This is a genomic window from Sinorhizobium fredii USDA 205 (genome assembly GCF_001461695.1).
GTDB lineage: Bacteria > Pseudomonadota > Alphaproteobacteria > Rhizobiales > Rhizobiaceae > Sinorhizobium > Sinorhizobium fredii.
The window spans coordinates 56,796-102,976 of record NZ_AUTC01000128.1; the positions used below are offsets into that span (position 1 = coordinate 56,796).

The window sequence follows — 46,181 nt, forward strand, 5'->3', positions numbered from 1 at the left end:
CGATCATCTCCGCACGCAATTCGCTTGCCAGCTGCGGCAGGTCCCTGTCGTCGATCCTCTTGAGATCGTCGGGGACGTCGACCTTGTCGAGCAACGGCGTCGCCGGCATCGGATTGGTTGGCAGTTGTGTCACGCTGCGTGCCTCGTGCGCGCCGAAGGGGCGGCGCGCGGATTGTTGATGATTTCCGTCAGATGGCTGTTTAGACGCAATCCCGGTTGAATGCAAAATTAGGCTTTCCTGCGTCGTCAACCAAGGGCTCAACGAAAAATTAGCTTGCCGGCAGGGGGATGAACTCTTCCGCGTCCCCCGGCACGATATCGAAGCGGCCGGTCCGCCATTCTTCCTTCGCCTTGTCGATACGCTCCTTGGACGAGGACACGAAGTTCCACCAGATATGCCGCGGCGATCCGAGTGCCGCGCCGCCGAAGAGCATGACGTGACAGCCGGACGGCCCCGCCGTGATGGTGATCTCGTCCCCGGGCCGGAAGACGAGAAGCTGGTTGTCGGCGAAATGGTCGCCCGCAATGATCGCTTCGCCCGAGAGAATATAGATGGCGCGTTCTTCCCAATGGGCCGCAAAGGGAGCGCTGCGGCCGGCCTCGATCGACAGGTCCACGTAGATCGTGTCGGTGAAGGCAGAGACCGGCGAGGTGGTGCCCTCGAAACGGCCGATGACCACGCGTGCCCGAACCCCGCCATCGGCAAGATGCGGCAGCATGCGCTCTTCGGTATGAGAGAAGACCGGATCGACCTCTTCCTTGTCGTCGGGCAAGGCCAGCCAGGTCTGCAATCCGGACAATGAGCGCTCATGGCCGCGCTGGTTTTCCGGCGAGCGTTCGGAGTGCACGATGCCGCGCCCCGCCGTCATCAGGTTCACGTCGCCGGGGCGGATCACCATTTCGGTGCCGAGACTGTCGCGGTGCTTGATCTCGCCGTCGAAGAGATAGGTGACCGTCGACAGGCCGATATGCGGATGCGGGCGCACGTCGATCGCCTGGCCGGCACGCAGGAGCGCCGGTCCCATGCGGTCGAAGAAGATGAACGGGCCGACGAGCCGCCGTCGCGCCGTCGGAAGCGCCCGGCGCACCTCAAGGCCGCCTATGTCGCTGGTGCGCGGGATGATCAGATGCTCGATGGCGTCGCAGGCCGGCTTGTCGCCGGCGAGCGGATCGGGACCGGGAAAAAACGACATGGCACTCCCTCCGTTTGTGGGCGTTTCTGCCTGAGGCTATCCCCGATCCTGTCAGTCCGGTAGAGGTGACTTGAAGACGCTGCGTTTCCCGGATGCGTTACTGGTCCGCGTCGAGCGGTTCGACGCCCTGGGGCTTGCCGTTGCGGTCGAGGCGGATTTTCTCGATCCGGTCCTCGGCCGCCTTCAGCAGCGTCTCGCAATGCTTCTTCAGGGCCTCGCCGCGCTCATAGATTTCGATCGATTTGTCGAGCGCGACATCGCCGCGCTCGAGCGCAGAGACGATCCGCTCCAGCTCCTCGACCGCCTGCTCGAAGGAGAGGGCGGAGACGTCCGGCTGATTATTGTTGTTGTTCATCATTACCCTCTCATCAGTCTCGATATGTGCAAGGCGGCCGATTCGGCGAGGCCCTGCAGGTCATAGCCGCCCTCGAGCATGCTGACCACTCGGTTGCCGGCGCTTTTGCCTGCCGCCTCCATGAGACGACCGGTTGCCCAGTCGAAGTCCTCCGCCACGAGGTTGATCTGGGCCAGGGGATCGCGGTAATGCGCGTCGAAACCGGCGGAGATCAGCACGAGGTCCGGGCGGAAATTGTCGAGAGCGACGAGAACGCGGCTGCGGAACGCGTCGCGGAAATGTTCGCTGCCGCTGTTGGGGGAGAGCGGCGCATTGACGATATTGTTCCTGGCGCCCGTTTCTTCCTTGGCACCGGTCCCCGGATAGAGCGGCATCTGGTGGGTCGAGCAGAAGAGAACCGACGGGTCGTTCCAGAAGATGTCCTGGGTGCCGTTGCCGTGGTGCACGTCCCAGTCGACGATGGCGACCCGTTCTACGCCGTGGGCCTTCTGCGCATGGCGCGCGGCGATCGCGATCGTGTTGAAGAAGCAGAAGCCCATCGCCTTGTTCTTCTCGGCGTGGTGGCCGGGCGGCCGGGCTGCGACGAAGGCGTTGTCGGCCTCGCCGGTAAACACTGCGTCGACGGCCGCAACCGCACCGCCGATGCCGGTCAGTGCCGCCTCGAAGCTCGATGGGCTCGCATAGGTATCGGCCTCGATCTGGCTGATGTCGTCCTCCGGTATTGCCCGGGCGATCGACCTGAGGTGCTCCTCCGTATGGGCGAGCAGCACCAGTTCCGCGCTGCCTCTCGATGCCTCGATACGCTTGAGCGGCGCAAAATTCGGATGCTCGAGCGCAAGGTTCAGCGCCCTCAGCCGATCCGGCCGTTCCGGGTGCCCCTCCGGAACCTTGTGTTCCAGGAAAAGAGCGTTTTCATAGAGATGCGTGGTCATCCGCCGAAAGCTAGTGCGCGGGCCTGTCAAAATCCATGGCCGCGACCGCAAAAGTACCGATTTTCAACAGTGCGGATCGAGCAGGATCTTGCCGTTGCGCAGCGGATCGGCCTGGTGCGCCAGGGCTTCGCCCAGCCGGCTCAACGGGTAGGTGGCGGCGACCGGACTGGCGAACAGCCCGTTGCGAAGGCCCGCGAAGCTCCTGGCGAAGGCGGCCTCGAGCGCTTCGCGGCCGGCGGAGTGGACCCAGGTCCTCAGCCACAGGAAGGCGAAGCGGACGTCCGCACGAGCGGCGATCGCCGCCTGCGGTACCGGGATTCCGCTCAGCGCGCCGTACTGAATGAAGGTCCCACCGTGATGGATGGAGCGGCTGATCAGTTCGGCCGCCAGCGTTCCGCCGACGGCATCGAGCACCGCGTCGAACCGCGTCCCTGGCGGAAGGTTGCTGCCGTCGGTGACGACGATCGGGAAACCCTCAGCGAGGCGGTGGCGGCTCTTCTCGCTGCGGAGGATGGCCGTGGGTGCAACACCTTCCATCGCCAGCAGCTTGATCAGCATCCCGCCGATTGCCGAGCCTGCCGCCGTCACGCCAATGCTGCGATGTTCGAGCGAACCGAAATGCCCACGCAGCGCCTCGACGAGCCGCAGTGCCGTCAAAGGATTGACGTAGCTCATTGCCGCTTGCCCATCGCTCACATCGTCCGGCACGGCAAAGCACCATTCGGCGGGACGGACAAGGAATTGCTGCCACAGCCCGCTGGCGCCGATCGGAACGACCCGATCTCCGGATTTCAGGTGATGCACGCCCGTTCCAACGCGGCGGACGACGCCAACGCCCTCGAAGCCGGGCACGAAGGGCAGTTCGGTGCGGGCGCGATAGGCGCCGGTGACGGGGATCAGGTCCGAGGGATTGATCGCGGCAAGCGAGATTTCGACCTCGACTTCGCCGGCCCCCGGTTCGACGCGGGCGGCGTCTACAAGCTCGATGACTTGTTCGGGATCGCCAAACTGTCTAACGAGGGTGGAGCGCATGTAAGGGGCCTCGCATGGACGGCACAGAGCGGGAAAATGTCACGGAAATCCGGATTCCGTTTCGCGATATAGACATGCATGGCCACATGCACAATGCGGCCTACTACGCGCATGCCGAGGCGGCGCTCGCCAGCCTCTGGCGGCATCGGCCGCCGGTCAAGAACGAACCAGCCTATCTGGTGCGCCGCTCGGCCTGCCTCTTCCATCGCGGCCTGCGCTTCGACGAACCGGCCCGCTTCACCGTATCCGTCTCCAAGATCGGCGGCAGTTCGGTGAGCTTTGCCGTGCGCGTCGAGGCCGGTGCCCATCTGGCGGCGGAGGTCGAGATCGTCTGGGTCGCCGTCGATCCCGTTCGCCATCAGCCGGTGCCGTTGCCGGCTGCGACCCGCGACTGGCTCGCTGCCTATGCGGCGTGATCGAGCCTCAGCGAGCGGAAATGGGCGACGACGCCCATGCCGCCGCCGACGCCCATCATTGCCAGCCCCTCGCTGCCTGTCGCTGCGGCGTGCATCTGCGAAAACAGCCTGACGACGAGAATCGCGCCGGAAGCCCCATAGGGATGGCCGAGCGCGATGGCACCGCCGTCGCGATTGACGCGCTCTGGCGAAATGCCGAGTGGATCGAGACTGCCGAGAACCTGTGAGGCGAAGGCCTCGTTGAACTCGATGAAGTCGACCTTGTCGACGTCGAGCGCCGGGTTGCGGGCACGAAGCCTCGCCATCGCCGGCACCGGGCCGAGGCCGAGCAGGTTGGGATCGACGCCCGCCGTCGCCGCGTCGACGAATTCGAGTGCAAAGGGCACGCCAAGCCGGCGCGCCTCGGCAAGCGACGTGACCAGCACGATTGCCGCTCCATCATTGATCGGGCAGGCATTGCCGGCGGTGACGGTACCGTCCTTGACGAAGACTGGCTTCAGCCGGGCGAGCGTCTCGGCCGAGGCGTTGGGGCGGGGACACTCGTCAATGGCGACGCGGCCGGCCGGCGTCTCCACCGGCACGATCTCGCGGGCAAAGCGGCCGGCCGTCTCGGCCGCCACGGCACGGCGATGACTTCCGAGGGCAAACTGGTCCTGGCGTTCTCGCGATATCCCGCAGGCCGCGGCGACGTTCTCCGCCGCAACACCCATATCCGGATCGCCGATGAGATCGGGAGCCATCCGGGCGCGCTTCACCGGCTGCAGTTCCTCGCCTCGCGCCAGCGGCGGGCGAAGGCGGATATGGGCGCGGCTGGCACTTTCGGTACCGCCGGCGAGAAAATATCGCCCGGCGCCGGCCTGGATCTGCCGCGCCGCAAGAACGATCGCCTCGAGGCCAGAGCCGCATTGGCGGTCGACAGTCACGCCGGGAATGGAAACGGGCAGGCCCGCTTCGAGAGCGGCGAGACGCGCGAGGTTGCCGGCGCTGTTTGCGGCGTTGCCGAGAAGCACGTCGTCGATGTCGTTCCTGTCGATTCCGGTATCGGTGACGATCCTGTCGATCAGCAAGGCGGCGAGGCTTTCGGGCTCGATCTTTGCGAGGCTGCCATTGACGCGGCCGATCGGGGTTCGCAGCGCCGCGATGACGACCGGTGTGCGAGCCGGATCAGAAAAGGCGTTCAAGGGCACCGTTCTCCTCCGCGATCCATTGCCGCAGTCGCCCGGCCGCGACCTTGCCGGAGGCGGTCATCGGCATCTCCTGGCAGAGCCAGACCTTTCGCGGATGTTTGTAGCGCGGCAGGGCGGCAGTAAGATGACGGTCCAGCGCTTGACGATTGAACCGGTCGCGGTTCGTCTGAAGGATAGCCACGAGCTCGCTGCCGAGATCCGGATCGTCGAGACCGAAAGCGACCGCTGCCTGGATGCCGGGCGCCGCCAGGAGCGCCGCTTCGATTTCGGAAGGATAGATATTGTTGCCGCCGGAAAGCACCATGCCGCCGGCCCGGCCGATGAGATGCAGCGTGCCGTCCCCGTCGAGAAATCCGAGGTCGCCGACGGTGGCGAGCCGCCCCTCGCGGCGAAAACCGTCGCCGTCACCGCTCGCGATGTAGCCCTCCGATATCAGCGCGCTTTCGACGAAGATCGTCCCGGTTTCTCCCGGCGGCAGGTTGTTGCCGCGATCGTCCAGGATGGTCAGCCGGACGCCCGGGAATGGCTTGCCGACGGCGGTCGGGGAATGATTGTCGTCCGCGCCGGCGACGGTGATGAAGCCGAGTTCCGATGCGCCGTAATATTCGATCGCGTCTGCCGCCGGGAAGGCGCGGGCGGCAGCGCTTCGATCCGCCGGTGTGAGCTTGGCGCCGGCAACGGTGATCTTTTCGACCGAGGTCAAGGCCGCGCCCTTCGCCTGTTCGCAAAGTCGCCGCAGCATCGTCGGCACCAGCACGAGGCGTTTCGTCCCGGCGCCGCCGATCACATCGAGCGCCTGGCGCGGCTCGAAATGACGGGCGCCGACGAATTCGGCTCCGGCCGCAAGGCACTCGACTAAAGCGTACAGCGCCAGCCCGTGCGCCAGCGGTCCGGGTGCGTAGGTCGCCGTTTCCGGCCCTATGCCGAAAAATTCCTGACCGGTTTCGAGGCTGAGGCGCCAGGATCTGCGGTCGCGGATGATCGCCTTCGGGTCGCCGGTCGTGCCGGAGGTAAAGACGACGAGGAAGGGTTCGGCATCATCGCCGATGCGGATCGCGGAGGAGCCGTCGAAAGTCTCGAGCGCAAGCGTCTGTCCTACCGAGGGCACGTCCAGGCACAGGTGGTCGCCGTCCGCGCGGATGACGATCTCCGGCCGCAGCTTTTCCTTCATCCGTTGGCGGCTCGAATCCGGCAGGTGCGGATCGATGAGTGCCGCACAATTGCCGCCCGACGTCGCGGCGATGAAGGCCGCGGCAAAGAGCGGGTGATTGCCGGTTTCGAGCGCGATCAGCCTTACACGGCCGGCAAGGACACTTTGCTCCCTTGTCTGCAGGGCCGCTTGTTCGATCGCGTGCAGAATGCGGCCTGCCGCCGCGGCAAGCTCACCGAATGTGAGAACCCGGCCCTCCGTGCGGAAGGCCGGGGAGTGCGGGCGCTCGCCCGCATGCCGCAGGATGGCACGTACGAGCGGCATCGCCTCAGGCGCGGGCCGGCAGCAGCGGATAGCCGGCGTAGACGGCGCGCGCGGCAAGTGTGGCGATCGCTGCCTTGAGGAGATCGCCCGGAATGAACACGAGAGAGCCGGTCGCGGCGGCCGTGAGCGGCGTGCCCGTGACGGCGGAGAGCCACGGAACGCCGATCGCGTAGAGGACGACAATCCCGCCGATCACCGAGGCGAGGAAGAAGCCGACGAACTGACGTCCTTCCGAATTGCCCTGGTGTACGAAGCGCTCGGCGATCAGCCCGGTGACGAAGGCGGCGACCGCCCAGCCGAGGATGAAGCCGCCCGATGGCCCGGCGAAGACGGCAAGCCCGCCGCGACCGCCCGACAGCACCGGCAGGCCGATCGCGACCAAAAGGATGAACAGCAGGAACGCGAGCGCGCCGCGCTTGGCGCCGATGATGCAGCCGGCCAGCATGACGCCCATCGATTGCGCGGTGATCGGAACGGGAATGAAGCCGAGCGTGATCGGCGGAATGAGGCCGAGCACGACGACGATTGCGGCGAATAGCGCAATGAGGACGAGGTCTCTGGTGTTCATGTAGTCCTACCCTTTTATTAGAAAGCGCGAATTTATTGGCGGCGAAATCCGCGCGCGTCAATGGCCGCCGCGATCGTGTCCGCATCTTTCAGCGTCAGGATGATCAGCGGCCCGATGATCGTCAACGGACGGATCGGCAGTCCTCGGGCGCGGTGCGCTTCACTGATCGCCTGATAGCGGGCGAAGATATCCGGGACGAAGCGCAGGACGAGGCCGAGCGCCAGGCTGACATCGGCGGCCCGCAGCAGGCCGAGACGCTCCAGCGGCTTCAGGAGGATGGTGATCTCGTCCATGAAGGCGCCGATCGTCGTCGTCGTCGTGACGGCGGCGGCAAACAGCACGAGAGCCGCCAGCCGCAGCACGAGAGCGACCACATCGGGGAAGGGGACAAGGAAGAGATTGACCGCCGCCAGCACGAGGATCGTGAACAAAACGAAGCCGACCCGCGAAAATGCCTGGCGCGCCGTCATGCCGAGCGAAAGATAGAGGGCGCCGCAGAGGAGAAAGGCCGGCAGCAACAGAAACGGCGCGTTCGTCGTAAAAAGCGCCACGCTCAGGATGAGAAGCGCGATGAGCTTCAGACGCACCGGCACCCGGTGAAACCAGCTCTGCCCTTCCACATAGAGGCTCGTCAGCATCCGGCCACCTCATGATAGCGGTGGATCGTTTCGCCGGGGCTGCCGTCGGCAACGAGGCGGCCCTCGTGAAACAGCAGGAGGCGTTCAACTCCTTCGACGAGCCCCAGATCATGAGTGATGACGATTGTATCCTCGTCAAGTGCGTCGATCGTTGCCGCGACCATGCGGCGGTTGCGCAGGTCGAGCTGGTTGGTCGGCTCGTCGAGCATCAGGATCTTCGGTCCGGTGACGACGACGCTGGCCATGGCGACGAGCTGCGTCTCCCCGCCGGAAAGCTCGTGCACCCGACGTCTGGCGAGATGGCTGACGCCAAAACGCGCCAGCACCGCCTCCGTTCGCGAGGAGATCTCGTGCGCCGGCAGGCCGCGATTTTTCAGCCCGAAGGCGATGTCGTCGGAAACGATCGGCATGATCAACTGGTGTTGCGGATTCTGGAAGATGAAGCCTGCTTCGGCCAGCACCGCCCGGTCGTCCTTCACCGTATCAAGCCCATTGACCAAGACTTGCCCCGTGCTCGGCTTGACCAGCCCGTTGATCAGCCGCGCAAAGGTCGTCTTGCCGGAGCCGTTGAGGCCGATGATGCCGAGGCGCCGTTCGTCGAGGGCAAGCGTCAGGGGATGAAGCGCGACCCGCTCGCCGAACCGGACCGAGCAATCGGTGAAGCGGATGTCCAATCTTGGTCCTCGTCAGTTGTCGTGGTGGCTCTATAGGGCAACTCGATCGGCGAGGGCAATGCAGCCTCTGCCCGATTGCTTTATGGTTGGATTGCATTTGAAAGTTGGGAATAAAAGCCTATTCTCCTGCCCATGACGATTCGCCTCTCCAACCGCGATGCCCGACGCATCTTTCTTGCCAAGCAGGGCCTCTCTGCCGCGCCGCAGCGCGCCCTCGGCAAGGATGGCCTGCTGCGGCTGATCCACGACATCGGTTCGTACAGGTCGACAGCATCTCGACCGTCGAGCGCGCCCATCACCAGATCCTGTTTTCGCGCAACCAGACCTATCGCCGCGAGCATTTGAACGAATTGCTGGAAGAGGACGGCGAGCTCTTCGAGCATTGGACCCACGACGCTTCGATCATTCCGAGCGTCTTCTTCGTCTATTGGAAGCATCGCTTCAAATGGGAGAGCGAAACGCTCAGAGAGCGCTGGCGCAGATGGCGCGGCGAGGGGTTCGATGCGAGTTGCGACGAAACCTACGAGCGGGTCGCCAGCGGCGGAGCGGTCATGGCGCGAGAGCTGAAGGAGGATCATCACGAATCCGGCGGCTGGTGGAACTGGCACCCGTCGAAAACAGCCCTCGAGGTGCTCTGGCGTCAGGGCAGGCTGGCGATCGCCCGCCGGGTCAACTTCCAGAAGGTCTATGACCTGACGGAACGGGTCATCCCGGCGCATCACTACGAAGGCGACGTCAGCCATCCGGAGTTCATCGATTGGGCCTGCCGCAGCGCCCTCGAACGCCTCGGCTTTGCAACGCACGGGGAGATCGCCGCTTTTTGGGATCTCGTCTCGCCCGACGAGGCCAAGGCCTGGGTCGCCGAGCACCGCGACGAGCTTTGCGAGATTCTCGTCGAGGCCGCCAATGGCGGCAAGCCGCGGCCGTCCTATGCCTTTACGGGCTTTTCGGACAACCTCCGCGATGTTCCGGATCCGCCGTCCCGCATTCGCGTCTTGAGCCCTTTCGATCCGTTGCTGCGCGACCGGAACCGGACCGACCGCCTCTTCGGCTTCTTCTACCGCATCGAAGTCTTCGTTCCCGAGGCGAAGCGCGAATATGGCTACTACGTCTTTCCGCTTCTCGAAGGCGATCGGCTGATCGGTCGGATCGACATGAAGGCCGATCGCAAGCGCGGCCGCCTCGAGGTTCGGCGGCTCTGGCTCGAACAGGGCGTCAAGCCGTCGTCGGGCCGCATCGACAGGGTGATGGCCGAACTCGACCGGATCGCCCGCTTCGCCGGCGTCGGCGACGTCAATCTGCTCGAAGGCTGGAACGCCAGCCTCACTTGATCGATTTTTTCTTGGCTTGCGCACCCGGGCTCCCTAAATGGAGCGAAGAATTCTCACGGCGCGGAGCAGAACGATGGACACCAACCTCATAAGCCTCTTCGATGCGGACGAGGCAACGGTCCGCAAGGTTCTCTCCGAGACGCTTGCCGGCGCCGACGATGGCGAGCTTTTTCTCGAACACGCCCAGGCGGAGGTGCTTTCCTTCGACAATGGCCGCCTTAAGGGCGGCAGCTTCAACACCGACCAGGGCTTCGGCCTGCGCGCCGTCGCCGGCGAAGCGGTGGGCTATGCCCATGCCGGGGAATTGTCGCTTGCCGCCCTGAAGAGGGCGGCGGACGCGGTCGGGCAGGTGACCCGCGGTTATTCCGGCTCCTATGCCGCTGCCCCGCAGCGCACCAACAAGAAGCTCTATGGCGATGAAAACCCGATCGGCGAGCCGAGCTTCGAGTCGAAGGTGACTTTGCTCCAGGAGATCGACGCCTATCTGCGCGCCAAAGAGCCCAAGGTCAGGCAGGTGACGGCGACGGTCGCGGCAAGCTGGCAGGTCGTGGACATCATGAGGGCGGACGGACATCGGGTTCATGATGTGCGGCCGATGACGCGCATCAATATCTCGGTCGTGGTCGGCGAGGGTGACCGGCAGGAAACCGGTACCTTCGGCATCGGCGGACGGCGCGGCTTCGGCGATTTCATCACCGAGGAAAACTGGAAGCGCGGTGCCGACGAGGCGTTGCGGCAGGCGCTCGTCAATCTCGAGGCGATCGATGCGCCGGCGGGAACCATGGACGTGGTGCTCGCTTCCGGCTGGCCGGGGGTGATGCTGCATGAGGCGGTCGGGCACGGCCTGGAAGGCGACTTCAACCGGAAGAAAACTTCGGCCTTTGCCGGGCTCCTCGGCGAGCAGGTGGCAACCAAGGGCGTCACGGTCGTCGACGACGGCACGATCGAGGCGCGGCGCGGCTCGATCTCGATCGACGACGAGGGTACGCCCTCCGGCTACAACGTGCTGATCGAGGACGGCAAGCTTGTCGGCTATATGCAGGATCGGCAGAACGCGCGGCTGATGGGCATGAAGGCGACCGGCAATGGCCGGCGCCAGGGCTATGCTCATGTGCCCATGCCGCGCATGACCAACACCTACATGCTTGCCGGCGACCGGACACCCGAGGAAATCATCGCCTCGGTGAAGAAAGGCATCTATGCCGTTTCCTTCGGCGGCGGCCAGGTGGATATCACCTCAGGCAAGTTCGTGTTCGGCTGCACCGAAGCCTATCTCATCGAAGAAGGCAAGCTGGGAGCGCCGGTCAAGGGCGCCATGCTGATCGGCAACGGACCGGACGCGATGAAGCGGGTGACGATGGTCGGCAACGACATGAAACTCGACACCGGCATCGGCAATTGCGGCAAGGGAGGCCAATGGGTGCCTGTCGGTGTCGGCCAACCGCATCTTCGGATGGACCAGATCACCGTCGGCGGCACGCAGGCATAGCGGCGGCGATTTAACGGGGCGCGGGAAAAATAATGAAGATCAGGCGCTTTTCAGCGTCGGACGAGCAGGGCGTCATCGACGTCATCCTGCCCATCCAGCGCGAGGAATTCGGCATTGCCATCACCGCCGAAGATCAGCCGGATCTTCGGGCGATCCCCGAATTCTACCAGACGGGCGACGGCGACTTCTGGGTTGCCGCCGCTGGCGAACGGATCGTCGGCACGATCGCCCTGAAAGATATCGGAGGAGCCGAGGCGGCCTTGCGCAAGATGTTCGTCGCGCCCGAATTTCGTGGCCGCGAACACGGCGTCGCCGCCGGCCTGCTCGATGCACTCCTCGCCCATTCCGAGCGGCGGAAGATAGAGGCGATCTATTTGGGGACGACCGAGAAGTTTCTCGCCGCCCATCGGTTCTACGAAAAGAACGGCTTTGTCGAAATCGCCAGAGAAGACCTGCCGGCGAGCTTTCCGGTCATGGGCGTCGATACGAAATTCTATGTTCGTCGGCCCTAACTAGCCGCGGCCGGGAAGCAACCGGCACTCGTAGGACCGTTTCTTGAGAATGTTGCAAGCCGAGGTCGCCGCCTCCCGGCTGGCGAAGCCGATGAAGCGGGCGCGGTAGCGCTTGGCGGAGCCGCTGCCGTCCACGTCCGTATGCGGCGAGGCGCCGAGCAGGGCCGCACCGCCAGCCGACTGCGCCTCGACGAGGATCTTGCGCGCGGCTTCCGCCGAGGTCGCCGTCGAAATCTGGATCTGCCAGTAGGCGTCTGCTTTCGGCTCGGTGCTCGCAACCTCCTCGATGGCGGTCGGCCGATCCGCGGGAACCACGGTGGTCGTCGAGGCCGCCATCAGAGCTGCTTTCGCGTTTTTTCCCGCACGATTGGGTTCGGCATAGAGCGAAACGCCGGGCAAGGTCGCGACCTCGACCGTGTCCAGCTGTTTGGCTGCGGCGATCGCCGGGCCACCATCCGGCGCGGGCGCGCGTCCCAAATGTTGGTCGAGCAAGGCGGCCATTTTGTTGTCGCGGCTCTTTGCCGTCCGCCCGCCGAGGACGACGCCGATGATGCGGCGGTTGCCGTCCCGGACGGCGCTGACGAGATTGAAGCCGGAGGCGTTGGTATAACCGGTCTTGATGCCGTCCATGCCGTCGTAGCGATACATCAGCCTGTTGTGGCCGCGCATCACGCGTCCGCGGAAATTGAAGCTCTGCGCCGAGAAGAGCCGATACTCCCGAGGGAAGTCCCGGAGCAGTGCCATGCCGAGCCTCGCCATGTCGCGCGCCGTCGTCACCTGCTGGCTTGCAGGCAGGCCGGATGAGTTGACGAAGACGGTGCGTGTCATCCCGAGCCGACGCGCCTTTGCCGTCATCATTTGCGCAAATGCGGCTTCCGAGCCGCCGAGCTTTTCCGCCATCGCCGCAGCGGCATCATTGGCGGAATGGACGATCATGCCGTAGACGGCTTCTTCCACCGTGATGGCACCGCCCGGCTTGAGGCCAAGCTTGGTGGGGGGCTTGCGCGCCGCCTCCTTCGACATCGGTACCGGGGTCTGCCAGTTGATCTCGCCCCGATGCAACGCTTCGAAGGTCAGGTACAGCGTCATCATCTTCGTCAATGACGCGGGATAGTTCAGTTCGTCGGCGTTCTCGGCGGAAAGGACCCTGCCGCTGCGGGCGTCGATAACGAAAGAAGCGCTGCCAGCGAAAGCGGATGCGGTGGCGGCGACGAATGCCACGATCGCAGCCAAGGCAATTTGCAAGTTCCTCATGATTCCCCCTTGGACCGCATAGCACCTGGCGCGCGAAGTGTATCAGAACGTGACGGCCGTGGATTTGTCGTAACATTAAGGCCGAAAATCGATAAAGGCAGCCCTTTTTTAAGACATTGCCCGACTTTCGAGGAGCGAGCCCGATTCAGCAAGGCTTAACAGTGCTGGCGTAAAGCTGCGGCATTGCTAGCGGGGCGGGCGTCTTGGCGTCTCGCGAGCCAGTGCGGGACAGCGGAGAAGGATGCAACATTCGCTCGCGACGATGGTCCGGAACCATTTGAGGCGGGCCGCCATTGCCGGCGGGCTCGAGGCCGCACATGCTCTTGCGCGTGCAGGGCTGATGGCAGAGGCACGCGGTCGTGGCGCCATCTTTACCCTGCATCATGTCCGCCCCAAGGATCATCGGGCCTTCGATCCCAACGCGCATCTGGAAATCACCCCGACGTTCCTCGAGAAGACGATCCTGACGTTGAAGCGCCGTGGCCACCGTTTTGTTGCGCTCGAAGAGTTGCCAGCCTGTCTTGCCTCGGCCGACAAGGGGCCTGTCGCTTGCTTCACCCTCGACGACGGCTACCGCAACAATCTCGAATGGGCGCTGCCCGTATTCGAGCGGCACGGCGTGCCCTTCACGGTCTTCGTCACGGCGGGCTATGTCGATCGCACCCATACGCTGTGGTGGGAAACGCTTGCCGATTTGCTGTCCGCCCGCCACGAGTTCCGCTTCGACTTCGGCGACGGCGCGGAATTGGTTTCGAGCGGCACTTCCGCGCAGAAGCAGACTGCCTTCGATCGCATCGCCAGCTATGTCCATGGCGCAGATGAGGCGCGCGCCGTGGCGGCTCTGAACCGTGCTGCGTTGGAGCATGGCATCGACCCCTTCGCCATCACCGAGCAACTGACGCTTGACGAAAGCGGTCTCCGCGCCTTGATCGCAAGCCCGCTCGCGAGCCTCGGTGCGCACACGATCAGCCATCGGGCGCTGGCGCGGCTCAATGACGACGAGGCCCGCCGGGAAATCGCCTCATCCGCCGCACGCGTCGAGGCCATCACCGGCAGGCCGCCGCTGACCGTCGCCTATCCCTATGGCTTCCGGCCGACGGTCTCGGCCCGTGATCATCGGCTTGCCGCGGATCTCGGCTTTGCCGTTGCAGTCACGACAGAACCGGGGACGCTCTCCCCTGGCGTCAATCGTCACGCCGTTCCCCGGATTTCGCTGAACGGTCATTTCCAAAGCGCGCGCTATGTGTCCGCTCTGGCCTCCGGCATTCCATTTCGGCTCCTGCATGATTCCTTCAATCGGAATCGATTTAAGGACAAAATCATGCAGCACTTCAAAGTGCTACAGCGACCTTAGCGCGTCCGATTGGACGCGCGGCGCTGTAGTGCGCGATAGGTCGCTACCCTGGCGTCACGGATACATCCGCACCTTCTCCCAGCCCCCTTCCGGGACGGGGCGGCGGAACTCGACGCGATCATGCAGCCGGAACGGACGGTCGTGCCAGAACTCGATGGAGGTGGGCCGAATGCGGAAGCCGGACCAGTATTCCGGACGCGGAATCTCGCCAATGGCGTGACGGGCGGTGAATTCGGCGACGGCCTTCTCGAGCGCGAAGCGGCTCTCGAGCGGCCGGGACTGCTTCGAGGCCCATGCGCCGATGCGGCTGCCGCGCGGCCGGCTCCTGAAATATTCGTCCGCCTCTTCATCGGTGACGATTTCCACCGGGCCGCGCAGGCGCACCTGGCGGCGCAGCGACTTCCAGTGGAAACACATGGCGGCCTTCAGGGTCGACAGCAGTTCGCGGCCTTTCTGACTCTCGAAATTTGTGTAAAAGACAAAGCCGCTTTCGTCGAACCCCTTGAGCAGCACCATGCGCACATTGGGCAGTCCATCGGGATCGACGGTCGCAAGGGCGACCGCGTTGGGGTCATTCACCTCGTTCTTCTCGGCGTCCTTCAGCCATGTGCCAAAGAGGGAAAAGGGCTCGTCTGCGTCCGTGAAGTCACCGGTTGTTAACTCGTTCGCGGTCATATTGCCTTCCTATGCCGTGTATCTGGCGCGGGGACACGTTCGGGATGAGCCCGATCGGTGTCTCCGCATCGAAAATTGTCTGAGCCTGCCAGCGCTTCCTCGCGCTGCGCCAGAGCTCTGGCGAGACTGACAGGACTGCCGTGCAAGACATAGCAAAGTGGATCGATGGCAAGAAGCGTTTTTCCTTTGCGTTGCTGCGCAGTACGGTTCTATGCCTGACTGTCGTCGCGCTTCCAGGCTGCATGGGCGGGGGCCTCGATCTGTTCGGTAGCTCGAGCGTCGATCGCTCGGTCGCAACCGGGACCGTGCCGGTCGCCAGGACTTCCGACGGTCTCTCCGATGCAGTCACCGTGCGCAATGCCGTTTCCTCTGCCGATATCGCTGCGAGCGGCAGCGCCATTCCGTGGGCCAATGCCTCGTCCGGCAGCGCCGGCGTCATCAGCAGCATCGAGGAAGACCGCGCTTCCGGCGTGATTTGCCGCCGCTTCACCACCACGCGCCACTCTTTCGAAGGCATCGCCAAGTTTGACGGCAGGACCTGCCGGCTCGACAATGGCGAATGGTATCTGACGAGCTTCGGCCCGCAGGGCTGAAATCCCCGGTTAACCACATTCCCGAAAAGGCACGGACCGCCGGCTTTGGACGGCCGGGTTCCGCTGCGGCGCGACTGGCCGACTAACCGTTATTTAGCAACTTCCCCAGATCATCGGTTTCGAGAAAGGCGGCCCATCACGGCTGCTGTGGTGATGCCTAGACGAGCCGCGGCAAAGTGCGACCGTTTCAAGAATGTGGTGACAAGCCATGCGCGATCCCTATGCAATCCTCGGTGTGCGTCGCAATGCCGGGCAGGAGGAAATCAAGACCGCCTGGCGGTCCGTCGCCAAGGCGATCCATCCGGATCACAATCAGGACGATCCTCTGGCAACCGAACGCTTTGCCGAAGCCGGCAGGGCTTACGAACTGCTGCGGGATCCTGCGCGCAGGAACCGCTACGACCAGGCGCGGCGCGAGGCGGAACTGCGGCGCATGGAAGCGATAAAGGAAAAGATGCGCGGGCCGGAGCCGGCCGAGGAGCCAGTCGGCACGGAGAGCGCCGAGGAAGCGATCTCGCGCATCTTCGGCGTCGATCCCCAGCCGGCGCCATCCGCCAGCAGGCCTAAGGCTTCGGCATCGCGCCCCGCCGAGAAGACCGGTCCCGCCGCCGCGGCAAAGCCGGAATCGCCGGCCGAGACGAAACAGGAGCCGGCAAAAACGGACGCAACCGTCCGACGCCTCGCCGCGCCGGGGACCGAATTGGTCGCGGCAATCGTCCGGCGCATCCGCGATCGCATGACGAAAACGGCGGAGAAGGTGCCGGATCTGGTTGTTGATCTTTCCGTCAGTATCGACGAGGTCATCGACCGGGCGCGTGTGTCCCTGGAACTCCCGGACGGCGAAACCGTGAAGGTGGGAATTCCGCCTGGCGCAACAGACGGACAGGTCGTTCGGCTCAGGGAGCAGGGATACCGCGTTGCCGGAATGACCCGGGGCGATGTCGTCGCGACCTTGCGTATTCGACAGGACGGTCCGTTTCGCACCCAGGGCCTCGATCTCGTGACCACCCTGCCGCTTGACCTCCAGGATGCGGTGCTCGGCTGCGAGACAACGATTGAAACGCCGAACGGAACCGCAACGGTCCAGGTGCCGGCGTGGTCGGGATCCGACAGGATTATCCGAATTCCTGGCAAGGGATTGAACGGCGCCTATGGCGAATACGGCGACCTCCTTGTCGAGTTGCGCCTGGTGCTGCATGAAAAGCCCGACGACAAGGTCACCGACCTGATGCGGTCGCAGCGCGACGGCCTCTATTTGTAACGGTTCAATGACAAGCTGAACCAATATTACGGGGACTAACAGTTCCTGATCCGCGCCGCGCTTGAACCGCTCTGGCGGCTATGCCATAGGCAATTCTCGACATTTTGCCGCACCCATCTTTGGTGGCGTGGTGCGGCGCCATCGACATTCGGAAATCTGGCATCGGCCCCGGCCGGTCCAGGCAGACAGTATTGGGGACATTCCATGGCTCAGGCATCGGGTCTGATGAATGGCAAGCGCGGCGTCATCATGGGCGTCGCAAACAATCGCTCGATTGCGTGGGGCATCGCCAAGGCTTTGTCTGAAGCGGGCGCTGACATTGCGCTAACATGGCAGGGCGATGCGCTGAAGAAGCGCGTCGAGCCGCTGGCGCAGGAACTCGGCGCCTTCATGGCCGGACATTGCGATGTGACCGACCTTGCTACGATCGACGCCGTTTTCGCGGCGCTCGAGGAGAAATGGGGCAAGATCGATTTCGTCGTCCACGCGATCGCCTTCTCCGACAAGGATGAACTGACGGGCCGCTACCTCGACACGAGCCGCGACAACTTCACCCGGACGATGGATATTTCCGTCTACTCCTTCACGGCCGTTGCGGCGCGTGCCGAGCGCATCATGAATGACGGCGGCTCGATGCTGACGCTCACCTATTACGGCGCCGAAAAGGTGATGCCGCATTACAACGTCATGGGCGTCGCCAAGGCGGCGCTCGAAGCAAGCGTGCGCTATCTCGCCGTCGATCTCGGCAACCGCGGCATCCGCGTCAATGCGATCTCGGCCGGCCCGATCAAGACGCTTGCCGCCTCCGGCATCGGCGATTTCCGCTATATCCTCAAGTGGAACGAGTACAATGCGCCGCTGAAGCGAACCGTTTCGATCGAGGAGGTCGGCAATTCGGCGCTCTATCTCCTGTCCGACCTGTCGACCGGTGTCACCGGCGAGGTGCATCATGTCGATTCCGGCTATCATACGGTCGGCATGAAAGCGGTCGACGCTCCGGACATTTCCGTCCTGAAGGATTGATCGCTACTTGACTGCAACTGCCTGATTCCCTGTATCGAATTCGATCCGGATCAGGCGGCGGGCCAGGGGCGACGGCGACCTTCGCGTGCCTGATAAGACGCGCCGCACGGTGGGCGGCGGCCTCATCCGGAGTGAACACTGTGCTGATCTACATGGTTCGCCACGGCCAGACGGACTGGAATGCCGAGAGCCGTCTTCAGGGACAGAAGGACATTCCCCTCAACGAAACCGGTCGCCAGCAGGCGACCGGCAACGGCGCTGCCCTGGGCGAGATCCTCGGGCGCGATGCGGCCGGCTTTGATTTCGTCAGCAGTCCGCTCGGTCGAACGCGTGAAACTATGGAGCGCCTCAGGCGGGCCATGGGGCTCGACCCGTTCACCTATCGCACCGACGAGCGGCTGAAGGAGGTGTCCTTCGGCGCCTGGGAGGGCTTTACACTTGCGGATCTGAAGCGCCGGGTACCGGAGCGCATCGCCGCGAGACGGGTGGCGAAATGGGATTTCATACCGCCCGGGGCGGATGCGGAAAGCTATGAAATCCTCTCCTGGCGCGTCGGTGCCTGGCTGAAGGGTGTGAGAGAGCCCACCGTCTGCGTCAGCCACGGCGGGGTTATTCGTACGCTGTTCAAGCTGCTCGGAGAAATGGAGCCGGATGAGGCGGCGGCAGCAGCCATCCCGCAAGACCGGCTGCTGAAGATCGTCGACGGCTCGATCAACTGGCTTTGAAAAAATCGAAAGGCCCGACCACCTGTCCGGCCGATCGGCGGAACATCCTACTGGACGATCTCCAGGTCGTTGATGACGCGCTTGCCATCGACTTCCGTGTAGAAGACGAGGACCTTGACGCCGGCTTCCAGCCCCTCGAAGTTGAATTCCTCGGGCGCCTGGTAGCTCTTGCCGTCGTCGAGCGAGAGGCTCAGTCGCTCGGTGTCGATATTGGTGATCACGGCCTCGACGTCGGCGCTTTCGGCGTGGACCGAGAGGGGCGAAAGCAAGCTTGCGGTAGCCATGAGCGTCGCAATGACAAATCGCATCTTCCTTGCCCTTATCCATGATTTTGCGAATTTTCTTGTCATCACCCTTTGATCCCCGATTGTGGCAAAAGTTCTTTTCGCCATGGTTTTTTAGGATTTAAGCTGCTGATTCCGAGAGTGCTTTCGGCGAAAGGGAGAGTGAACGCGAGCCGCGCGGATTTCAAGCGGCCGGAACGGGAATGCGCTTGCTGTACGTCTTGCCGAGGGCGGTGCCGCAGGGTTTTCCAAAGAAAGATCACGAAGGCCGTCGTGGCGGTTCGGCGGCGAGGCAGAGGCGCTACGATCCGGGATCGGTGCTCTACAGCGCCGCGCGCCTTATCAGGCACGCAAAGGTCGCTGTAGTGCTTTGAATTGCTGCATGTCTTTGTCCTTAAATCGAGGTCGATTTAATGAGACATGCAGTAGGCGAATCGCGGGCAAGTCTCGCCGCGACTGCGGAAGCCCTTTTCCCGATGAGCGCTTTACACTAAGAGAAGTCGCGCGCCTTGCGTGGCGTCGGAGGCAGAATGACGAATGCGAAGTGGTTCGCGTTCTGCTCTCACTGGATTAGAATCGATCCGAAGGGATTGGATCAGCCTGTCCGATCTCTCGGGTCCTGAGCACGGTAGCCGTCATGTCGCACAATACCTTCGGTCATCTCTTCCGCGTCACCACCTGGGGCGAGAGCCACGGGCCGGCGCTCGGCTGCGTCGTCGACGGGTGCCCGCCCGGCATACGCTTCACGCTCGCCGAAATTCAGGCCTGGCTCGACAGACGCAAGCCCGGCCAGTCGCGCTTCGTGACCCAGCGTCGCGAAGACGACCTCGTGAAGGTTCTATCCGGCGTCATGCTCGACGAAGACGGCGAGACGATGATCTCCACCGGCGCGCCGATCTCGATGATGATCGAGAACACTGACCAGCGCTCGAAGGACTATTCGGAAATCGCCAAGCGCTACCGCCCGGGTCATGCCGACTATACCTACGACGTCAAATACGGCATTCGCGACTATCGCGGCGGCGGCCGTTCCTCGGCACGCGAGACGGCCGCGCGCGTGGCGGCAGGCGGCATCGCCCGCAAGGTGGTGCCGGGCCTCGTCGTGCGTGCCGCGCTCGTGCAGATCGGCAAGCACCGGATCAATCGTGCCAATTGGGACTGGGCCGAGGTCAACAACAACCCGTTCTTTGCGCCGGACCCGGCAATCGTCCCCGTATGGGAGGAATATCTCGACGGCATTCGCAAGGCCGGCTCTTCGATGGGGGCGGTCGTCGAAGTGATTGCCGAGGGCGTACCGGCCGGCATCGGTGCACCGATCTACAGCAAGCTCGACCAGGACATCGCTTCGAACCTGATGTCGATCAACGCCGTCAAGGGCGTCGAGATCGGCGATGGTTTTGCCACGGCCGAATTGAGCGGCGAGGAGAACGCCGACGAGATGCGCGTCGGCTCGGACGGCGAGCCGGTGTTTCTTTCCAACCATGCCGGCGGCATCCTCGGGGGTATCGCGACCGGCCAGCCGGTCGTTGCGCGTCTGGCGATCAAGCCGACCTCGTCCATTCTGACCGAGCGCCGCTCCATCGACAGCGACGGCAACGAGGTCGACGTGCGCACCAAGGGTCGCCACGATCCCTGCGTCGGGATCAGGGCCGTGCCGATCGGCGAAGCCATGCTTGCCTGCACGATCGCCGATCACTATCTGCGCGACCGGGGCCAAACCGGCCGGCTGAAGTAACTTTCTGGAGAAGAGTGAAGATGTCGTATGACCAGAAGCGCGTCGTCGAGGCTATTCGCGCCTTTGAGGCCGGCGAGATCGTCGTCGTCACCGATGACGGCGGGCGCGAGAACGAAGGCGACCTGATCGTTGCGGCGGTGCACTGCACGCCGGAGAAGATGGCCTTCATCGTCAGGCATACCTCGGGCATCGTCTGTGCGCCGATGCCGCGCGATGAGGCGAAACGCCTCAACCTGAATGCGATGGTCGCCGAGAACGATTCCGCTCACACCACGGCCTTTACGGTTTCCGTCGACTTCAAGCACGGGACGACCACCGGCATTTCTGCCGACGATCGCACCTTGACAGTGAGAAACCTTGCCAATCCGAATGTCGGAGCGACGGATTTCGTCCGGCCAGGCCATATCTTTCCGCTGGTGGCGCGCGAGGGCGGCGTGTTGATGCGCTCCGGCCACACCGAGGCGGCCGTCGACCTGTGCAAGCTCGCGAGCCTGCCGCCGATCGGCGTCATCTGCGAACTCGTCAATGACGACGGCACCGTGACGCGCGGTCCGCAGGTGGAGGCATTCGCCGAAACGCACGGTCTGAAGCAAGTCTCCGTTGCCGATCTCATTGCTTACCGCCAGCGCAAGGAGACCCTGATCGAGAAGGCCAACAGCTTCGCGATCGAGACGGCCTACGGCAAGGCGAAGGCCCATACCTATTCACTGCCCTGGGATCCGATGCAGCATCTCGCCGTCGTTTTCGGCGACGTTCGCGACGGCGTCGATATTCCTGTCCGTCTTCACCTCGAGAATGTCGGCGCGGACGTCTTCGGCAATGACCGCCAGATCGACGAGATCATGAAGCGCATCGCCGGCGAGGGTAGGGGCGTTATCGTCTATCTGCGCGAGGGCTCGGTCGGCGTCGGCGTCTCGCAGACGGCGCGAAAGGGCAAGCATGAACGCGAGGCCCATTCGGAAGCGCAGGCTCGCGAAAGCGAATGGCTGGAAATCGGTCTCGGCGCCCAGATCCTCAAGGACCTCGGCATCACCTCCATCCGCCTCCTCTCGTCTCGTGCGCGTCACTATGTCGGCCTCGAAGGCTTCGGCATCAAGATTGCCGCGACCGAGATCCTGTAGCGCGTACTGCGAGTCACAGAAGCCGCGCATCCAAAGGAGCGCGGCTTCGTCATTTCGGCAGTTGACCGGGAATTACGGAAGCGCGTCGTAGCCCTCGCCGAAGCCTTTGAGGTCGACCGGAATGCCGACCCCTTCCTCCGGCGACTGGAAGACGATGAAGGTTGCCGTCCCACCGGCGCGCAGCGTCTTCAATAGCTCATCCTCAAGCACGACCTCGGCATAACAGCCGTCGGAGAAGCAGCGGACGAAGTAGGCGCGGCCGATATCCTTGCCATCGACGTTGAGGCCGAGGCCGTTGGGCAGAAGCACGCCGAGCGGCGCCAGAACGCGAAGGATCTTCGCCTTGCGGTCGGCGGTCTTGAGAACGACGACCGAGAGCCCGACCTCGGGCCGGTCCTCGGCGATGACGTTTTGCATCAGCGCGCATTGTTCCGCCGAGGCGCCGGCCGGCTGATCGCAGACGATCGACCAGGCGCCGTGGTTCGACTTGACGGTCCCCGGTGTCGCGGCGGATTGCTGGGCCATGCTTGCGGTGGGTAAGACGAAGGCGGCAATTCCGAGCGCGACCAAAGCGGGCAGCCGGGAGAAGAGGGACAGGCCCATGTAAACCTCAAAACGTCGAATCATTCGGGCTATTCTTGAAGCGCATAGAGATAAATGAAAAGCCCTGCCTCTTACATTCCAGCGGCATATGGCCGAAATTGGGCCTCTCTCGCTCGTATCGGGCGCAGCGGAGGGTTCTCCTTGGCCGCCCTGCGGAAGGGCGCCCGTGTGGCAGGGCGTCAGACCAGCTGCGGACCACAGCCCCAAGCCAATCTCGATGCGGCGCGAAGGGGGCGGCGGGAAAACTTGGCTTTGTGCAAAAATGCCGCACGAGGTTCATTGCACAGATGTTGCGGCGCTGGTCAAACTGTGGTTTGAAGCGCTTCCAGTATCGCAGGGATTCTGCGTTCCGGGTTTGATCCTGATCAAGCGCATTGGGGAGACGTAATTGTGAAAAACAAGGCCTATGCAGTTCTGGCAGCGCTTGCCTGTCTGCTTTTTGCTTCGAGCGCCTTTGCTGACAAGCCTGTCGACTGGCAGACAGGCTTTCAGGCGGCTGCGACGGGCATCATGGAAGAAATCACGTGGTTTGAGCAATATACCCTGTGGTTCATCATTCCGATCACGCTCCTGGTCCTCCTGCTGCTGATCGTCGTCGTCGTGAAGTTCCGCGAGGGCGCCAATCCCGTTCCTTCCCGCACCAGCCACAATACGGCGATCGAGGTCATCTGGACCGTCGGTCCGGTCATCATCCTGCTGTTCCTCGCCATTCCCTCCTTCAAGCTTCTGAACGCGCAGCTCACGCCGCCGCAGAATCCGGACCTGACGGTCAAGGCGACCGGCAACCAGTGGTACTGGTCGTACGAATATGAAGTCGGCGAAAATCCGCTGTCCTTCGACAGCCTGCTCCTGAAGGACGAGGATCGCGCCAGTGCCGGCAAGGAAGACAAGGCCGCTTATCCGCGCCTGCTCGCCGTCGACAACGAAGTCGTCGTGCCGGTCGGCAAGACCGTCCGTCTCCTGGTCACGGCCGCAGACGTCATCCATGCCTTCGCCATGCCGGCCTTCGGCGTGAAGATCGACGCCGTTCCGGGCCGTCTCAATGAAACCTGGTTCAAGGCGGACCGCGAAGGCCTCTACTACGGCCAGTGTTCCGAGCTCTGCGGCAAGGATCATGCCTATATGCCGATCGCCGTCCGCGTGGTTTCGCAGGAGAAATACGACGCCTGGCTCGCCGCCGCCGCAACCAATCTCGGCGAAGCGAACAAGGCGCTCATGGCGTCCATCGACGGCGCGGCCAAGACCGTTGACGTCGCCGCAAACGCCGCACAGTAATCGGAAGGGGAGCTCGACCCATGGCTGGAACAGCCGTTCATCACGATCACCGTCATGATCATTCCGATCATGCCCATGATGCCGACCACGCCCACAAGCCGCTGACCTTCTTTCAGCGCTGGTTCCTGTCGACCAATCACAAGGACATCGGCACCCTCTACCTGATCTTCGCGATCATCGCCGGCCTCATCGGCGGTACGCTGTCGGTCTTCATGCGCGCCGAACTGCAGGAGCCGGGCATCCAGATCTTCCACGGTCTGGCGCAGATGGTCTACGGCTTCGAGGGCGATGCTGCCATCGACGGCGGCAAGCACATGTTCAACGTGTTCACCACCGCCCACGCACTGATCATGATCTTTTTCATGGTCATGCCGGCGTTGATCGGTGGCTTCGCCAACTGGATGGTGCCGATCATGATCGGTGCCCCGGACATGGCCTTCCCGCGCATGAACAACATCTCGTTCTGGCTGATCGTGCCGGCCTTCCTGCTCGTGCTGCTTTCGATGTTCGTCGAAGGTCCGGCGGGTGCCTATGGGGCCGGTGGCGGCTGGACGATCTATCCGCCGTTCTCGACGTCCGGCATGCCGGGGCCGGCCATGGATCTGGCGATCCTCGGCCTGCACATCGCCGGCGCCTCGTCGATCCTCGGCGCGATCAACTTCATCACCACGATCCTGAACATGCGCGCTCCGGGCATGACGCTGCACAAGATGCCGCTCTTTGCCTGGTCGGTTCTGATCACCGCCTTCCTGCTCCTGCTGTCGCTGCCGGTTCTGGCTGGCGCCATCACCATGCTTCTGACCGACCGCAACTTCGGCACGGCCTTCTTCGCGCCCGAAGGCGGCGGCGATCCGATCCTGTTCCAGCACCTGTTCTGGTTCTTCGGTCACCCGGAAGTGTACATCCTGATCCTGCCGGGCTTCGGCATCGTCAGTCACATCATCTCGACCTTCTCGCGCAAGCCGATCTTCGGCTATCTCGGCATGGCCTATGCCATGGTCGCGATCGGCGCCGTCGGCTTCATCGTGTGGGCGCACCACATGTATACCGTCGGCATGTCGCTCGAGACGCAGCGTTACTTCGTCTTCGCGACGATGGTCATCGCGGTTCCGACCGGCGTGAAGATCTTCTCCTGGATCGCGACGATGTGGGGCGGCTCGATCCGCTTCACGACCCCGATGGTCTGGGCGATCGGATTCATCTTCCTCTTCACCGTTGGCGGCGTCACGGGCGTTCAGCTCGCCAATGCCGGCCTCGACCGTGCGCTTCACGACACCTACTACGTGGTTGCCCACTTCCACTACGTTCTGTCGCTCGGCGCCGTCTTTGCGATCTTCGCGGCCTGGTACTACTGGTTCCCGAAGATGAGCGGCTACATGTATTCCGAATTCCTCGGCAAGCTGCATTTCTGGGTGATGTTCGCCGGTGTGAACCTGATCTTCTTCCCGCAGCACTTCCTGGGGCTTGCCGGCATGCCGCGCCGCTACATCGACTATCCGGATGCCTTTGCCGGATGGAACATGGTATCGTCCTACGGCTCCTACATCGCCGCCGTCGGCGTGCTGATCTTCCTCTACGGCGTCGCCGAGGCCTTCGCGAAGAAGCGCGTCGCGGGCGACAATCCGTGGGGTGAGGGCGCCAACACGCTGGAATGGCAGCTGTCTTCGCCGCCGCCGTTCCACCAGTGGGAACAACTCCCGCGGATCAAGTGACGGACAACGAACAGAAGCCGCCGGTCACGGCGGCTTCTCCCCGCCGGCCTTCCGGCATGATGCGGCCCATCCGGCCGCAGCAGGTTCAGGAAAGAGACATGACGCTCATCGACAATCACGAGGCAGTCGGCATGGAAGGCGCAGCGCGCCTGTCCGAAGCCTCTGCGCGCGATTACTTCGAGCTCCTGAAGCCGCGCGTCATGTCTCTTGTCGTATTTACCGCCTTTGCGGGACTCGTCCTTGCGCCAGGACAAATAAATCCGTTCATCGGCTTCATCGCCATCCTCTGCATTGCCGTGGGCGCCGGTGCCTCCGGGGCGCTGAACATGTGGTATGACGCCGATATCGATGCCGTGATGAGCCGTACCGCCAAGCGTCCCATCCCGGCCGGCAAGATCCTGCCGCAGGAAGCGCTCGCATTCGGGCTGACCTTGTCGGCATTCTCCGTGATGATCCTTGGGCTCGCCGTCAATTGGCTTGCAGCCGGGTTGCTCGCCTTCACGATCTTCTTCTACGTGGTCATCTACACGATGTGGCTGAAGCGTTCGACGCCACAGAACATTGTCATCGGCGGCGCAGCCGGGGCCTTCCCGCCGATGATCGGCTGGGCCTGCGTGACCGGCGGCGTGTCGGTCGAGAGCATCGTGCTCTTCCTGATCATCTTCCTTTGGACGCCGGCTCATTTCTGGGCACTGGCGCTCTTCAAGATGGGCGACTACGGTGCCGTCGGCGTGCCGATGATGCCGAACGTCTGCGGTGAGGCGACGACCAAGCGGCAGATCGTCGTCTATGCACTTCTGACCGCGCTGAGCGGCATCTGTCCTACCCTGCTCGGTTTTGCGAGCCTTGGATACGGAGCCTTCGCGACCGCCCTTGGCCTCGGCCTAATCTGGTATTCGCTCGCCGTGCTGCGCATGCCCGAAGCCGACAAGCGAATGCTGCCGGCCAAGAAGCTCTTCGCCTTCTCGATCGCCTATCTCTTCGCCATTTTCTCGGCCCTGCTCGTGGACTACGTGATCGCCCATGCCTGGCTCAATGCCGGAGGTCTCATCTGATGGAAACCCTCAAACTCAGCGAAGCCCAGAAGAAGTCGCGCCGCGGCCGCAACATCGCGCTCGGCCTGGTGCTCGCCGGTCTCGTTGGGCTGTTCTATGTCGTCACGCTGATCAAGTTCGGCGGCGGCATGGCTCATTGAAGGTACGGCCCGTGACGAACACCCGGCAAACACCCCCGAAGGAGCGCGCCAACGGCGTCATCGTCGGCGCCTGCCTCGCCTTCGCAGCCGGCATGGTCGGGATGGCCTATGCGGCCGTGCCGCTTTACGACATGTTCTGCCGGGTGACGGGCTACAACGGTACGACGCAGCGCGTCGAGCAGGCTTCGGACGTCATTCTCGACGAAAAGATCAAGGTGACCTTCGACGCCAATGTCGGGCCGGGACTGGCATGGGATTTCAAGCCGGTTCAGCGCGACATCGACGTCAGGATCGGCGAGACCGTGCAGGTCATGTACCGAGCGAAGAACCTTTCGTCGAAGCCGGCGACCGGCCAGGCGACGTTCAATGTGACGCCGATGGCGGCAGGCGCCTATTTCAACAAGGTGCAATGCTTCTGCTTCACCGAGACGACGCTCAAGCCCGGCGAGGAGATGGAGATGCCCGTCGTCTTCTTCGTCGATCCGGAGATCGTCAAGCCGGTCGAGACCAAGGATATCAAGACGTTGACGCTATCCTACACCTTCTATCCGCGCGAGCCGTCCAAGCCGCTCGCCGCCGTGAAGGACGAGGAAACTGAGAACAGACTTTGACAGGACGCCCGTTTCGGCTATGCCGGGTGGGCGACAAGAGAGGACTATCGGGGATTACTGACATGGCCGGAGCGCATCAGAAGAATCACGACTACCACATCATCGATCCGAGCCCGTGGCCGTTGCTCGCCTCCATCGGCGCCTTCGTCATGGCTTTCGGCGGCGTCGGTCTCATGCGTTACGCTGCCGGCGGTTCGTTCAAGCTGTTTGGCCTCGAACTTGCCAATCCGTGGCTCTTCCTGATCGGTCTGGCGATCGTCCTCTACACGATGTTCGGCTGGTGGTCGGACACGATCAAGGAAGGCCGCGAAGGTCATCACACACGCGTCGTGTCGCTGCACCTGCGCTATGGCATGATCATGTTCATCGCCTCCGAGGTGATGTTCTTCGCCGCCTGGTTCTGGGCCTTCTTCGATGCGAGCCTTTTTGCCGGCGAACCCATTCAGGCCGCTCGCGCCGCCTATACCGGCGGCGTCTGGCCGCCGAAAGGCATCGAAGTCCTCGATCCCTGGCATCTGCCGCTCTACAACACGGTCATCCTGCTGCTTTCCGGCACGACCGTCACCTGGGCACACCATGCGCTGCTGCACAACGACCGCAAGGGCCTGATCTCCGGGCTGACGCTGACGGTGCTGCTCGGCGTTCTGTTCTCCTTCGTCCAGGGTTATGAATACGCGCACGCCCCGTTCGCCTTCCGCGATTCGATCTATGGCGCCACCTTCTTCATGGCGACCGGCTTCCACGGCTTCCACGTTCTCGTCGGCACCATCTTCCTGCTGGTCTGCCTGTTCCGGGCACTGGGTGGCGGCTTCAGCCAGCAGCATCACTTCGGCTTCGAAGCGGCTGCCTGGTACTGGCACTTCGTTGACGTGGTCTGGCTGTTCCTGTTCTTCTCCATCTACATCTGGGGTGGATGGGGCGCGCCGATCGCTCACGGCTAAGACCGGCGCGGTGTGAAGATAAGGGGCGGCTGCGGCGACGTGGTCGCCCTATTTCGTTAGCGAGTTATGGTCGGACGATGAAGAACGCGTATGTGTGGCCTCTTGCGGCGGCGCTGCTTTTGGCGGGGCTGTTTCCGGCGCTGGGTGCTGAAACCGCCGATAAGGTCGTCGTCTACAAGGAGCGCCGCGTGCTGCAACTGTTCCAGGGCGAGCGGCTTCTGCGCGAATTTCCGATCGCGCTTGGCGGCAATCCCGTTGGACACAAGATGCGGGAAGGCGATCGGCGGACGCCGGAGGGGAGCTACGTTCTGGACTGGCGCAACGACGCGAGCAGCTTCTACCGCTCCATGCACGTTTCCTATCCCGCGCCCGAGGACGTTGAGGCCGCCGCTGCCAAGGGCGTGGATCCGGGCGGCATGATCATGGTCCATGGCCAGCCCAACTATCTCGGCTGGCTGGCCTTTTTGACGCAGATGTTCGATTGGACGGACGGCTGCATTGCCGTTACCAATGCCGAGATGGACGAAATCTGGGACATGGTCCCGAACAATACGGCGATCGAGATCAATCCATGAATGACGACAAGGCGCTGTACCCGCCGGTTGAGCCGATTGTGGCGGGAATCAAGGGACTTTGCCCGCGTTGTGGTCAGGGCCGTGTTTTCGACGGCTTCCTGAAGGTTCGGCGGGCTTGCGAGAATTGCGAACTCGACTATCGCTTTGCCGATTCCGGCGACGGACCCGTCGTTTTCGTCATCCTCATCGTCGGCTTCATCGTCGTTGGGGCGGCGCTGTGGACGGAGGTCAACGTCAATCCGCCGCTATGGCTGCACTTCCTGCTCTGGATACCCTTGGCGACGGTATTCAGCCTTGCGCTGACGAGGATGTTGAAGGGCGTGCTGATCAATCTGCAGTATCGCAACAATGCGCGCTCGGGCGAAATCGACCGTGACTGAGGCGTATCAGTCGACTTCACGCGGCCGCTTCGGACGGATTGCCGGTCTCGTCCTTGTCGTGATCGCCTTCGTCGTGCTCGTCTCCCTCGGCACATGGCAGGTAGAGCGGCTGCAGTGGAAGGAGGCGCTGATCGCGGCGATCGCGGAACGCCGCTCGGCGCCGCCGGTCTCTGTTGAGGATATCGAGGCCATGACTTCGGCCGGTGAGGACGTCGACTATCGCGCCACGCGCGTGTCCGGCGTCTACGATCACGACAAGGAGCGGCACTTCTTTGCCACGCATGAGGGGCGCACAGGATACTACGTCTTCACGCCGCTGATGCTGGCGGACGGCCGCGCCCTGTTCGTCAACCGCGGCTTCGTGCCGTTCGAGAAGAAGGACGCCGCGACGCGGCCCGAGGGCGAGGTTACCGGAACCGTGACCATCGATGGCCTGGCGCGCTCGCGGCTTTCGGAGAAACCGTCGTCACTGGTGCCCGATAACGACATCGCAAAAAACATCTTTTATTGGAAGGATCTCGACGCGATGGCCAGCACGGCCGGCATTGCCGCCGACCGCGTCCTGCCCTTCTTCGTCGATGCGGATGCTTCGAAAAATCCGGGCGGCCTGCCGATTGGCGGGGTGACGCAGTTCGATCTGCCGAACAACCACCTCCAATATGCGCTCACCTGGTACGGCCTCGCGGCGGCGCTCCTCGTCGTTTGCGGAGCATATCTTTATCGCCAGCGACGCAGAGATATTTCCGAAAAGTGACATGGGGAACGAATGGGTATTCTCGTCGTAATCCTGATTGCGCTTACCGCTTTGCTGCACGTCGGCTTTCTCGTGCTCGAAATGTTTCTTTGGACGAAGCCCCAAGGTAAGGCGGTCTTCCGCATGACGGCGGAGCGGGCCGAGACGACGCGGGTGCTTGCGGCCAATCAGGGGCTCTATAACGGGTTCCTGGCCGCGGGTCTTCTCTGGTCGCTGCTCCAACCGGAACCGGCCTTTGCCCTGCAGTTGAAGGTCTTCTTTCTTGTGTGCGTGATCGTTGCCGCTATATATGGCGCATGGTCGGTCAAGCCCCGTATTCTTCTCGTGCAGGGCGGTCCGGCAATGCTCGCCCTCCTGTTCGTTCTACTGGCGTCCTGATTCATGGCCTCATCCACGGCAGAAAGATCCCCGATCACCATACGTCTCTGCGGGCCGCGCGGCTTCTGCGCCGGCGTCGACAGGGCGATCCAGATCGTCGTGCTGGCGCTCAAGGAATTCGGCGCTCCCGTCTATGTCCGCCACGAGATCGTGCATAACCGCTATGTCGTGGAAGGGCTGGAGGCCAAGGGGGCGATCTTCGTCGAGGAGCTCGACGAGATTCCGCCTGAACATCGCAGACAGCCGGTCGTGTTCTCCGCCCACGGGGTGCCGAAATCGGTGCCGGCCGATGCCGACCAACGCAACCTCTTCTATCTCGACGCCACCTGTCCGCTGGTCTCGAAAGTGCACAAGCAGGCGATGCGCCACCATAGGCTGGGGCGGCATGTGGTGCTGATCGGCCATGCCGGGCATCCGGAGGTCATCGGCACGATGGGGCAATTGCCTGAAGGCACAGTCTCTCTCATCGAGACGGTGGAGGACGCCGACGCCTATGTGCCGCCGGATCCGGACAATCTCGGCTTCGTGACGCAGACGACGCTGTCGGTGGACGACACCGCGGGAGTCATCAAGCGCTTGCATGAGCGTTTCCCGAACCTGACGGCGCCGGCGGCAGATTCGATCTGCTACGCCACGACCAACCGCCAGGAGGCGGTCAAGCAGGCCGCCCCCGGCTGCGATCTGTTCCTGGTCGTCGGCGCCCCCAACTCGTCCAATTCCAAGCGGCTGGTCGAAGTGGCGTTGCGGGCAGGGGCGAAGCATGCCGTCCTCGTGCAGCGCGCCTCGGAGATCGACTGGGACGGCCTTGGCGACATCGCCACCGTCGGGCTTTCGGCCGGCGCCTCGGCCCCGGAAGTGATCGTCAACGAGATCATCGAGGCGTTCCGCGAGCGCTATCGGGCGACGGTCGAGCTTGCCGATACGGTCGAGGAAAACGAGAACTTCCTCGTCAATCGCGAGCTTCGCCATGTCGAACTGACCGCCGCCGACATGGCCTTCGTCAACGGCGAATAGAGGGACGATAAATCGTTCCGCTCCAATCCTTGGAATTCCTTTTCCGAAAGTAGCGACCTTGGCAGTTTACACCGATATCACGGAAGACGAGTTGGCCGGCTTTCTGGCAGCCTATGATGTGGGAACGCTCACCTCCTACAAGGGCATCGCCGAAGGCGTGGAGAATTCGAACTTCCTTCTCCATACGACCAAGGGCTCCTACATCCTCACGCTTTACGAAAAGCGGGTGAATGCCGATGACCTGCCGTTCTTCCTGGGGTTGATGCACCATCTCGCCGAATGGGGGCTTTCCTGCCCGCTGCCCTTGCCGCGCGCCGATGGCGCGCTGCTCGGCACGCTGTCCGGCCGGCCGGCCGCCGTCATCTCCTTCCTCGAAGGCATGTGGCTGAGAAAGCCCGAGGCGCAGCATTGCCGTGAAGTCGGTCGGGCGCTCGCCTCGATGCACGAGGCTGGCGAAGGGTTTCCCTTGAAGCGGGCCAACGCGCTCTCCGTCGGCGGCTGGCGGCCGCTCTGGCGAAATTCGGAGGCGCGTGCCGATGAGGTGCAAGACGGGTTGAAGGTGGAGATCGCGGCGGAGCTCGGCTATCTCGAAGAACATTGGCCGAGAAGCCTGCCGGAGGGCGTGATCCATGCCGATCTCTTCCCGGACAACGTCTTCTTCCTCGGCGATCGCCTTTCCGGTCTGATCGATTTCTACTTCGCCTGCAACGACTTCCTCGCCTACGATATCGCAGTCTGCCTGAACTCCTGGTGCTTCGAGAAGAACGGCTCCTACAACATCACCAAGGGCATGGCCATGCTCTCCGGTTACGAGAGCGTGCGAAAGCTGACGGCAGAGGAGGTGGCGGCCCTGCCGCTGCTGGCGCGTGGCTCGGCGCTGCGCTTCTTCCTGACGCGCCTCTACGACTGGCTGATGACGCCGGCCGGCGCGCTGGTGGTCAAGAAGGACCCGCTCGAATATCTGACGAAGCTCCGCTTCCATCGGGCCGTCGTATCGAGCGCCGAATACGGCCTGAGACGCGACGAGGCTTTGCAATGAAGCACGTCGACATCTTTACCGACGGCGCCTGCTCGGGAAACCCCGGGCCCGGTGGCTGGGGTGCGGTGCTGCGCTACGGCGAGGTGGAGAAGGAGATGTTCGGTGGCGAAGCGGAGACCACCAACAACCGCATGGAGCTGATGGCGGCGATCTCGGCCCTGAACGCGCTGAAGCAGCCCTGCGAGGTCGATCTGCACACCGACAGCAAATATGTCATGGACGGCATCTCGAAATGGATTCACGGCTGGAAGCGCAACGGCTGGAAAACCGGCGACAGGAAGCCGGTGAAGAACGGCGAGCTATGGCAGGCGCTCGATGAGGCGAGGGACCGCCACCAGGTTACCTGGCACTGGGTCAAGGGGCACGCCGGCCATCCGGAGAACGAGAGGGCCGATGAACTCGCCCGCAAGGGCATGGAGCCGTTCAAGAAACCGGGCCGCATGGCTGCGGTGAAGTAGCGCCGCTGAAGCGCGTCGGCCCCTCATCCGCCTGCCGGCACCTTCTCCCCTCGCACGGGGCGAAGGGACTTGCCGCGCCGTCTCAATCCCCTCTCCCCGCATGCGGGGAGAGGGTTAGTCCTCGGGTTAAACCCGAGGAGAGGGGCATTCCGCCCGGTTTGCGCGTCGGCCGATCAAAGCTGCTCCAACATCGCCGCAGCACCCGATACTGTCGCCTGACCGGGCGCGTCTTCGACATTCAGCGCCTTGACCACGCCGTCCTCGACCAGCATCGAATAGCGCTTCGAGCGGATGCCGAGCGTGCCGGCCGAGAGGTCGATATCCAGGCCAAGCGCCTTGGTGAAGGCAGCGTTCCAGTCGGACAGGAAATGGATCTTGCCCATGCCGCCGGACGTCGTTGCCCAGGCGCCCATCACATGCAGGTCGTTGACGGCGACCACGGCGATATCGTCGACGCCGCGCGCGATGATCGCGTCGCGGTTCTCGAGATAGCCGGGAAGGTGATTGAGCGAGCAGGTCGGGGTGAACGCCCCCGGCACGGCGAAAAGGACGACGCGCTTGCCCTTGAAGAGCTGGTCGGTGGTTACCTCGACCGGGCCGTCGGCGGTCTTTTCCTTGAAGGTTGCGTTGGGCAGCGTGTCTCCGACAGCGATGGTCACGGGTCTCTCCTCGATTTCACTTCATGGTTCGGCCTTGGGGCGCCGAGCCTGCGAGCGACTATAGGAGCGCGTCAGTCAAAGGCAAGCGTGGTTTCCATGCTGCGATCGCCGGCGCGCACCGTGAGCGCAATCGGTTTGCCGGCAATCTTCCGGTCCTTGCCGGAGAGCTTCACAGGAACGTCGACACGGCGCTCAGCGCCGCCCTGGTCGGCCACGACAGGTGGACCGAAGGAGAACCCCGCTGGCCCGGCGAGGAAAATCTCCGGTTTGCCTGCGTCTTGCGGGAGCCGGAGATCGAGGCGGATGATGCCGGCCTCTTCGTCGAAGGCCGACTTCGTGATCCTGAAGTCGTCCGACGGCGCCTCCGGAAGCGATGCGACGGCCTTCTCGATGCGTGCGCCGTCCAGGGGATTGTCGAAATCGCCGCTCTTGAGGGTGAGATCAAGCGTCCCCTGAACCGGGATACAGATCTCTTCGCAAACGCCGAGGAACACCGAAGCCCGGACCGCCAGATCCTTTTCGTCGCCCACCCGTTTCAGCACCAGCGGGAAAGCAACCGAACTGTCGTAGCCCACATAGCGCCCCGGTCCTTCGCTAAAGGTCTTCGGTGCCGGAAAACGGATCGCCTCCAGGGCGACGCCACCGCTCGGATCGAACGTGATCTGCGGCGGTATGCCGCTCGCTCCTGGGTCGCGCCAATAGGTCTTCCAACCGGGCTCCAGTTTGACTTCGAGAATCGCGGGAATGGAGCCATCCGGCCTTGGTTGGGAGGCCACCAGGCGGAACGCGCCGCCGGGGGAGGTCACCCATGCGCTGCTGGCGGCCTGGGACGGCATTGGCAAAAAAATAGCGGCGAGAAGGCTTGCCTTCGCGAGGCGATGAGCCATCTTCTTGTTGGTTCGGCGTCTGTTCATGGCTTAGCACTAACGCGTTTCAGCGTCCGTCTCTAGCCGCCGCGGCAGCCCGGCGATCATATCTGCTTGATCGGCGACGTCGGGTGATGGGGTTCTGCCCATTTTGGGCTCCAGTTCACGCGGATCTGTTTTCTTTTTGGTCGTTGGAGCCCAAAATCAGCACGGAAAAGCGTCGTGCGTGCAAATATGGGCCGACGCCACGCAGAGACGCTTTTCATTTCGTGCCGAATTGATAGGCTATCTTCACTATGGCGACAACGGTGCAGCAGAAGATACGCGAACGTGGTTTCCTTGACGGTCAGTTCCTGATCGCCATGCCCAGCATGTTCGATGCTAATTTTGCCCGCACGGTCATCTTCGTCTGCGCCCATTCCGAAGACGGCGCGATGGGCTTCGTGCTGAACAGACCCCAGCGGCTGACCTTTCCCGACGTGCTCCTGCACCTGCAACTGCTCGATCCCGACGAACTGATCCGGCTGCCTTCGGCAGCGCGCGAGTTCCAGATCCAGGCTGGCGGGCCGGTCGAGACCGGGCGCGGGTTCGTCCTGCATTCGGACGATTACCTCAGCGATTCAAGCATTCCGGTCAGCGACGATATCTGCCTCACGGCGACGCTCGACATCGTCAAGGCTATTTCGCGGGGTGAAGGGCCTCTCAAGGCTACGATGCTGCTCGGCTATGCCGGCTGGGGACCGGGTCAGCTCGAAAATGAAATCTCCAGCAACGGCTGGCTCACATGCCCGGCGCGCGAAGAGCTGATTTTCAGCCGTGACCTTGATGATAAATACGACCGGGCGCTTGCGATGATGGGCATCTCTCCAGCTATGCTTTCCCCCGACGCCGGCCACGCCTGATAGACATCCAGCCCGTTCCCCCGTTACGCCCTCTTCATGAGCGGAAATCGCTCCTTCAGGAGTCGTAGGATCGATTCCGACCCGACGGGCGGGCCGAACAGGAAGCTCTGGCCATAATCGCAGCCCATCTGTGCGAGCTGGATCGCATCCTCCTCCGACTCGATGCCTTCGGCGACGACGCGCATGTCGAGCTCGCGCGCCATGGCGATCACCGAGCGCAGCACGACGCCGCGCTTGTCGCTTGGGTCGCGGACCAGCGCCTTGTCGATCTTGATCGTGTCAAAGGGGAAGCGGGTCAGGTAGGAAAGCGACGAATGGCCGGTGCCGAAATCGTCGAGGGCAAGCCGCAATCCCGCTTCCCGCAGCTTTTCGAGAACGAGCCGGGCCTGTTCCGGGTTTTCCATCACCAGCGATTCGGTGAGCTCCATCTTCACCTTGGCCGGATCGCAGCGGTTCTTATTGAGGATGGCGCGGACGTCGTCATAGAGCCCGCTGTTGAGGAGCTGCGCGCTCGAAAGATTGATCGAGACGAAGATCGGCAGGTCGCCGGTCTGGATCTGCCATTCCGAAAGGTCGCTCGTTGCCTGGTCGAAGGCGAACATCCCGAGCTGGTTGATGATGTCGGAGTTTTCCGCGATCGGGATGAACTCGGTCGGCGAAACATTGCCGCGCTTTGGGTGGTCCCAGCGCATCAGCGCTTCGAAACCGGCGACCTCGGCGTCGCTCAATCGCACGATCGGCTGGTAGACGAGCGACAGCTCCTTGCGTTCGATTGCCCGCTTCAGATCCGCTTCGAGCTGAAGGCGATCCGAACCGGAGGTCCGGAAGGCTGGCCGGAAGGGCTCGACGCGGTTGCCGCCCTCCTTCTTGGCGCGGAACATCGCGAGCTCCGCGTCGTCGAGCAGGCTTGCGGCGCTCTGCTCCTGATCGAGCCAGGACACGAGGCCGATCGAAGCGGTGAGGTTGATCTCGCGGCTGCCGTAGTTGAGCGGCACCATGATCGCCTTGCTGACCGCATCGGCGAAATCGGCAATCTTCGCCGGGTCGCGCTCGGACATGAGGATCAGGCCGAACTGGTCGCCGCCGAGCCGGGCCAAGGTGTCCTGTGGGCGCAGCAGCCGGCGCAGCCGCCGCGTCAGCGCAATCAGGATGTTGTCGCCGGCGGCGATCCCAAGCAGGTCGTTGACCTGCTTGTAGCGATCGATATCGATGGCGAGAACGGTCGGCCGAACGGCGTTGGTGCCGTCGGACATCAAGAGGATCGCCTGCAGGCGGTCGAGGAAAACCTGTCGGTTGGGCAGGCCGGTGAGGTTGTCGAGGAGCGCGTTCTGCAACAGCCGCTCGACCGAATTGCGCTGCTCGGTGATGTCGACGATGGTACCGACGCAGCGGATGATCTCGCCATTGGCGCCGAGCACCGGCCGGGCCCGGATCGATAGCCAGTGATAGTGGCCGTCCTCGGCGCGCGCACGGAATTCATGATTCAGGCGGCCGCGCCGGTGTTCGAGAAGCACATCGAGGGTCGCCCGGAATCGGTCGCGGTCATCCGGATGCAGCCGCGGCACCCAGTTGCGGACAGGTCCGTTCATCGTGCCGAGCGAGAGGCCGAGCTGGTGCGATATATCCGGGATCGTCACGACGCGGTCGCGCGCCACGTCCCAGTCCCAGACGGTGTCGCCCGAACCGGTCAGCGCCAGCGCCTGCCGCTCGAGGTCGGAGAAGAGGCCCTGCTGGTAGGCGCCGCCGGCAAAGGCATGCTGCATGACCGTGAAGCCGATCAGGAGGACGATCAGCACGAGACCGCCGCCGAGCGCCGGTTGGACGATATCATTGGCGAGTTGCCCGGTGACCGCGAGCCACGCGCCGAAAAGCCAGACGAGGATCAACAACCAGGCCGGAACGAGAAGGATGGCGCGGTCGTAGCGATTGAAGCCGAGATAGGCGATCAGCACGATGCCGACGGTCGCCGTCAGCGCGAATGAGAGGCGCGCGATGCCCGAGGCGATGGCCGGGTCGTAGACGGCGACGCCGAACAGCAATGCCAGCCCGAGAATCCAGGCGAGCGTCGCATAGCCGAGATGCTGGTGCCAGCGGTTGAGGTTCAGGTAGGTGAAAAGGAAGATCACCAGGCCTGCCGCCAGAAAGACTTCCGTTCCGGCACGCCATATGCGTTCGTCACCTGCCGTGAGGCTGATCAGCTTCGACAGAAAGCCGAAGTCGACGCAGATATAGGCGAGGACCGCCCAGGCGAGGGCCGCCGTCGCCGGCAGCATCGAGGTGCCCTTGACGACGAAGAGAATGGTCAGGAATACAGCGAGCAGCCCGGCAATCCCGAGCACGATGCCGCGATAGAGCGTAAAGGCGTTGACCGTGTCCTTGTAGGCGTCCGGTTGCCAGAGATAGATCTGTGGCAGCTCCGGCGTCGCGAGCTCGGCGACGAAGGTGATGACGGCGCCGGGGTTGAGCGTGATACGGAACACATCCGCCTCGTCGCTCGGCTGCCGGTCGAGGGCGAAACCCTCGCTCGGCGTGATCGACAGGATGCGTTGCGAGCCGAGATCCGGCCAGAACAGTTTGGAATTCACCAGCCGGAAATGCGGCGCGACGATCACCCGCTCGAGCTGCTCTTCGGAAACATTGGCGAGCGCGAAGACGGCCCAGTCGCCCTGGTGATGCTCGGTGCTTGATCTGACTTCGATGCGGCGCACGATGCCGTCCGTTCCGGGCGCCGTGGACACCTGGAAAGCCTCGCCGCGACCGGAGTAGATTTCCGTCGTGGCGGTCAAGTCGAGCGCCGTGTCCTCGCGCGAGATCTTCACTGGCTCGAGCGCATGGGCGACACCGCCCGCGACGCCGAAGATGAAAACGGCGAATGCGACCAGAAACGCCGCCAGCCTTGCGGTGGGCGATGCGAGCGGCTTGCGGGTCAGGGGCATCAAAGGGGCATATTCCTGCTCGGTACGGCATCCGCGGACAGAAGCGAAAACATCAGGTGATCGCGCCACTGGCCGTTTATCTTCAAGTACTGTCTCAAGTAGCCTTCGCGTTCAAAGCCGGCCTTTTCAAGGAGCCGAATGCTCCGTGTGTTTTCTGGAATACAGGCTGCTTCGATACGGTGCAACTCGAGGGTCGAAAAGATGTAGGGGATCGTCAGCTGCAGGGCTGCGTGCATGTGGCCCTGGCCGGCATATTTCTGCCCCATCCAGTAGCCGATCATGCAATTCTGCGCGGCACCCCGGCGGATATGGCCGATCGTCAGACCGCCAAGGAGGGTCTCGTCGGGTTTGCGGAAAAGGAACAGCGGCACCGCCTGGCCGGAAGCGAATTCCTGTTCGTTGCGAATGACGCGGCTGCGAAACGCGCCCTCGGTCATCTCGTCGGTCCGCCAGGACGGTTCCCACGGTTCCAGAAAGCTGCGGCTCGCGCTGCGCAATTGATACCATTGCCGATAATCGGCATAGCGAGGGAGGCGAAGAAGGTAATCCTCGTTGGCGATCTCGACCGATTCGGGCTGCCGTGACAGGAACCGAAAAACCGATCGCGCCATATATGCCTCCGGGCCAAACTCGCATGCCGGCGGGCGGAGATCGGCTTCATGGTCCTCCTCATCCCGCTCAGGTCACCTTACGCAGCCGGGCGGAAATTCCGGCCCGGATCGCGCCATCATTCAAGGGTTTCGAAGGCGCTGTGTCATTGCGAAGCGTTGCACAAGTTAACGCCTAAATCGAATCCGATTTTGAAGATGCGGGAGAAAAACACCGTGAGGTGGGGCACTTGCACGCAATTCCGTAACCGGCGGTGGCGACGCAGAGCGCCATGCCTTCAAATGCACGCGCAAAGACACCCTGCGCCTACAGTAGTCGAGAGCATCTCAGTCGTGCCATTGGATGCCTAGCCTGCGAGGGCGTGGGCGGCGGACTCGGTGTTCAAGGACGACAGAATATCGCTCATCGGGGCGAGCTGATCGAGGGGACCGATCGCCGAAAGCGTAGGGGCCGTGTCGAAGAAGAGCCGACCGGCGAGATCGGTCAGCCGCTCGATCGTGATGCCGGACAGCCGTTCCATCAGTTCCTCGTTGGGAATGGGGCGCCCATAGAGCATCATCTGGCGGGCGATCTGGCCGGCGCGGGCCGCCGGGCTTTCCTGTCCCATCAGCAGTTGCGCCCGGATCTGCGCGCGTGCCCGCTCGATCTCCTGCTGATCGATGCTCGTCGAGGACTTGCGCAATTCGTCGATGATGACCGGCATCAGCTCGGGGAGGTTTTCGCCGCCCGTCGCGGCATGGATGCCGAAGATGCCGGTATCGGAAAAGCCCCAATGGAAGGCGTACACCGAATAACAGAGCCCGCGATGTTCGCGCACTTCCTGGAAAAGGCGCGAGGACATGCCGCCGCCGAGGATGTTGGCAAGGATCTGCGAACAGTAGAAGTCCCGGGCGTGGTAGGCCCTGCCTTCGAAGCCGAGCAGCACCTGCGCGTCCATCAGGTCACGGGTCTCGCGGCTGTCGCCGCCGGTGTAGCGCGCCGTATCGAGGACCGGAGGCGACAGCGGCGCGACGGGCAGGGAGGAAAAGCGCTCCTGGACCTGGCGCACGATCGTATCATGGTCGACGGCGCCGGCGGCAACGATGAACATTCTGTCGGTCGTATAATTGCGGCCGAGATAATGACGGATCTGGCCGGGTGTGAACGACATCACCGTTTCGGGCGTGCCGAGAATCGGCCGCCCGACCGTCTGGTCGCGATAGGCGGTCTCGGCGAAGCGATCGAAGACCACGTCGTCCGGCGTGTCGTCGGCCGCGCCGATCTCCTGCAGGATGACATGCTTCTCGCGCCTGAGTTCTTCCTCGTCGAAGGTCGATTCCGTGAGAATGTCCGCGAGGATGTCGATCGCCAGCGGCACATGGTCCTTGAGCACCCGGGCGTAGTAGGAGGTCGTCTCGGTCGAGGTGGCGGCGTTGACTTCGCCGCCGACATTTTCGATCTCTTCGGCGATCTGGCGCGCACTGCGCCGTCTCGTCCCCTTGAAAGCCATGTGCTCCAGCAGATGCGCAATTCCGTGTTCATCCACGGTTTCGTTGCGCGAACCGGATTTGATCCAGACCCCGAGCGCCACGCTTTCCAGATGCGGCATTCGCTCGGTTACCACCGTCAGCCCGGAAGGGAGCCGGGTGCACTCAACTTTCATCATCCGTATCTTTCGTTCTATTCCCGAACGCGGGTACGCTCGCCGATGAAGGTTTCGACGTTTTTCAGCTCAGCATCCAGAATATCGAAACGCTCCGCCCTAGTCATCAGATCAGCAAGCCACGTCGGAAGCGTGGGGTCAATACCACTGGCCGATTTTACCGCGTCGGGAAATTTCGCGGGGTGGGCGGTGCCGAGAACCACCATCGGTGCCGACGGCTTCTCGTGCCTGGCGGCGACGCAGACGCCGATTGCCGTATGCGGATCAAGGAGATAGCCCGATTTCTTGAAAGTCTCGCGGATCGTTGCGGCCACCTGCTTTTCCGACGCGCGCCCAGCGCGAAATTCCTTGCGAATTTTTTTCAGTGCGCCCTCGTCGATCGCAAAGGAACCGGATTGCTTGAGGCTTGCCATGGCGGCGCGCACTTCTGACGCCTCGCGCCCAAAGGCCTCGAACAGCAGCCTCTCGAAGTTGGACGAGATCTGGATGTCCATCGACGGCGAGGTCGTCGCCTTCACCTCCCGCATCTCGTAGCGGCCGGTCTTCAGCGTGCGCGCCAGAATGTCGTTCTCGTTGGTCGCGATGATGAGTTTGTCGATCGGCAGGCCCATGCGCTTGGCCACATAGCCGGCGAAGATGTCGCCGAAATTGCCGGTCGGCACGGTGAAGGAGATCCTCCGGTCCGGGCCGCCGAGGGCAATGGCCGTCGTGAAATAGTAGACGATCTGCGCCATGATGCGCGCCCAGTTGATCGAGTTGACGCCCGACAGCTTGACGCGATCGCGAAAGGCCGTGTCGTTGAACATGGCTTTCACCACATTCTGGCAATCGTCGAAATTGCCGTTGACGGCGATCGCATGCACGTTCGATGCATTGGCGGTCGTCATCTGCCTCTGCTGGACCGGCGAGACCTTTCCATGCGGGAAGAGAATGAAGATGTCGGTCCGATCCCGACCGGCAAAGGCGTCGATCGCAGCACCCCCCGTATCGCCGGAGGTCGCCCCGACGATCGTCGCCCGTTCGCCGCGTTCGGCAAGAACATGGTCCATCAAGCGGGCGAGCAATTGCATCGCGACGTCCTTGAAGGCGAGCGTCGAACCGTGGAAGGCTCCATGACGAATGCGTTGGGGCCGGTCTGGACGAGCGGTGCAATGGCCGGATGGCGGAAAGTGGCATAGGCCTCGTCGATCATCTCGCGGAACTTCGCCGCCGGGATTTCACCGTTCGTGAAGGGCTGGAGAACCGTGAAGGCGATTTCCTGATAGGATTTGCCGCGCAAGGCCCGGATTTCCTTCTTCGAGAAGGTCGGCCATTCCTTCGGCAGGTAGAGGCCGCCGTCCCGGGCGAGCCCTGCCAGAAGAGCGTCGCAGAAACCGAGGGGCGCTGCTTCCCCGCGCGTCGAAATATACTTCACCTTCTTCATCCTTCGTTACCGCATCTCAAGGTTACAGCGGGCATGCGGTCGGTCGATCGCCCCTTACCGCGCTATCACGCCGGCGTTGCATATCCTTTAAGGGAGAACCGCCGTCCGGCCACCTATTTGTTCCAGTTCGCCGAAAATCGCCCGGCCATTCTTGTCACCGTGGCAAATTTCCGGGCTTCTTCGGAAATTGGAGCTTGCGACGGCCGACCGGTCGATTTTTCGATTTGCCGCTGCTATAGACGATGCCCGAAGGCCGAGAAAGGCCTTCATCGATCGTCGGTCTGGAGAAGGAGGGGATTTGCGCATGGGTTCCTGCTCCGGCCATGGAAGGGATTGCGACAGCTTCGGCCCAACTGGCCGCGGTTGCTGTGATCTCAAAGTCTCACCGGTTCAGTAGGGGTCCTGCAACGTGTCTGGCAAAGTGTCTCGCCATCTTTTCGCAATGTCTGTCCTTTTGGTCGTCGCCGGCTGTAACAAGACGCAAGACGGCGGCGCCATCGAAGCGGGCGGCAACGCGAACGCGCCGACGCCAGCCGTCATCCAGGCGACTTGCCCGCCGGTGATGCTGAGAGACGGCACCGCCTCTTACCGCACCTATGCGAAGGGCGGGAAGGACGATCCGACCAAGGTCGTCTACCAGGCGTCGCTTGCCGACACCACGCGGCAATGCGTGCAAAGCGAGGGCTCCCTGACGGTGACGGTGGTCGCCCAGGGTCGCGTCGTGGCCGGTCCCGCCGGCGGTCCGGGCAAGCTGACCATGCCGATCCGTGTCGCCGCGACCGACGGGGAAAAGACGCTCTACTCCGAACTGACGCAATACCCGGTCGAGGTTCCGCCGGGCAGCACCACTACGCAGTTCGTCTTCACCAAGGCGGATGTTACCTTGCCGGCCGGGGCCGGATCCGACGCCAAGATTTTCGTCGGCTTCGACGAGGGACCGCAAAAGGCCAAGCAGTAGCGGACAGGCAGAAGCGGCGCGGTGACGGGGTTTGGCCCTCTCTCCGCGAGGCGGGCGAGGGGAAGGTATTCACCTCTCCCTTCCTCCATGCTGAAGGCGCGTAGCCGACACGCCGGATGAGCGGCAAGATTCGCTCAAACGCTTTTCAGCCTCCAAATATGTAAACGCCGGGACATCGCCCCGGCGTTCCAATGTCAGCATCCGCTTACTCGGCCGCGACGCTCTTGCCGGCTTCCCATTTGTAGAGCGAGAAGCTCGGCGAGGTGAGGTCGCCGGTTTCGCCATAGGTCAGCTTGCCGATCACCGTGTCGATCTCCTCGCCGGACTTGATCGCCGTCGCAACGGCGGTTGCATCCTCGGCGGAGCCGGCCTTCTCGATGCCGGCCTTGATGACCTGGACGGCCGCATAGGCGTTGAGCGTGAAGGCTTCGGCCGGGATGTTCTTCGCCTTGAGCGCCTCGATCACCGGGGCGGCGGCCGGGTTGCGGGTCGCGTCGCTGGCATTCGTGAAGATCGTTCCCTCGGCAGCATTCGCCCCGATCGCCCAGAACTCGGTATTGGAGAGGCCGTCGCCGCCGATCAGCTGCGCGTTGACTCCCTGATCGCGCATCTGGCGGATCATCAGGCCGGCCTCGGCGTGATAGCCGCCGAAATAGACGACGTCGACATTCTCGGCCTTGAGGCGTGTGACGATGGCGCTGAAATCCTTCTCACCGGGGTTCAGGCCCTCGTAGACGACGTCCGTGATGCCGCCCGCATTGATTGCCGCCTTGAAGCCATCGGCGAGGCCCTTGCCGTAGGCACCCTTGTCGTGCAGCACGGCGACGCGCTTGTCCTTGAGGTTCTTCACGACGTAGTCGGCGGCGACGACGGCCTGCTGGTCGTCGCGGCCGCAGGTGCGCAGCACGTTCCACAGCCCGCGGGTGGTGAGATCCGGTGTGGTCGCCGTCGGGGTGACCATCAGGATGCCGTTCTCGGCCAGCACGTCGGACGCCGGCATGGCCGTGCCGGAAAGCACCGGCCCGACGACATAGCGCACGCCTTCGCCGGCGAGCTGGTTCGAGACCGAGACGGATTGCTTCGGTTCGCCGGCGTCGTCGACGATCTTGATGACAATCTTCTCGCCCTTGATGCCGCCGGCGTTGTTGATGGCTTCGACGGCTGCCTCGGCGCCGTTCTTCACTTGCTCGCCGAAGGCCGCGACCGGGCCGGTGAGCGGGGTGATCACGCCGAGCGTGATGTCGGCATGGGCGAGCGGCGCGAAGGCCACTCCGGCAGCCAGGGTCATTCCTGTCAACAGTGAAAGACGCATCGTGTTTCCTCCTTGGAATTAACCGCTACCGCGCCCAGACGCACGACGGCCGCTGTAGCACTTTGAACTGCTGCGTGGTCCTGAATTGGAACCATGCAGTCGTCGGTGTTGATATAGCCCTCGTGCGCCGTCCGAAAAGCCGCGGATTCTTGGAGGAAAGCTATGCAACGCGGCATGCCGTTCTTGGCGCGTCATTATGACACGCGCCATGGTCGTTCGAGGCGTTGCGCCGGTGATCGCCGGAGCAGGGGTCGTCGCGAACCCGTATCGGGCGGGGGATCAGGCCGTCAGTGACTCAGACCATTCGGTAAGCGCCGCGATGACTCCCGGCAGCGCGGCCATGCGCGAGATGACGGTCTCGGCGCCCGCTTCCGTCAGCTTGTCGGCATGCGAGGGATAGGTGTGCGAGCCGCCCGTGAAGCCGACCACACGCATGCCTGCCGCACAGGCCCCATGCACGCCGTGCACCGAATCCTCGATGACGAGGACGCGTGCCGGATCGACGCCGAACTGGGCTGCACCATGCAGGAAAATATCCGGCTTCGGCTTGACACGGTCGGGGCCGAGATCGCGCGCCGAATAGATGTGCTTGCCGAAATGATCCTTGATGCCGACCTTGCCCAGCATCGTTGCAAGCCGCGCAGACGTCGAGTTCGAGCAGATGCAGTGCGGCAGCGTCAACTGCAGCAGCACCGGCTTGACGCCGTCGATGATCTTGACGTCACGGGCGAGCCGCTTGTCGAGAATGGTGTCGACACGGTCGATCAACGTGGCGGAAAGCGGGATGCTGACTTCCTTTTCGATTGCCAGCAGGGTGTCGCGCCAGGTCATGCCTGCGAAGCGCTCGCTCATCTCTTCAATGCTGATCGGGTAGCCGGCCTCGGTCAGGAGCTCCGCCTCGACTTCCGAGGCGATGATTTCCGAATCGACGAGAACGCCGTCGCAGTCGAAGATAATGAGGTCGATACCGGTCATTTTGCGTCCTTGGGAGAGAGGCGCCGCCGGTAGGGGAGGAGCTGAAATGCGGCGCGGAAATAGGGTCCCGGCAGATTTATACGATGGCAGATCAAAGCTCAACCTTTGGAAATCGACTTGCGGAGGTTGTAGCTTGCTCGACAGGCCCGGGCTGCGCCTCTATCTGTAGCGCATGAAGAAGGAACACGACGACACGCTTGCAAGCCGGATCAGCCGGGCGCTCGCCGAGAGGATCATCTCCGGGGCGCTCTCGCCGGGTGAGCGGCTGCGTCAGGATCATGTCGCCGAGGAGTTCGGCGCCAGTCACGTCCCCGTGCGCGAGGCCTTCCGACGCCTGGAGGCGCAGGGCCTCGCCGTCAGCGAGCCGCGTCGGGGCGTGCGCGTTGCTTCCTTTGATCTCAAGGAGGTCCGCGAGGTGGCGGAGATGCGCGCGGCCCTGGAGGTGCTGGCGCTCCGCCATGCCATACCCCATTTGACGCCTGCCATTCTCGATCGCGCCGAGGCGGCAACGGTTGCAGCGGACAGATCGCGCGACGTGCGGAGCTGGGAGGCGGCAAATCGGGCCTTCCACCGCCTGATCCTGGAGCCCTGTGCCATGCCGCGCCTGCTTGCCGCGATTGACGACCTTCATGCGACAAGCGCCCGCTTCCTTTTCTCCGCCTGGCGTTCCAGTTGGGAGGCGCGCACCGACCATGACCACCGTGCCATCCTCGCGGCGCTGCGGCAGGGAAGGGGCGAGAAGGCCGCCACCATCCTCGAGCGCCATGTCGGCTGGATTGGCAAAACGCCGGTCAAGACCGCCGGCGGCGAAATCCGCGATGCCTTTTCTATCGTCGGCTAGGGTCAGGACCTATTAAATTCATCCATTCTGTTCAGGTCCATGGGATTGGATGGAAGAAAACAAGCGGAAGGCAAGACCTCGAGCATTGTTTTCGATCAGACGGCCCATGGACCTGAACCCGAAGGGCGCGGTGGATTTCGCGCCTGACCGCGTCGGGAAGATTTGAAAATGTGCCGGCATTTCCTGCATCTTCCCTCCTAGTCAGACGCGAAATCCGCCACGCGGAATGGATGAATTTAATAGGTCCTGACCCTAGTCACCTGGAACTGAAGTTCATTACATTGTACGCTTGGCCTC

Annotated in this window: 47 protein-coding genes and 2 pseudogenes (1 of these 49 only partly in view); 27 read left to right on the forward strand and 22 right to left on the reverse strand. The window is 63.1% G+C overall.

The annotated features are described in order from the left end of the window. The 5 genes from dxs to N181_RS13015 all read right to left on the reverse strand — a co-directional run. Window positions 1-109, reverse strand: partial view of a 1-deoxy-D-xylulose-5-phosphate synthase gene (dxs, locus tag N181_RS12995; RefSeq protein WP_037392662.1) — the 5' end (the start) only. Its footprint begins 1,805 nt before the window's first position; the window shows 109 of its 1,914 coding nt (coding positions 1-109); it begins with the start codon at window positions 107-109; its stop codon lies off the left edge, out of view. Window positions 110-269: 160 nt separating this feature from the next. Further along, complete coding sequence (locus N181_RS13000) at window positions 270-1,193, reverse strand: pirin family protein (protein WP_037435833.1); 924 nt, start codon at window positions 1,191-1,193, stop codon at window positions 270-272. A gap of 97 nt (window positions 1,194-1,290) precedes the next feature. Continuing rightward, entirely contained in the window at window positions 1,291-1,548 is a 258-nt protein-coding gene (locus tag N181_RS13005) for an exodeoxyribonuclease VII small subunit (RefSeq protein ID WP_037392684.1), read from the reverse strand. Window positions 1,549-1,550: 2 nt separating this feature from the next. After that, complete coding sequence (locus tag N181_RS13010; RefSeq protein ID WP_037392660.1) at window positions 1,551-2,480, reverse strand: histone deacetylase family protein; 930 nt, start codon at window positions 2,478-2,480, stop codon at window positions 1,551-1,553. A 63-nt stretch (window positions 2,481-2,543) separates the two neighbouring features. Beyond that, the gene (locus tag N181_RS13015) at window positions 2,544-3,512 is read right to left on the reverse strand and encodes a zinc-dependent alcohol dehydrogenase family protein (RefSeq protein ID WP_060563421.1); all 969 of its coding nucleotides are present in this window, start codon (window positions 3,510-3,512) and stop codon (window positions 2,544-2,546) included. A gap of 14 nt (window positions 3,513-3,526) precedes the next feature. On the opposite strand from N181_RS13015, the gene N181_RS13020 reads away from it, so the two are divergent. Beyond that, window positions 3,527-3,928: an acyl-CoA thioesterase gene (locus N181_RS13020; RefSeq protein WP_060563423.1), complete on the forward strand. Its 402-nt coding sequence runs from the start codon at window positions 3,527-3,529 to the stop codon at window positions 3,926-3,928. On the opposite strand, the gene N181_RS13025 is transcribed toward N181_RS13020, so the two are convergent. Genes N181_RS13025 through N181_RS13045 form a run of 5 tightly spaced genes read right to left on the reverse strand, consistent with a single transcriptional unit; the run spans window position 3,916 to window position 8,469 of the window. Beyond that, a complete protein-coding gene (locus N181_RS13025; RefSeq protein WP_037392652.1) occupies window positions 3,916-5,109 on the reverse strand; it encodes a thiolase family protein in 1,194 nt (397 codons plus the stop codon). The two genes, N181_RS13020 and N181_RS13025, sit on opposite strands and share 13 nt — an antisense overlap. After that, on the reverse strand, window positions 5,093-6,589 hold the full coding sequence (locus N181_RS13030; protein WP_037392650.1) for a class I adenylate-forming enzyme family protein: 1,497 nt from the start codon (window positions 6,587-6,589) through the stop codon (window positions 5,093-5,095). The genes N181_RS13025 and N181_RS13030 overlap by 17 nt, the downstream gene beginning before the upstream one ends. A 4-nt stretch (window positions 6,590-6,593) precedes the next feature. Continuing rightward, window positions 6,594-7,157 (reverse strand): biotin transporter BioY, encoded by a 564-nt coding sequence (locus N181_RS13035; protein WP_037392649.1) that lies wholly within the window; start codon window positions 7,155-7,157, stop codon window positions 6,594-6,596. A gap of 32 nt (window positions 7,158-7,189) precedes the next feature. Continuing rightward, entirely contained in the window at window positions 7,190-7,795 is a 606-nt protein-coding gene (locus tag N181_RS13040) for a CbiQ family ECF transporter T component (RefSeq protein WP_037392647.1), read from the reverse strand. Next, window positions 7,789-8,469 carry an energy-coupling factor ABC transporter ATP-binding protein gene (locus N181_RS13045; protein WP_037392644.1) on the reverse strand — a complete coding sequence of 227 codons (681 nt, stop codon included), beginning with the start codon at window positions 8,467-8,469 and terminating at the stop codon, window positions 7,789-7,791. Before N181_RS13045 ends, N181_RS13040 begins: the two co-directional genes overlap by 7 nt. Before the next feature lie 132 nt (window positions 8,470-8,601). On the opposite strand from N181_RS13045, the pseudogene N181_RS13050 reads away from it, so the two are divergent. From N181_RS13050 to N181_RS13060, 3 genes and pseudogenes are all read left to right on the forward strand, one after another. Beyond that, a pseudogene (locus tag N181_RS13050) lies at window positions 8,602-9,800 on the forward strand (winged helix-turn-helix domain-containing protein). Between the two features lie 73 nt (window positions 9,801-9,873). After that, a complete protein-coding gene (tldD, locus tag N181_RS13055; protein WP_037392640.1) occupies window positions 9,874-11,289 on the forward strand; it encodes a metalloprotease TldD in 1,416 nt (471 codons plus the stop codon). Window positions 11,290-11,321: 32 nt separating this feature from the next. Beyond that, window positions 11,322-11,801 (forward strand): GNAT family N-acetyltransferase, encoded by a 480-nt coding sequence (locus N181_RS13060; RefSeq protein ID WP_014327581.1) that lies wholly within the window; start codon window positions 11,322-11,324, stop codon window positions 11,799-11,801. Here the strand turns inward: N181_RS13060 and N181_RS13065 are convergent, their stop codons facing one another. Next, complete coding sequence (locus N181_RS13065) at window positions 11,802-13,055, reverse strand: D-alanyl-D-alanine carboxypeptidase family protein (RefSeq protein ID WP_037435814.1); 1,254 nt, start codon at window positions 13,053-13,055, stop codon at window positions 11,802-11,804. Between the two features lie 241 nt (window positions 13,056-13,296). Here N181_RS13065 and N181_RS13070 point away from each other — a divergent pair, with 241 nt between their 5' ends. Then, on the forward strand, window positions 13,297-14,409 hold the full coding sequence (locus N181_RS13070; protein WP_037392634.1) for a polysaccharide deacetylase family protein: 1,113 nt from the start codon (window positions 13,297-13,299) through the stop codon (window positions 14,407-14,409). A 54-nt stretch (window positions 14,410-14,463) separates the two neighbouring features. On the opposite strand, the gene pdxH is transcribed toward N181_RS13070, so the two are convergent. After that, window positions 14,464-15,084 carry a pyridoxamine 5'-phosphate oxidase gene (pdxH, locus tag N181_RS13075; RefSeq protein WP_037392632.1) on the reverse strand — a complete coding sequence of 207 codons (621 nt, stop codon included), beginning with the start codon at window positions 15,082-15,084 and terminating at the stop codon, window positions 14,464-14,466. A gap of 140 nt (window positions 15,085-15,224) precedes the next feature. On the opposite strand from pdxH, the gene N181_RS13080 reads away from it, so the two are divergent. From N181_RS13080 to N181_RS13095, 4 genes are all read left to right on the forward strand, one after another. Next, complete coding sequence (locus N181_RS13080) at window positions 15,225-15,677, forward strand: RT0821/Lpp0805 family surface protein (RefSeq protein ID WP_037392629.1); 453 nt, start codon at window positions 15,225-15,227, stop codon at window positions 15,675-15,677. A 208-nt stretch (window positions 15,678-15,885) separates the two neighbouring features. Further along, window positions 15,886-16,938 (forward strand): DnaJ C-terminal domain-containing protein, encoded by a 1,053-nt coding sequence (locus tag N181_RS13085; RefSeq protein ID WP_037392626.1) that lies wholly within the window; start codon window positions 15,886-15,888, stop codon window positions 16,936-16,938. Between the two features lie 204 nt (window positions 16,939-17,142). Further along, window positions 17,143-17,961 (forward strand): enoyl-ACP reductase FabI, encoded by an 819-nt coding sequence (gene fabI / locus N181_RS13090; RefSeq protein WP_014327587.1) that lies wholly within the window; start codon window positions 17,143-17,145, stop codon window positions 17,959-17,961. Window positions 17,962-18,101: 140 nt separating this feature from the next. Further along, window positions 18,102-18,686: a histidine phosphatase family protein gene (locus N181_RS13095; RefSeq protein WP_014327588.1), complete on the forward strand. Its 585-nt coding sequence runs from the start codon at window positions 18,102-18,104 to the stop codon at window positions 18,684-18,686. A gap of 47 nt (window positions 18,687-18,733) precedes the next feature. Here the strand turns inward: N181_RS13095 and N181_RS13100 are convergent, their stop codons facing one another. Then, complete coding sequence (locus N181_RS13100; RefSeq protein WP_014761401.1) at window positions 18,734-18,994, reverse strand: DUF1344 domain-containing protein; 261 nt, start codon at window positions 18,992-18,994, stop codon at window positions 18,734-18,736. A 613-nt stretch (window positions 18,995-19,607) separates the two neighbouring features. Here N181_RS13100 and aroC point away from each other — a divergent pair. Together aroC and ribB are read left to right on the forward strand one after the other, a co-directional pair. Continuing rightward, window positions 19,608-20,705 (forward strand): chorismate synthase, encoded by a 1,098-nt coding sequence (aroC, locus tag N181_RS13105; protein WP_037392623.1) that lies wholly within the window; start codon window positions 19,608-19,610, stop codon window positions 20,703-20,705. A gap of 20 nt (window positions 20,706-20,725) precedes the next feature. Beyond that, complete coding sequence (ribB, locus tag N181_RS13110; RefSeq protein WP_037392622.1) at window positions 20,726-21,826, forward strand: 3,4-dihydroxy-2-butanone-4-phosphate synthase; 1,101 nt, start codon at window positions 20,726-20,728, stop codon at window positions 21,824-21,826. A gap of 72 nt (window positions 21,827-21,898) precedes the next feature. Here ribB and N181_RS13115 read toward each other — a convergent pair whose 3' ends face one another. Next, entirely contained in the window at window positions 21,899-22,453 is a 555-nt protein-coding gene (locus N181_RS13115) for an invasion associated locus B family protein (protein ID WP_337419109.1), read from the reverse strand. A 366-nt stretch (window positions 22,454-22,819) separates the two neighbouring features. Here N181_RS13115 and coxB point away from each other — a divergent pair, with 366 nt between their 5' ends. From coxB to rnhA, 13 genes are all read left to right on the forward strand, one after another. Beyond that, the gene (coxB, locus tag N181_RS13120; protein ID WP_014327593.1) at window positions 22,820-23,704 is read left to right on the forward strand and encodes a cytochrome c oxidase subunit II; all 885 of its coding nucleotides are present in this window, start codon (window positions 22,820-22,822) and stop codon (window positions 23,702-23,704) included. 20 nt (window positions 23,705-23,724) lie between these two features. Further along, on the forward strand, window positions 23,725-25,416 hold the full coding sequence (gene ctaD, locus N181_RS13125; RefSeq protein WP_014327594.1) for a cytochrome c oxidase subunit I: 1,692 nt from the start codon (window positions 23,725-23,727) through the stop codon (window positions 25,414-25,416). A gap of 98 nt (window positions 25,417-25,514) precedes the next feature. Continuing rightward, a complete protein-coding gene (locus N181_RS13130; RefSeq protein WP_041409502.1) occupies window positions 25,515-26,471 on the forward strand; it encodes a heme o synthase in 957 nt (318 codons plus the stop codon). Next, complete coding sequence (locus N181_RS34025; protein WP_037392604.1) at window positions 26,471-26,611, forward strand: hypothetical protein; 141 nt, start codon at window positions 26,471-26,473, stop codon at window positions 26,609-26,611. The genes N181_RS13130 and N181_RS34025 overlap by 1 nt, the downstream gene beginning before the upstream one ends. Window positions 26,612-26,622: 11 nt before the next feature. Continuing rightward, window positions 26,623-27,222 carry a cytochrome c oxidase assembly protein gene (locus N181_RS13140; protein ID WP_037392602.1) on the forward strand — a complete coding sequence of 200 codons (600 nt, stop codon included), beginning with the start codon at window positions 26,623-26,625 and terminating at the stop codon, window positions 27,220-27,222. 62 nt (window positions 27,223-27,284) lie between these two features. Next, window positions 27,285-28,163 (forward strand): cytochrome c oxidase subunit 3, encoded by an 879-nt coding sequence (locus tag N181_RS13145; RefSeq protein WP_014327596.1) that lies wholly within the window; start codon window positions 27,285-27,287, stop codon window positions 28,161-28,163. A gap of 77 nt (window positions 28,164-28,240) precedes the next feature. After that, window positions 28,241-28,738: a L,D-transpeptidase family protein gene (locus N181_RS13150; RefSeq protein WP_234885975.1), complete on the forward strand. Its 498-nt coding sequence runs from the start codon at window positions 28,241-28,243 to the stop codon at window positions 28,736-28,738. Beyond that, on the forward strand, window positions 28,735-29,118 hold the full coding sequence (locus tag N181_RS13155) for a DUF983 domain-containing protein (RefSeq protein WP_037392598.1): 384 nt from the start codon (window positions 28,735-28,737) through the stop codon (window positions 29,116-29,118). Before N181_RS13150 ends, N181_RS13155 begins: the two co-directional genes overlap by 4 nt. After that, complete coding sequence (locus tag N181_RS13160) at window positions 29,087-29,872, forward strand: SURF1 family protein (RefSeq protein ID WP_037392596.1); 786 nt, start codon at window positions 29,087-29,089, stop codon at window positions 29,870-29,872. Before N181_RS13155 ends, N181_RS13160 begins: the two co-directional genes overlap by 32 nt. A 12-nt stretch (window positions 29,873-29,884) precedes the next feature. Then, complete coding sequence (locus tag N181_RS13165) at window positions 29,885-30,250, forward strand: DUF1304 domain-containing protein (RefSeq protein ID WP_037392594.1); 366 nt, start codon at window positions 29,885-29,887, stop codon at window positions 30,248-30,250. A 3-nt stretch (window positions 30,251-30,253) separates the two neighbouring features. Continuing rightward, a complete protein-coding gene (ispH, locus tag N181_RS13170) occupies window positions 30,254-31,264 on the forward strand; it encodes a 4-hydroxy-3-methylbut-2-enyl diphosphate reductase (protein ID WP_014327601.1) in 1,011 nt (336 codons plus the stop codon). Between the two features lie 58 nt (window positions 31,265-31,322). Beyond that, complete coding sequence (locus N181_RS13175) at window positions 31,323-32,303, forward strand: homoserine kinase (protein ID WP_037392593.1); 981 nt, start codon at window positions 31,323-31,325, stop codon at window positions 32,301-32,303. Then, window positions 32,300-32,761: a ribonuclease HI gene (gene rnhA / locus N181_RS13180; RefSeq protein ID WP_014327603.1), complete on the forward strand. Its 462-nt coding sequence runs from the start codon at window positions 32,300-32,302 to the stop codon at window positions 32,759-32,761. The genes N181_RS13175 and rnhA overlap by 4 nt, the downstream gene beginning before the upstream one ends. A gap of 173 nt (window positions 32,762-32,934) precedes the next feature. Here the strand turns inward: rnhA and N181_RS13185 are convergent, their stop codons facing one another. Together N181_RS13185 and N181_RS13190 are read right to left on the reverse strand one after the other, a co-directional pair. After that, window positions 32,935-33,420, reverse strand: coding sequence for a peroxiredoxin (locus tag N181_RS13185; protein WP_014327604.1), 486 nt, complete (start codon window positions 33,418-33,420; stop codon window positions 32,935-32,937). A gap of 71 nt (window positions 33,421-33,491) precedes the next feature. Beyond that, window positions 33,492-34,334 (reverse strand): protein-disulfide reductase DsbD domain-containing protein, encoded by an 843-nt coding sequence (locus tag N181_RS13190; protein WP_014327605.1) that lies wholly within the window; start codon window positions 34,332-34,334, stop codon window positions 33,492-33,494. A 248-nt stretch (window positions 34,335-34,582) separates the two neighbouring features. On the opposite strand from N181_RS13190, the gene N181_RS13195 reads away from it, so the two are divergent. Further along, on the forward strand, window positions 34,583-35,188 hold the full coding sequence (locus tag N181_RS13195) for a YqgE/AlgH family protein (RefSeq protein ID WP_037392592.1): 606 nt from the start codon (window positions 34,583-34,585) through the stop codon (window positions 35,186-35,188). Between the two features lie 23 nt (window positions 35,189-35,211). Here N181_RS13195 and N181_RS13200 read toward each other — a convergent pair whose 3' ends face one another. The 4 genes and pseudogenes from N181_RS13200 to thrC all read right to left on the reverse strand — a co-directional run bounded on the left by N181_RS13200 (window position 35,212) and on the right by thrC (window position 41,798). Beyond that, on the reverse strand, window positions 35,212-38,124 hold the full coding sequence (locus N181_RS13200) for an EAL domain-containing protein (protein WP_037392589.1): 2,913 nt from the start codon (window positions 38,122-38,124) through the stop codon (window positions 35,212-35,214). Continuing rightward, window positions 38,124-38,735 carry a GNAT family N-acetyltransferase gene (locus N181_RS13205; protein ID WP_014327608.1) on the reverse strand — a complete coding sequence of 204 codons (612 nt, stop codon included), beginning with the start codon at window positions 38,733-38,735 and terminating at the stop codon, window positions 38,124-38,126. Before N181_RS13205 ends, N181_RS13200 begins: the two co-directional genes overlap by 1 nt. Before the next feature lie 344 nt (window positions 38,736-39,079). Further along, entirely contained in the window at window positions 39,080-40,378 is a 1,299-nt protein-coding gene (locus N181_RS13210) for a M16 family metallopeptidase (RefSeq protein WP_014327609.1), read from the reverse strand. 14 nt (window positions 40,379-40,392) lie between these two features. Beyond that, a pseudogene (gene thrC / locus N181_RS13215) lies at window positions 40,393-41,798 on the reverse strand (threonine synthase). 409 nt (window positions 41,799-42,207) lie between these two features. On the opposite strand from thrC, the gene N181_RS13220 reads away from it, so the two are divergent. Beyond that, a complete protein-coding gene (locus N181_RS13220; RefSeq protein ID WP_037392587.1) occupies window positions 42,208-42,756 on the forward strand; it encodes a hypothetical protein in 549 nt (182 codons plus the stop codon). Between the two features lie 205 nt (window positions 42,757-42,961). On the opposite strand, the gene N181_RS13225 is transcribed toward N181_RS13220, so the two are convergent. Together N181_RS13225 and N181_RS13230 are read right to left on the reverse strand one after the other, a co-directional pair. Then, complete coding sequence (locus N181_RS13225) at window positions 42,962-44,068, reverse strand: ABC transporter substrate-binding protein (RefSeq protein ID WP_014327613.1); 1,107 nt, start codon at window positions 44,066-44,068, stop codon at window positions 42,962-42,964. Between the two features lie 279 nt (window positions 44,069-44,347). Then, the gene (locus N181_RS13230) at window positions 44,348-45,043 is read right to left on the reverse strand and encodes an HAD family hydrolase (protein ID WP_037392585.1); all 696 of its coding nucleotides are present in this window, start codon (window positions 45,041-45,043) and stop codon (window positions 44,348-44,350) included. A gap of 172 nt (window positions 45,044-45,215) precedes the next feature. Between N181_RS13230 and N181_RS13235 the strand changes: the two genes are divergently transcribed. After that, window positions 45,216-45,884 (forward strand): GntR family transcriptional regulator, encoded by a 669-nt coding sequence (locus N181_RS13235; RefSeq protein ID WP_037392579.1) that lies wholly within the window; start codon window positions 45,216-45,218, stop codon window positions 45,882-45,884. Window positions 45,885-46,181: the final 297 nt, after the last annotated feature.

Excerpts from the sequence above, each read along its gene's own strand:
- N181_RS13020 (WP_060563423.1), top strand. The coding sequence starts at position 3,527 with ATGGACGGCACAGAGCGGGAAAATGTCACGGAAATCCGGATTCCGTTT.
- N181_RS13015 (WP_060563421.1), bottom strand. The coding sequence starts at position 3,512 with ATGCGCTCCACCCTCGTTAGACAGTTTGGCGATCCCGAACAAGTCATC.
- N181_RS13065 (WP_037435814.1), bottom strand. The coding sequence starts at position 13,055 with ATGAGGAACTTGCAAATTGCCTTGGCTGCGATCGTGGCATTCGTCGCC.
- N181_RS13035 (WP_037392649.1), bottom strand. The coding sequence starts at position 7,157 with ATGAACACCAGAGACCTCGTCCTCATTGCGCTATTCGCCGCAATCGTC.
- N181_RS13150 (WP_234885975.1), top strand. The coding sequence starts at position 28,241 with ATGAAGAACGCGTATGTGTGGCCTCTTGCGGCGGCGCTGCTTTTGGCG.
- N181_RS13060 (WP_014327581.1), top strand. The coding sequence starts at position 11,322 with ATGAAGATCAGGCGCTTTTCAGCGTCGGACGAGCAGGGCGTCATCGAC.
- N181_RS13165 (WP_037392594.1), top strand. The coding sequence starts at position 29,885 with ATGGGTATTCTCGTCGTAATCCTGATTGCGCTTACCGCTTTGCTGCAC.
- N181_RS13210 (WP_014327609.1), bottom strand. The coding sequence starts at position 40,378 with ATGATGAAAGTTGAGTGCACCCGGCTCCCTTCCGGGCTGACGGTGGTA.
- N181_RS13205 (WP_014327608.1), bottom strand. The coding sequence starts at position 38,735 with ATGGCGCGATCGGTTTTTCGGTTCCTGTCACGGCAGCCCGAATCGGTC.
- N181_RS13225 (WP_014327613.1), bottom strand. The coding sequence starts at position 44,068 with ATGCGTCTTTCACTGTTGACAGGAATGACCCTGGCTGCCGGAGTGGCC.
- N181_RS13235 (WP_037392579.1), top strand. The coding sequence starts at position 45,216 with ATGAAGAAGGAACACGACGACACGCTTGCAAGCCGGATCAGCCGGGCG.
- N181_RS13160 (WP_037392596.1), top strand. The coding sequence starts at position 29,087 with ATGCGCGCTCGGGCGAAATCGACCGTGACTGAGGCGTATCAGTCGACT.
- N181_RS13190 (WP_014327605.1), bottom strand. The coding sequence starts at position 34,334 with ATGAACAGACGCCGAACCAACAAGAAGATGGCTCATCGCCTCGCGAAG.
- N181_RS13070 (WP_037392634.1), top strand. The coding sequence starts at position 13,297 with ATGCAACATTCGCTCGCGACGATGGTCCGGAACCATTTGAGGCGGGCC.
- N181_RS13005 (WP_037392684.1), bottom strand. The coding sequence starts at position 1,548 with ATGAACAACAACAATAATCAGCCGGACGTCTCCGCCCTCTCCTTCGAG.
- N181_RS13010 (WP_037392660.1), bottom strand. The coding sequence starts at position 2,480 with ATGACCACGCATCTCTATGAAAACGCTCTTTTCCTGGAACACAAGGTT.
- N181_RS13195 (WP_037392592.1), top strand. The coding sequence starts at position 34,583 with ATGGCGACAACGGTGCAGCAGAAGATACGCGAACGTGGTTTCCTTGAC.
- N181_RS13100 (WP_014761401.1), bottom strand. The coding sequence starts at position 18,994 with ATGCGATTTGTCATTGCGACGCTCATGGCTACCGCAAGCTTGCTTTCG.
- N181_RS13155 (WP_037392598.1), top strand. The coding sequence starts at position 28,735 with ATGAATGACGACAAGGCGCTGTACCCGCCGGTTGAGCCGATTGTGGCG.
- N181_RS13230 (WP_037392585.1), bottom strand. The coding sequence starts at position 45,043 with ATGACCGGTATCGACCTCATTATCTTCGACTGCGACGGCGTTCTCGTC.
- ctaD (WP_014327594.1), top strand. The coding sequence starts at position 23,725 with ATGGCTGGAACAGCCGTTCATCACGATCACCGTCATGATCATTCCGAT.
- N181_RS13000 (WP_037435833.1), bottom strand. The coding sequence starts at position 1,193 with ATGTCGTTTTTTCCCGGTCCCGATCCGCTCGCCGGCGACAAGCCGGCC.
- rnhA (WP_014327603.1), top strand. The coding sequence starts at position 32,300 with ATGAAGCACGTCGACATCTTTACCGACGGCGCCTGCTCGGGAAACCCC.
- N181_RS13030 (WP_037392650.1), bottom strand. The coding sequence starts at position 6,589 with ATGCCGCTCGTACGTGCCATCCTGCGGCATGCGGGCGAGCGCCCGCAC.
- N181_RS13130 (WP_041409502.1), top strand. The coding sequence starts at position 25,515 with ATGACGCTCATCGACAATCACGAGGCAGTCGGCATGGAAGGCGCAGCG.
- pdxH (WP_037392632.1), bottom strand. The coding sequence starts at position 15,084 with ATGACCGCGAACGAGTTAACAACCGGTGACTTCACGGACGCAGACGAG.
- N181_RS13085 (WP_037392626.1), top strand. The coding sequence starts at position 15,886 with ATGCGCGATCCCTATGCAATCCTCGGTGTGCGTCGCAATGCCGGGCAG.
- N181_RS34025 (WP_037392604.1), top strand. The coding sequence starts at position 26,471 with ATGGAAACCCTCAAACTCAGCGAAGCCCAGAAGAAGTCGCGCCGCGGC.
- aroC (WP_037392623.1), top strand. The coding sequence starts at position 19,608 with ATGTCGCACAATACCTTCGGTCATCTCTTCCGCGTCACCACCTGGGGC.
- N181_RS13040 (WP_037392647.1), bottom strand. The coding sequence starts at position 7,795 with ATGCTGACGAGCCTCTATGTGGAAGGGCAGAGCTGGTTTCACCGGGTG.
- N181_RS13115 (WP_337419109.1), bottom strand. The coding sequence starts at position 22,453 with ATGATTCGACGTTTTGAGGTTTACATGGGCCTGTCCCTCTTCTCCCGG.
- N181_RS13200 (WP_037392589.1), bottom strand. The coding sequence starts at position 38,124 with ATGCCCCTGACCCGCAAGCCGCTCGCATCGCCCACCGCAAGGCTGGCG.
- tldD (WP_037392640.1), top strand. The coding sequence starts at position 9,874 with ATGGACACCAACCTCATAAGCCTCTTCGATGCGGACGAGGCAACGGTC.
- fabI (WP_014327587.1), top strand. The coding sequence starts at position 17,143 with ATGGCTCAGGCATCGGGTCTGATGAATGGCAAGCGCGGCGTCATCATG.
- N181_RS13145 (WP_014327596.1), top strand. The coding sequence starts at position 27,285 with ATGGCCGGAGCGCATCAGAAGAATCACGACTACCACATCATCGATCCG.
- ribB (WP_037392622.1), top strand. The coding sequence starts at position 20,726 with ATGTCGTATGACCAGAAGCGCGTCGTCGAGGCTATTCGCGCCTTTGAG.
- ispH (WP_014327601.1), top strand. The coding sequence starts at position 30,254 with ATGGCCTCATCCACGGCAGAAAGATCCCCGATCACCATACGTCTCTGC.